Genomic DNA, 54,458 nt, shown 5'->3' with positions numbered 1-54,458 from the left:
ACCGCCTATGTCGAGGGCGGGCTGTACCTGCGCATGGCACGGCATGCGAATGCGCTGGCTGCCCGGCTGGCCCGCGAGCTCGCGGCACTGCCCGGGATCGAGCTGGTCGCGCCGGTCGAAGCAAACCTGATTTTCCTCTCGATGCCGCCCGCGGTGATCACCATGCTGGCAGCCGAAGGCGTCCTGTTCGCACGGCGCGACCAGAATGTCATTCGCCTCGTCACCCGCTTCGACGGCCGCGAGGAGGAAATCGACCGCCTGCTCGCCATCGCCCGGCGCGCGGTCGCTCGCACCGCCGGGCAGACATAGCGTAAGGCCCGGTTCCCCGGCGGCGCTGGCGGTGGCTGGGCGCCCGGCGCCGACCGACCGCATGACCAGCCATCGGGCTTGTGACGCTGAGAATAATCGCCCAGATTACGCCAATGGCGTATCGTCTGGGGGCTTCCATGTCGCGCACCCCGGCCATATCCGCCCGGCCTGCATCACCGCTCTTGCCGGCCCACTGCGGGCCTGCGCCGGCTGGCATCTCCTGATCCGGTGCGCGACGTGCCGTTTTCGGCGGCGGCTCCAGGTGGGCGCCATGGTCGAAAAGGAGGGACGAGATGATGCGCCTGATGACGGCAGACCGACAAATGCAGCCCTGGCGGCAGGGCAACATGGGCGCCCGGACAGCGCTGTTGCTGCTTGTGCTCGGCGCCTTCTGTTACTCAGCCTGGCTCACCTCGATCGTGTTCTGCGCGGCGAGCGGCTGTCGCCCGCTGCTGATTGCATCCGCGGCTTTCTTCCCGGTCGGGATCGTCCATGGCGTCGGGGTGTGGTTCGGGGGCTGGTGACGACCGATCTCCCATGCCGCGGAAGGCTCGATTTCGTTGTCGTTCATGCGGCTTCGGCGTCGGTGGCGTGTGTCAGCCAGGGGCTTCACGCATGGCCAGGCGGCAGCGACGCTGAAGAACGAACCAGGAACCTCTGGCTGCATGCCCAGAATGAGGCCGCAAGAAGACCGCTGATCTCGACAATCATGAAAAACTGGTGTCCCCGGCGGGATTCGAACCCACGGCCCCAGGATTAGGAATCCTGTGCTCTATCCTGCTGAGCTACGGAGACAGCCGGCACCGATATAGCCAAACCGCCAGCTGCGTTCCAGCGCCACCTTGGCCCGGCGCCGCACCCAGTGCAGGATCGGCGCAACGCCATCGCAACCGGAGGGGCCCGCGCCATGTCCAAGGTCATCATCAGCTGTGCCGTCACTGGCGCCATCCACACGCCCAGCATGTCCGACTATCTGCCGATCACCCCCGAGCAGATCGCGGAATCCAGCATCGCGGCGGCCGAGGCGGGCGCTGCCATCATCCACCTGCACGCCCGCAACCCGCAGACCGGCGAGCCCACCCCCGATCCGGCCGTGTTCATGCAGTTCCTGCCCCGCATCAAGCAGAGTTCGGACGCGGTGGTGAACATCACCACCGGCGGCGGCCTGGGCATGACCGTCGACGAGCGGCTCGCCGGCCCGATCAAGGCCAGCCCGGAGATGTGCAGCCTGAACATGGGCAGCATGAACTTCAACATCTCCCGCGCCGCCGACCGGGTGAAGACCTGGAAGTTCGACTGGGAAAAGCCCTATCTGGAACGCACCGACGACTACATCTTCCGCAACACCTTCCGCGACATCGCCCGCGTGGTGGAGGTGATGGGCAAGGGCCACGGCACCCGCTTCGAGTTCGAGTGCTACGATATCGGCCACCTCTACAACCTCGCCTACATGCTGGACCAGAAAGTGGTGGAGCCGCCGCTGTTCGTGCAGAGCATCTTCGGCATCCTCGGCGGCATCGGCGCCGACCAGCAGAACCTGATGTTCATGCGCGAGACCGCCAACCGGCTGTTCGGTGACCAGTATGTCTGGTCGGTGCTGGCCGCCGGCCGCAACCAGATGGCCTTCACCACCATGGCCGGCATCATGGGCGGCAATGTCCGCGTCGGGCTGGAAGACAGCCTTTACATCGCCAAGGGCAAGCTGGCGAAATCCAACGCCGACCAGGTGGCGAAGATCCGCCGCATCCTCGAAGACCTGAGCCTGGAGATCGCCACCCCCGCGGAAGCCCGCGAGATCCTGAAACTGAAGGGCGGCGACCGCGTCGGCTTCTGACCACCAGAGCAATATCGGCTCAGATGGAATCGCGCAGCGATTCCATGCCGATGAAATTGCCGGCGGAAAATGAGCTGGAGCATGTTCGTCTGAAACGGACATGCTCCAGCCAGCCGGCCGGGCTTGACGACAGCCCGGCCGCGCCCGACCGTATCGCCATGACCGATTCCATCGAACTGCACCGCAGCCTTCTCGTCGTCGACACCCATATCGACATCCCCTGGCCGCAGGGCCCCAGCTTCTTCGAGGACACGAAGCGCCGGGTCGACCTGCCGAAGATGCAGCGCGGCGGCATGTCCGCCGGCTGCTTCGCCGCCTACGTGCCGCAGGGCCCGCGCACGCCCGAGGCGCACGAGGCCGGCTTCGCCCGCGCCGTCGCCATGCTGCAGGCCATCAACGCCATGGGCCAGGACGGCGCCCGCGTCTGCACCAGCGTGGCGCAGATCGAGCAGGCCAAGCGCGACGGCGCCACCGCCATCGTCCCGGCCGTCGAGAACGGCCACGCCTGCGGCGGCGACCCCGCCCGGCTGCGCGCCTTCCGCGACCTCGGCGCGCGCTACCTCACCGTCACCCATAACGGCCACAACGCCCTGGCCGACTCCTCCAATCCGCGCCAGGACCTCGGTGACGCGGAAGAGGAACATGGCGGCCTGTCCCCGGTCGGGCGCCAGGCCATTGCCGAGCTGAACCGTCTGGGCATGCTGGTCGACATTGCGCACGTGTCCAAGAAGACCATGCTGCAGGCGGCCGAGGCGTCGCGCACGCCGGTGCTGTCCACCCATTCCTGCATCCGCGCGCTGTGCGACAACCCCCGCAATCTCGACGACGAGCAGCTCGACGCCCTGCGCGACGTCGGCGGCCTGGTGCAGATCACAGCCGTGCCGTCCTTCCTGCGCGCCGGCAAGAAGGAGGGGGAGGTCACCGTCGCCGACTATGTCGACCACGTCGAGTACGCGGTGAACCGGATCGGCCTCGCCCATGTCGGCATGTCCTCCGACTTCGACGGCGGCGGCGGTTTCGTCGGCTGGCACGATGCCGGCGAGAGTGGGAATCTCACCGCCGAACTCATCCGCCGCGGCTACGGCGCCGCCGAGATCGCGGCCTTGTGGGGCGGCAATTTCCTGCGCCTGCTGAAGCGCGCCGAGGACGTCGCGGAGTAGGCCCATGCGCATGGTGCGCCTTCCCGATGGAACCGAGGTGCCCGCCCTGGGCCAGGGCACCTGGCACATCGGCGACGGCCACCGCCCGCCGGCCGAGGAAGCCGCCGCCCTGCGCCTCGGCATCCAGCTCGGCATGACCCTGATCGACACCGCCGAGATGTACGGCGAGGGTGCCGCCGAACAGGTGGTATCGGCAGCGATTGCCGGCCTGCGCGACCGCGTGTTCCTGGTCAGCAAGGTCTATCCGCACAACGCCACCCGCCGCGGCACGCCGGCCGCCTGCGAACGCAGCCTGCGGCGCCTGGGCACCGACCACATCGATCTCTATCTGCTGCACTGGCGTGGCGGCGCACCGCTGGCAGAGACGGTGGAAGCGTTCGAGCGGCTGCGGGCCGAAGGCAAGATCCGGCACTGGGGCGTCTCCAACTTCGACACCGACGACATGGAGGAGCTGCTGGGCGTCCCGGGCGGCGCCCTCTGTGCCACGAACCAGGTGCTGTACAACCCCGAGCATCGCGGCATCGAATTCGACCTGTTGCCCTGGTGCGAAGGCCACGCCATGCCGGTGATGGCCTACTCGCCCATCGGCCAGGGCGGCCGGCTGCTGCGCTCCGCCGCGCTGGCGCGGGTGGCGCACCGCCACGGCGCCACCACCGCCCAGATCGCGATCGCCTGGTCGCTTCGCCACCCCGGTGTGATCTCGATTCCCAAGGCCGGCTCCGCCGAGCATGCGCGCGAGAACGCCGCCGCCCTCGGCATCACGCTGTCGGCGGAGGACCTCGCCGCGATCGACGCGGCCTATGCGCCACCCCGCCACAAGCTCCCGTTGGCGATGCTGTAACGCTACGCCTCCGCGACGAAGCGGTTGCGCAGCGTGCCGATGCCGGAAATCTCGACCTCCACCACATCGCCCGCCTTCAGGTCGGGCGAGGCGCCGTCGGTCCCCATCCACATCACGTCGCCCGGCCACAGCGTCAGATAGCGCGTCATCGTGCTGATGAACCTGGCCACGCCGAACAGCATGTCGTTGGTGCGAAAGCGCGTGCGCGGCTCGCCGTTCAGCCGCACTGTCGTGTGCAGGGATTCGAGATCGACATCGGTCTCGATCCATGGCCCCATCGGCTTGAACGTGTCGGTGTTCTTCGACCGCCAGAACGTGCGGTCGTTCTTCTGCCAGGTGCGTTCGCTGACATCGTTGCCGATGCTGTAGCCGAACACGCAAGACAGCGCATCCGCCTCGCTGAGATGCCTGGCCTTCGTCCCGATCACCACGACCAGCTCGCCCTCGTAATGCACCTTCTCGGTGGCATCACGCGGAATCACCACATCTTCGTCATGCGCGATCAGCGCGTTCTGGGCCCGATAGCCGATCTCCGGCCGGTCCGGAACGCTCGGAACCTCACCGCGCTTGTCGGCGGCCTCCTTCAGATGCGACACGTAGTTCAGGCCCGCGCAGTAGAAGGTGCGCGGAATCAACGGCACCTCGATCTTCACATCGGCCAGGGCATGCGTGCGCCCCGTGCGCTCCCAATCGCCGAACAGGTCGCCACGCGTTTCCACCACGCGGTCGCCTTCCAGGATGCCATAGGCCGTGCGGCCCTCGGCCGAGAAGTTGATCCAGCGCATGGAAGGCGTCTCCTATGGTTTCGATTCATCAAGAATTGTCGCGGCGCAAGGCCAAGGCGTCTCAAACAACAGGCGAGCTTCCGCCATCCACATTGATCGCGGTCCCGGTGACATAGCCGGCGAGATCGGAGGCGAGGAAGCACGCCATGTTGGCGAATTCCTCTGCCGTGCCCATGCGCCCCAGCGGCACCGCCTCGCCGGTCTTGGCGATGAAGTCCTTCAGCGACATGTTGCCACCGCGCAACCGGTGCCAGGTCTTCACCTGCTCGGTGACGATCAGGCCGACCAGCAATGCGTTGACCAGAATGCCGTGCGGCGCGCCTTCGCCGGCCAGCACCTTGGTCAGCGCCATGCCCGCGGCCCGCGAAACCACCGTCGGGCAACCGCCGGCACGCGGCGCCTTGGCGCCAATGTTCAGCACGTTGATCACGCGGCCCCAACGCCGTTCGCGCATATGCGGCCATGCCAGCCGCGCGAGCCGGATGGCGGCGAACAGCTTGAGGTCCAGGTCCTCCTGCCAGATGGCGTCCGTGACGTCCTCGAACGCGCCGGTGCGCGACGTGCCGGCATTGTTGACGACGATGTCGATGCGGCCGAGGCCGCTCATCACGGCGTCATGCGCCCGCGCAATCTCGTCGGCCTTCGACACGTCGCACGGCACGGCCAGGACCTTGCCTTTCGCCACCGCCGCAATCGCCTTGCGCGCTTCCTCCAGCGCGTCCGGCCGGCGCGCGAGAATGGCGACATCGGCGCCGGAGGCCGCGAAGCGCGTGGCCATGGCCAGGCCCAGGCCCCGGCTGCCGCCGGTGATGACCGCGGCGCGGCCCGAGAGGTCGATTTCCATTGTCTGCTGTCCCTATGCGATGGGCGCGATCAGCCGCCCGGCTTTCCAAACCATGCGCCCGGCCGGCCGCATGGCGACGGCCTCTGCGAGCGTTTCCGCCCGCACCGCCACCAGATCCGCCCGCCCGCCGACGTGAATCCCGTGATCCTCCAGCCCCAGCACCCGCGCGCCCACGACCGAGCAGGTCTCGAACGCGACGGCGATGTCCTCGTCGGTGCGGAAGCCCTGTCGCTGCGCCACCAGGAAAGCGCGCTCCAGCATGTCGCCATTGCCGAAGGGCGACCACAGGTCGCGGATATTGTCGCTGCCGGCAAAGATCGCGACCCCGCGCGCGCGTAACGGCTGCACCGGCGGCATGGTCGCGGCGCCGGGTGCGGAGGTGAGGATGGCGACGCCGGCATCCGCCAGCGCATCGGCGGTCGCCGCGAAATCGTCGGCGTCCGGCGTGCCCAGGCTGAAGGCGTGGCTGACCGTCACCTGCCCGCCCATGCCAGCGGCACGGGTGCGGGCAGCGATGTCGCGCAGCTGCGCGTTGCCGACCGGCCCCGGGTCATGGAGGTGGATGTCGATGCCGCTTCCATGCCGCTGGGCGAGCCCGAAGACGACATCGAGATGCCCGGCCGCATCGCCGTCGATGCCCACGGGATCGAGGCCGCCGACCAGGTCGGCGCCGGCGCGCAAGGCTTCATCGAGCAGCTCGGCCACGCCCGGACGGGTCACGATGCCGCTCTGCGGAAACGCCACCACCTGGATGTCGGCGCGGTCGCGATACGCGGCCACGGTTTCCATCACCGCATGGAAGTTGTCCAGCCCGATAGCGTCGTCGATATCCACATGGGTGCGCAGCGCGGTGGTGCCGAACCCCGTCATCTGTCGCAACAGCGCCGCCGCGCGATCCTGCACCGGCAGCGCCAAGCCGCGCCGATGCGCGCGCTCGTATTCGATACGGTCTCTCACCGTGCCGGCGGCGGCATGCGGGCGCCAGGGCAGACCCAGCAGCGTCTTGTCGAGATGCACATGGCCATCGACCAGCCCGGGCAGCAGCAGGGCGCCAGCCAGATGCGCCTCGCCGCGCTGCCCCGCATGCGGCGCAATGGCGGCGATGCGTCCCTCGGCGACGGTCACGTCCACGCGGGAGCCGTCGGCGAGGCGGGCATCGGTCAGGCGCATGCGGGGCATTTCCTCGGTCAAGGTGGGGCGCCAGTGTGGCCCCGGGCATGTCGTACGCTCAACCCCTCGGACCGCCGGCCGCGCGCCCCCTTCCCTCACGCGCCGTCTCGCCCGAAAGTCCCGTCAAAGCAACCGGGAGCGCTCCATGCCGCACGCGACCACAGACGATGGCGTGAAACTGTATTTCGAGGAAACCGGCTCGGGCATCCCGGTGATCTTCGTGCACGAGTTCGCCGGCGACCACCGCAGCTGGGAGCCGCAGCTCCGCCATTTCGGCCAGCGTTACCGCGCCATCGCCTACAACGCCCGCGGCTATCCGCCGTCGGACGTGCCGGAGGACGCGCGCTTCTATTCGCAGAACCGCGCCGCCGATGACATCGCCGCCGTGCTCGACCACCTGCAGCTCGACCGTGCGCATGTCGTGGGCCTATCCATGGGCGGCTTCGCGACGCTGCATTTCGGCTTCCGCCATGCGCCCCGCGCCCGCTCGCTTACTGTCGCCGGCTGCGGCTATGGCGCCGATCCGGCCAGGCGCGAGAGCTTCCGCGCCGAGGGCGCCAACACCGTGGAATTCATCCGCGCGAATGGGATGGAGGGATTCGCCGCCCGCTACGCCTATGGCCCCACCCGCGTGCAGTTCCAGAACAAGGATCCGCGCGGCTTCGCCGAATTCAGGCGCATGCTGGCCGAGCACGCCGCCATCGGCTCCGCCAACACGCAGCTCGGTGTCCAGCGCGAACGCCCGTCGCTCTACGACCTCACCGGCCAGATGCAGGCGATGCAGGTGCCCACGCTGATTTTGACCGGCGACGAGGACTGGCCCTGCCTGCAGCCGGGCATCCTGATGAAGGAGAACATTCCGACCGCGGCGCTGGCGGTGATGCCCAATTGCGGCCACGGCATCAACGCCGAGGACCCCGATCAGTTCAACCGCATCGTCGGCGACTTCCTGGCCCAGGTCGATGCCGGGCGCTGGCCCACACGCGACCCCCGCGCCATGACCGGATCGATCACCGGCATGCGCTGACGCCGCTCAGAGATATGGCTATTCCGGGTTGTCCGGCGTCATGGACTTGATCAGCTCGAACATCTTCTTGCGCACGGCGGCGTCGGGGATCCGGTAATAGGCGCGGACCAGCTCCAGCGTCTCGCGCCGGCTGAACGCGTCGTCGGCGAAGGCGTCCTGGGCATCCGCGAAGCCGACGGCGCGGCGTCCGGTCAGATTGCTGCTCTGGGCGCCGTAGCCGTGCGCCAGCGGCTCGGGCATGTCGTCGAAGAAGAAGCTGATCGGCACGTCCAGCACACGCGACAGGTCGAACAGCCGCGACGCGCCCACGCGGTTCACGCCACGCTCGTATTTCTGCACTTGCTGGAAGGTCAGGCCCAGCGCCTCACCCAGGCGCTCCTGGGACATCCCCATCAAGGTGCGGCGCAGCCTGATGCGCGCGCCGACATGAACGTCGATCGGGCTCGGCCGCGATTCCTTCTCGCCCCGGTTGCCAACGCCCTGTCCAGCCGGACCCGGAAACTGCGCAGCCTGATCGCCGGTTTCTCCTGACATGCGCCCAGGCTCCTATTGCCACCGTGAGATTCGTTACCTGATCGTCAAAAACGAAGTCCGCTCTCGGTCGGCACGCGTCGTCGGTTGTTGAAAAGGTTAACGCCACAACCGAGAAACGTCAATCACGTTCAACAAAATCCTGAGACTGTCCAGAATTCTACCCGGTTTCTCACTAAAATTTTATTCGTTTCGAATTTGCATGCGCTAATAGCATCCCGATCACAGTTGCAATCACCACGAGCATAGCAGGGACGACCAGCCCGAACCGCGCGAAAAACGGCGGCGGCAGCTTTCCGGGCAGAGCGACGACCAGCACCCCGGTCACGTTCATGCTCAGCCGCCCCTGCTCCCGGCCCAGCGCATTGAAGGCCGCCGAAATCCCCGTGTTCGCCGCGCGCAGCAACGGCAACCCCTCCTCGACGGCGCGCATCCGGGCCGCCGCCAAATGCTGGCGCGGGCCCGTGGAGTTGCCGAACCAGGCATCATTGGTGACATTCACCAGCCAGTCCGGCCGGTCCGTGGGATCGACGGCCTGGGCCGGGAAGATCGCCTCGTAGCAGATCAGCGCGCCGAAGGCCGGCAGGCCGGGGACACGCAGCGTGCGCGGGCCGGGACCGCGGGCAAACCCCCCGCCGGGCACGATCTGGATCGGCAGCGGGAACCAGTCAGGCTGGTACTCGCCGAATGGCACCAGGTGCCACTTGTCATAGATTGCCGCCGGCGGCCCCGCGCCCAGCATCGCCATCAGGCTGTTGCGCGGCCGCTGCGCCGCGTCGAAGCGCACGCTGCCGATCAGCGCGGGCACGCTCATGCCACCAACCTGCGCCACGCTCGCCACCGCGGCGCGCGCATTCGGGTCGGACTCCATCAAATAGGGGCTGGCCGTCTCGGGCCAGACAACGGCCGCCGCCTGCCCCGGGAATCGCCGCTGCGCCTGGGCCAGCCCGTCACGGGTCAGCACCAGGTACCGGCTGAACGTTCCGGTGACGAATTCCCGATCCCATTTCTGGCCCTGCGGGATGTTGCCCTGCGCCAGCACCACCGTCACGCCCGGCGGCGCCGGGGCCGGCAGATCCAGGCGCCACAGCCCGAAACCGGCCCAGGCCGCCAGCACCGCGCCGCACGCCACCACCGCGCGCCGCCCCAGCGCCGGCGCCGCCGCCAGCAGCAGCGTGGCCAGGGTCAGGCCGTGCACGCCCACCAGCGCCGCAGGTTGCAGGAACACGTCGCCGGCCGCGCCAGGAAGGGCCCATACGCTGCCCCAGGGATTCCAGGGAAATCCGGTGGCGATGAACTGACGCCCGAGGTCAGCGGCCACCCAGGCGCCGGCCAGCACCAGCACCCGGGGCCAGCCCCCCGGCACGGCCCGCGCCGCGGCGCAGGGTGCCGCGATGAAAAGCGCCATCACTGCCGCCAACGCCGGCACCGCCAGCGGCACCAGCCACCAGAACCGCGCCGCTTCCACCAGGATCGCCTCGGTGATCCAGTAGAGCCCCAGCAGATGGTGGCCGAAGCCGAACCAGAACCCGACCAGCGCCGCCCCCCGCACGCGCGCCTGCGCACCCAGCAGCGCCAGCAGGCCAGGCACCGTCAGCAGCAGCACCGGCACGGCGTGCATCGGCGGCAGCGCCACGGCCGAGAGCACCCCAAGCGCCCCCGCCGCCGCATGGGCCCGCCAGCCGCGCAGTGCGCCCAGCCACCGCATCAGACACCCGAAATCCGCGGCCCTAATGCGCAAGCGCCCGGCCGTACCCACGCGCATGCGCTCAGCCGTGAACGATGCGCTCCGGCGGCACCGTGCCACCGGTCAGCGCGGTCGCGATGCACTCGGCCGCCATCACGCCCATGTTGACCAGCGACCCATCGGTCACTCCGGCGACATGCGGCGTCACGATCACCCGCGGATGGTCGCGCAGCTTGTGCGCCGGGGCGGGCGGCTCGTCCTCGAACACGTCCAGCCCGGCGCCGGCGATGTGGCCGGAGTCCAGCGCCGCCTCCAGCGCCGCCTCGTCGACGATGCCGCCGCGCGCTGTGTTGATCACGAAGCCCCCCGCCGGCATCGCCGCCAAGGCCGCCGCGTTCACGACATGCCGCGTCGCCGGCAAATACGGGCAATGCACCGACAGCACCTCGGCCGCCGGCAGCAGCTCGGCCAGCGTCGCCGCACGGCGCACGCCGCCGAACGCCGCGGCTGGCGCCACCGGGTCGAACGCCGTCACCACCATGCCAAACGGCCGCGCCAGCGCGGCGACCGCCTGGCCGATCGCGCCGAATCCGAGCAGCCCCAGCCGCAACCCGGCGATGTCGCGCACCTTCGTGCCCGCGCCGCGCCACGCCCCTGCGGCAATCGACGCCGACAGCGGCTTGAGGTCCTTCGCCAGCGCCAGGATCAGCGCCAGCGTGTGCTCCGCCACCGCCCGCGTGTTCGAACCGGGCGCGCGCGTGACCAGAATCCCCCGTGCCGCCGCTGCTTGCAGGTCCACGTCGTCCACGCCCACGCCGTGCCGCGCCACCACCTTCAGCCGCGGCGACGCATCCATGGCCGCCACCGTCACCGGCCCCTGCCGGGTCAGGATGGCGTCGGCCTGCACCTGCCCGGTCAGCTCCGCCACCTCGGCGGCCGTGGGATAAGGCGGCATGAAGTGGATGGCGCAGCCGGCCCGCTCGAGCAGCTCGACCGCGGGGGCGGCAAGACGAGGCGACGTCATGATGACGTTGAAGCGGCTCATGCGCGGGCACCCTCCTCCAGAATCAGTCGAGCGCGTCGCGAAGCTGCCGCTCGTAATGGCGATAGTATTTATCGGTGACCAGGTCGGTCTTCACCACCACGGCCACGTCCGTGGTGTTGAATTGGCCATCGATCACCGCCCCGTCGCCGACGAAGCCGCCCAGGCGCAGATAGCCCTTGATCAATGGCGGCAGGCTGCCCAGCGCTCGGCGCGGGTCGAGCCCTGCAGGATCCATCCGGCGCATGTCCACATAGCGATGCGGCAGCGCGCGGGGGCGCACCGCCGGCGGCGCCAGGTGGTTGTAGTAAAGATAAGTCAGTTCGGTCGCGATCGCATCCGGGTCGGTGCCGGGCAGGCTGGCGCAGCCGAACATCAGGTCGATCCGGTGCAGGAACACATAGGCGGCGATGCCGCGCCACAACAGCTGCATGGCCATACGGTTGCGATAGCCCGGATGCACGCAGGACCGTCCGAGCTCCAGCACCTGGCCCGGGAAGTTGGTCATTGGGCTGATGTCGTACTCGTCTTGTGAGTAGAAGCGGCCCAGCTTCCGCGCCGCCTGGGCGCGGATCAGCCGGTAGGTGGCCACCACGCCTTCAGGCCCCGGGCCGATCGCATGGTCCACCACGAGCAGATGGTCGGCGACGTCGTCGAAAGCGTCGCGGTCGCGGTGCGCCGCCGCCGCCGCGGCGTCCGGCCGGGCCCCCATCTCGTCGTAGAAGACATGGTAGCGCAGCGCCTGCACCGCATCGATCTCCGCGGCCGTGGTGGCGATGCGCACGCCCAGGCTGCCGCCACGCAGTTCACCGAAACCCGGCCCTGTCACCGCCGCGTCTGGCGCGGGCAGGGTGCGGTCGGATCCGGTGCCGGCGGGCGGCAACACTGCCGTCATCGCGGCGCACCGCTCGATCCGGTTGGGTCGGATGGGCCGGACGGCCGGTCCTCGCCAGCCTTGCGGGCCACCGCGCCTGCCGGGCGCTTGCGGCCGAACAATTCCAGGCGATGCGACACCAGGTCGAACCCCAGCCGCGCGGCGATCGCCTGCAACACCCGTTCGTGCTCCGCGTCCTCGAACTCGATCACCCGGCCGGTGTCGATGTCGATGAGATGGTGGTGATGCCCGTGCTCGCTGGGCTCATAGCGGGCGCGGCCGCCGCCAAAGTCGCGCCGCTCCAGGATGCCCTTCTCCTCCAGCAGGCGCACGGTGCGATAGACCGTGGCGATGGAGATACGGTTGTCGAGCGCGGAGGCGCGTCGGTACAACTCCTCCACATCGGGGTGGTCAGCGGCATCCGACAGGACTCGGGCGATGACGCGGCGCTGGCCGGTCATCTTGAGGCCTCGTTCGACGCACAGGCGCTCGATGCGGCTTTCCATCCAATCCCCAATGGTGCCCACATCGGCCCGCCTGGTGCGGGACGAGCCAGGCAACGTGCAGCCCTGTCTTCGCGCTTCCGTCTTCGCGCCCCCGTCCGCCAGCCTCCGGCTTCACGCCGGAACACGGGGCGACGGTGCGTAACCGATCAGAAGCCACCCTGTCGAGCGGCCTCACGCCAGACGGCCCCCAACGGGGCAGCCCGGCGCACCGCCGCGACGGCGACGTCCCCGACCAGGACGCTCAAGGGAAGTTACAGGCCCCGGCCGGTCGGACGCAAATCCGGCTCACACTGCGGCGCTGGCGAACCCCATCCGGGGTTCGCGCCCCGACGCGCCCGATGCCGGCGCTACTTGCGGCCGCGCGGCTTGGTTCCGAGGCCAATCTTCTTGGCCAGCGACGAGCGATGGCGGGCATAGTTCGGCGCCACCATCGGATAGTCGGGCGGAAGGCTCCAGCGCTCGCGATACTGCTCGGGCGTCATGTTGTACGCGGTCTTGAGATGCCGCTTCAGCATCTTCAACTTCTTCCCATCCTCCAGGCAGACGATATGGTCGGGGAAGACGGACTTCTTCACGGGAACGGCCGGCTGCGGCTTGTCCGGCTGCACCGGGTCCCTGCCGACACCCGAAAGCGTGCGGTAGACATCCTGGATCAACGCCGGCAATGCATCGGGAGTCACCGAGTTGTTGGATACATGCGCCGAGACGATCTGCGCCGTCAGTCCGAGCACATCTGTATGTTGCGTATTGTCGGCCATCGTTTTCCCTTTGGAGCCGTAAGATTTGCAGCATATATGGCGCTCAATGGCTGCCTCGCAACGGATATTTTGACTGAAAACAACAGTCGCGAAGTTCGCCGGCAAAGTTGAAGATAAACATCATGAAGACCAGCCCGCAAGTCGAAGCCTCCGATATCCAGACGCCCGACCAGACGCTCGACATCACCGCCGAGGTCTGCCCGATGACCTTCGTGAAGACGCGGCTCGCCCTTGACCGCCTGGCCTCGGGGCAGACCTTGCTGGTACTGCTTCGCGGCGAGGAGCCGCGCCGCAACGTGCCGCGCACCGCCACGGAGCAGGGCCATGCCGTCCTGACCCAGGAAACCGACCCCGCCGGCCTCACCCGCCTGCTGCTGCGCCGCAAGTAATACCGGCGGCCCTTGATGATGACCCTGCCGCCATCAAGGGCCGCCGGTATCGCGCGCCGGGTTGGCCGGTGGCGGCGCGCCTGATGTAATACCGCGCCGCAAAACCAGAGCGTCCGAGCCATCGGCATAGTAACGGGGCCGCCGTCCGACCTCGACGAATCCGGCCGCCGCATACAGCGCCAGCGCCGGCGCGTTGGCCGTCGATACTTCCAGATATAGTGCCCGCGCGCCCGCCGCCGCCGCCCGCCCCGCCGCCGCATCGAGCAGCGCCCGCGCCCGCCCCTGCCGCCGCGCCGGCGGCGCCACCGCCAGCGTCAGGATCTCCGCCTCGTCCGCGGCAATCCGCGCCAGCACCAGGCCCCCTTGCGGATCGATCATGCCGAACGTGCCGGGCAGGCTCAGATGCAGCGCCATCGCGTCGATCCCCCAGCGCTCGCCGGGCGGGAAGCTCGCCGCGTGGATCTCGGCCATGGCCTCGGCATGGGCCGGCGTCGCGGCGATCATGCTTGCGGCGGCGGCCGCAGCCCACCCGCCGGCAGCTTCGCCTCCGGCGCGTCCACATAGATCGGCTGCGCCGGCAGCGGCGGCAGCTCGCCCCGCAGCCGTCGTGCCCCCACCACCGCCACCTGGCGGATCGGCGGCAGACGGATATCGGTGAGCATCACGTCGTCGTCGCGCGCCGCCAGCCGCGCAGCCACCTCGATCGCCACATCTCCGGCCACTGCCACCGGCCCGCCCGCGGGCGGCAACGCCTCCAGCGCCACCGGCGCCAGCTCTCCGTTGCGATGCAGAAACACCCGCCCGCGCCGGCTGTCGATCGCCACCCACAGCGTCCGGCCACCCAGGGTCGGCAGCGCCGCGGCCATCGCCTCGGCCACCGTCACCCCGACGACCGGCCGGCCGGCGGCGAGCGCAATGCCCTGTGCCAGCGCGATCGCCGCGCGCAGCCCGGTGAAACTGCCGGGCCCCACCGTCACGGCAACGCCGTCCAGTGCCGTTGCCGCCAACCCGGCCTCTGCCAGCACCGCCTCGGCCATCGGCGGCAACACCCCCGCATGCCCCCGCCCCCCGGGCTCCTGGCGCAACGCCACGACCTGGCCATCCACCACCACGGCCGCCGCGCATCGCGCCAGCGCCGCATCAAGGGCAAGAATCCGCATGCCCGAAGGCTAGCCCCACCGCCAGCGGCCGCCTAGTCTTGGCGGATGCTCGTGACCCTCACCGCCGCCGACGGCCTGCTGTTCGACATCCGCTACGCCACGTCCGACAACCTCACCGGCCGCCCGATCTACACGCGCCCCGTGGCCATGCTGCTGCCGGAAGCGCGCGACCGCCTGCGGCACGCCGGCCGCCTGGCAGCGCAACTCGGCCTGCGCCTGAAGGTCTACGACGCCTTCCGCCCGATCGAGGCGCAATGGGCGCTCTGGCATGCCGTCACCGACAAGCGCTTCGTCGCCGACCCGCGTGCCGGCGGCGTGCACCCGCGCGGCGCCGCCGTGGACCTGACCCTGGTGGACAGCAACGGCGACGAACTGCCCATGGGCGCCGGCTTCGACGAAATCGCCGCCCGCTCGGCCCACGGCGTCGCCGACATCCCCGCCGACGCGCAACGCAACCGCGCCCTCCTGCTGGGCCTGATGACCGCCGCCGGCTGGGACCACTACCGCCTGGAATGGTGGCACTACCAGCTCCATACCGCCCGCAACCATCCCCCCCTCAACGCCACGGCCGTACCCGGCGGACCGATGTAGGCAAAGGGCGCCAGGCGGGCCCCGGCCGCGCTTGCGCTACGCCAGCTTTTCCTCGATCACGTCCCAGATCTGGCCGGAGAGGTCGGTGCCGTCGAAGCGGCCGATCTCCTGCAGCCCGGTGGGCGAGGTGACGTTGATTTCGGTGAGGTAGTCGCCGATCACGTCGATGCCGACGAAGATCAGGCCCTGCTGTTTCAGCGTCGGCCCGATGCGGCGGCAGATTTCCAGGTCACGCGCGGTCAGCGTGGATTTCTCCGCCCGCCCGCCCACATGCATGTTGCTGCGTGCCTCCCCGGGCGCGGGCACCCGGTTGATGGCGCCGGCGGGCTCGCCGTCGATCAGGATGATGCGCTTGTCGCCCTGGCGCACCGAGGGCTCGTAGCGCTGGATCATCAGCGGCTCGCGCGAGCGGGCGAAGTGCATTTCCAGCAGGGCGTTCAGGTTCGGATCGTCATGGCGGATCAGGAACACCCCGGCGCCGCCGTTGCCGAACAGCGGCTTGACCACGATGTCCTTGTGGGTGGCCCGGAAGCCGAGGATCGCGTCCACGTCCCAGGTAACCATGGTCGGCGGCATCAGGTCCGGGAAATGCGTCACCAGCAGCTTCTCCGGCGCGTTGCGCACGGAGACCGGATGATTCACCACCAGCGTCTTCGGGTGGATGTGCTCCAGCAGGTGGGTGGCAGTGATATACGCCATGTCGAAGGGCGGGTCCTGGCGCATCAGCACGACATCGGTGCTGCCGAGGTCGATCAGCTCTTCCGGGCCGAATGCGTAATGGCTGCCGCGCACCCGCTGCACCGTCACCGGGCGGGCGCGGGCCATCAGCCGCTCCTCGCGGGCGGCGCCCTCTTTGGCCACGCCCTCGCGCAGCGCCATGTGCTTCACTTCGTAGTGCCACAGCTTGTGGCCGCGCGCCTGGGCGGTCAGCATCAGCGCGAAGGTCGAATCCCCGTCGATGTTGATGGTTTCGATCGGGTCCATCTGGACCGCGACTTTCAGCGTCCGCGCCATGCCTTTTCTCCGGTTCTGTCGGCGGATGGATTGCCTAGTTCAGCCGCGAACGCAACTCGTCCATCGCGGCGCGGACCCGGCTGGCGGCGTCGCCGTTCGGGACCAGCACCAGGAAGCGCTCGAAGCAGCGCAGCGCGGCCGCCACCTGGTCCAGCCGCTGGTTCATCAGCGCCGCGTCGCGCCACAGGATCGGCTCGTCGGGGGCGATGCGCAGCATGTCCTCGGTGCAGGCCAGCGCGCCTTTCAGCTCGCCGGCACGCAGCCGGCGCAGCTTGATGTTGTTCTGCAGCCGCAGCAGCACCGCGCGCGCGCCCATTGGCCGCAGCAGGCCGGGCCGCAGCTCGGCCTTCGGGCCTTCGACCCGCTTGACCAGCGCGCGCAGGTCGGGCGCGTGCAGCGACGCGCCACCACCGAACACGTCCAGCACCGCCTGTTCGCCGTGACCCGACAGCGCCACCAGGAAATGGCCGGGGAAATCGATGCCGTGCCCGCTCCAGCCGGCCGCGCGGACGGTGTGCAGCCACAGAATGCCAAGCGCCACCGGCAAGCCCCGCCGGCGCTCGATCACATGGATCAGGTTGGCGTTGGCGGGGTCGTCATAGCTGTCGGTGTCGCCCTCATAGCCATGCGTCCCGACCAGCAATCCCGCCAGCGCACCCGCCTGCGCCGACAGATCGTCGTCCGGCACCTCGGCGGCCAGCAGGACCGCCTCGCGCGCAAGGCCGGACAGGTGCGCGCGCGCCGCCTGCCAGTCGGCCTCGGGCGCATCGACGCGCGCCAGCTGCAACGCCGCGTCGGCGATGTCGATTTCGGTATCCGGCAGCTGGCCGATCGCCTCCAGCGCCGCGCGCGGGTCACTCATTCGCACTTCCCTGACGGGCGGTTCTCGATGCCAAGCGTATATCCCGGATGATCAGGCCCGCCACAGTCTGTGTCATGGCCACGGCGATGCCGCAAGGCTACGCGGCACCACACCCGCGCCGATGTGACGCATGCCGGTTTCGCATCGTTCCACGAGGAGAGCCGGCTCGCCCACGCGCGACGCGGCGCGCGCTGTCGGCGCCACCGCGCAAGCCTTCCCCGGCAGAGGTGCTGCAGCACTCGGACAGGGCGGCGTGAAGCCGCCATAGGGGGCCGGCAGTTGCTTTGACTCGGCCCGGCGCCAACTCTACCCACGCTCGCTGCATCGGCTGGCGGTCTGATAGGAACGGTATGTTGCAAGTAGTGTTTCGCGGCCACGAACAGGCTGGCTTCTTCGTCCACGCCATGACCCTGGGCCGCAATTTCGACCTCCTGCGCGTGGCGCCTGGCAACAAGCCCCCGGCCGATGAACCCTATGCCTGCGTGATCGCGGTGCGGGACTACTGGCGCATGCACCCCGGCCATTGCGAACGCCAGGGCGTGCCGCACTTCTCGGCGTCGGTCGAGCCGGCGATCCTCGAGGACGTGCGCGCCGGCCGCGCCCTGCTGCTGTTCGACCTGACCAACGAGGGGCCGGGGCTGAACGTCGAGATCTTCGACCATCTGCACGCCTTCCTCGACCGCAACGGCATCGACGCGTCGCGCGCCGTGTGGCTGGCGCAGAACCGGAACATGGAGGCGGCGTACCGCGCCCAGTACGCGGACAAGCGCAGCAGCCTCTTCACCTTCGAGTACTACGACTTCTTCGTGAAAGTCATGGCCTTCAACTTCTCGCCCAAGGCGCCGTCGCCGGTGTTCGGCGCCGCTCCGGACGACTATATCGCGAAGGTCTACGACCAGGCCGCCAAGGACCGGGTGTTGCTGTGCCTGAACGCCACGCCGCGGCCGCATCGCGTGCTGACGATCGCGGGCCTGCTCCATCACGGCCTGTTCGACGACTCGCTCGTCTCGTTCCCTGGCCTCGCTTATGCCAAGGACGCATCGAGCGCCGACGCGGTGATGGCGTATGCCGCGGCGAGCCCCGCCTACGCCCATCTGCGCCACAGCTGCGTGGCGGCCATGGCATTGAAGGACCTGCGGGTCGATGACTTCAACGAGAAGGGCAACCAGCTCTTCGACAAGATCGACGTGAAGCCGTACGAGCGCACCTACTTCTCGATCGTGACGGAAACCGAGGCCACCAACGGCAATGTCAGCCGGATCACCGAGAAGGCGGCAAAAGCCTTCTGCCTCGGCCACCCCGCCTTCATCGTCGGCAACCCGCGCTCCAGCCGCTTCATGACCGAATTGGGCTTCCAGGCCTACCCAGGCGTGATCGACGCCGACTACGAGGATGTCACCGATCCGGGCGAACGCTTCAATCTGATGTTCCGGCGCGTCCGCCGCCAGGTGCGCGCCGTCAAGGAACTGCCCGCCGCCTGGCTCAATCGCGTGCGCGGGCCCGGCGAGGCCAACATCCGGCACGCCGCCAGCGGCGGCTTCCTGCAGGCCTATGTGGACCGCTACGACCGGCCGGTGGCCGAGCGCCTGGCTCGGATGCTGGCGCAGTAGAAAAAGTGCCACCCCGCCGCACGAGAACGCGCGGCGGGGCAGATCACCTGCCCTTGCCTCGTACCAGCGGCCATGAAGAATGACCGCTGGTACGAGTCGTTATTTTGCGCGCCGCCGCCCACCAAGCCCGCGACAGGCACGCGCTTGCGTGCCGCAAGCGGATCGGCGCGCGATACCAACGGCCCTTGAAGATGGAAGGGTCATCGTCAAGGGCCGTTGGTATCAGTCGTCGCTGCCCTGCGCCGAAGCCGGCTCCGGCACATAGAGCGCGCCGCCCGTGGCCTTGAAGGCCTCGCTCATCTTCTCCATGCCGGCCATCCGCTCGGTATCCGCGCGGATGTCCTGCGAGATCTTCATCGAACAGAACTTCGGCCCGCACATCGAGCAGAAATGCGCGACCTTGTGCGCGTCCTTCGGCAGGGTCTCGTCGTGGAACTGCCGCGCCGTGTCGGGGTCCAGGCCCAGGTTGAACTGGTCCTCCCAGCGGAACTCGAAGCGCGCCCGGCTGATCGCGTCGTCGCGCAATTTGGCCGCGGGATGGCCCTTCGCCAGATCCGCCGCGTGGGCGGCGATGCGATAGGTGATCACGCCCACCTTCACGTCGTCGCGGTTGGGCAGGCCGAGATGTTCCTTCGGCGTCACGTAGCAAAGCATCGCTGTGCCGAACCAGCCGATCATGGCGGCGCCGATGGCCGAGGTGATGTGGTCGTAGCCCGGCGCGATATCGGTGGTCAGCGGCCCGAGCGTATAGAACGGCGCCTCGCCGCATTCGCGCAGCTGCTTGTCCATGTTGACCTTGATCTTGTGCATCGGCACGTGGCCGGGGCCCTCGATCATCACCTGGCAGCCCTTGTCCCAGGCGACCTTCGTCAACTCGCCCAGCGTCTCCAGCTCGGCGAACTGGGCAGCGTCGTTGGCGTCGGCGTTGGAGCCGGGGCGCAACCCGTCGCCCAGCGAGAACGACACGTCATACTTGCGCATGATGTCGCAGATCTCGCCGAAGCGCTCGTACAGGAAGCTCTCCTTGTGGTGCGCCAGACACCAGCGCGCCATGATCGACCCGCCGCGCGAGACGATGCCGGTCACGCGCCGCGCCGTCAGCGGCACATAGGCCAGCCGCACGCCGGCGTGGATGGTGAAATAGTCCACCCCCTGCTCGGCCTGCTCGATCAGCGTGTCCTTGAATACCTCCCAATCCAGCTTGTCCGGATCGCCGCCAACCTTCTCCAGCGCCTGATAGATCGGCACGGTGCCGATCGGCACCGGGGCGTTGCGCATGATCCAGCTGCGGATGTTGTGGATGTTGCGGCCGGTGGACAGGTCCATCACCGTGTCGCCGCCCCAACGGATCGCCCAGACCAGCTTCTCCACCTCCTCGGCGGCCGACGAGGTCACCGCGGAGTTGCCGATATTGGCGTTGATCTTCACCAGGAAGTTGCGGCCGATGATGACCGGCTCCAGCTCCGGGTGGTTGATGTTGGCGGGGATGATGGCGCGGCCGCGGGCGATTTCGGAACGGACGAATTCCGGGGTCACGAAGGCGGGCATGTCGGCGCCGAAATCCTCGCCGTCGGCGCGGCGCGCCTCCGCCCCCTCCAGCATGGCGGCACGGCCCAGGTTCTCCCGGTGCGCGACGTAGATCATCTCCTCGGTGATGATCCCGGCGCGGGCGAACTCGAACTGCGTCACCAGTTGCCCGGGCCGGCCGGCCAGCACGGCGTGGGCGGCGCGGCATTCCGGCACCAGCTTGTCGTCGCCGATATTGCCGTTGTCCTCGGGCTTCACCGCGCGCGGCGCGATCTGCTCGAAGCCGCGGCCGGCGATCCACGGGCCACGGATCGGCGTCAACCCGGCTTGCAGGTCGATGGTGGCCGCCGGGTCGGTATAGGGGCCGGAGGTATCGTAGATGCGGAACGGCGGCTCGTTCGCCGACGGGTGCAAATCGATCTCACGGAACGGCACGGCAATGTCCGGCCGGCCCTCCGGGCTGGTGTAGACCTTGCGGGATCCGATGATGGGGCCGGTGGTGACGGCGGCGGGCTTGGTCTGGATCGTCATGTTCACTCCCTCGGGGACGCGCCCCTCGCGTGCGGCCGCCGGCGAAAGAGGGGAAGGGCGTGGCGAACATGGCTTCCCGTCCCTACGCCGGCATGAACCGGATCAGGTTCCCCGGAATCCCGCCGCTGCGCGCGGCGCGATCCCGTAAGGGTCACCACGCCGGGCAATCGCCCCTGGTGGTATCTCAGCCCCCTGCCGGGGCACCCCTCGGAAGTGATCAGAGTGTGCCGCGCGGCCTGCGCCTGTCAACGTCCTGGCGCGGAACTATCGCGCGCCCCGGCGAGCATCGAAGCTGAGCGCACCGGCGCCGAACGCGAGCACGTACAGGAACCCGCCGGCCAACCCCAGGTTCTTGTAGAAATGGATCATGTTGTCATAGGCGACCATGGCATCGGCTGCGCTGGTGGCCGCGACGAAGTGAACGGCGAAGCCGGTGGCCAGGCACCAGATGGCGAGGACGCCGGCGACCCATCGCGCCTTCAGGCCGACCAGGATCGCCAGGCCGCCGCCCAGTTCGACGATGATGGTGATCCAGACCATTAGGCTCGGCGCAGGCACGCCGGCCGCGGCGAAGTATTGCGCGGATCCGACAGGGTCCATGAGTTTTCCGTATCCGGCCCAGATGAACAGGCCGCTGAGCAGGAGTCGCCCGAACGCCGGCAGATAGGTGGCAACCCTGTTCATCACGCCTCTCCCGAAGCGGTTCTCCCGATTTCCAAAGCTATCCGCGCTTCCGCCCCCGGTTCAACGGCGGCAGGTGCGCTCCCACATCACGACGCGGCCATCGCCGTCCGCGGCAGCCGGATCGGGATGTTGAACGCGGCCGCAACCAGCCCGGATGCGGCAGTGGCCAGGAACGCCATGTCGTACGTGCCGGTCTCCGCGAAGGCGATCCCGCCCAGCCACGCGCCCAGGAACCCGCCGATCTGGTGGCTGATGAAGCACACGCCGAACAGCGCCCCGATATCGCCGACCCCGAAGCGCCGCGCGATCACGCCCGTCGTCAGCGGCACCGTGCCGAGCCACAGCAGCCCCATGACGATGGCAAACGCCGCCGTGGTCAGCCCGGTCTTCGGCGCCAGGTAGAACGCCAGGATGGCCACCGCGCGAATGATATAGATCGCCGCCAGGCACAGATGCGGCGGCAGGCGCTGTCCCGCCCGCCCGCACAGATAGCTGCCGAGGATGTTCGCCCCGCCCACCAGCATCAGCGCCCAGGCGCCGGTCGCGGCCGGCATGCCGCACAGGCTGAGATAGCCGGGCAGGTGCGTGGCCAGGAACGCGAGCTGGAAGCCGCAGGTGAAGAAGCCCAGCGAGACCAGCACGAATGTCCTGTCGCCCAGCGCCGACCGCACCGCCGAGATCGACCGCCGCGGCGCCGGCTTCTCCAGCGCCGCCCGATCGAGCGGCCGCCCCAGCGGCACCGCCAGCAGCACGAATGCCGCCATCGCCAGCAGGCCGGCCGGTGCGCCGCCCCAGGCAATCGCGGCCGCCGCCACCGGCAGCAACAGCATCTGCCCCACCGACCCGCCGGCACTGGCCAGCCCGGTGGCGGAGGACCGCCGCTCCACCGGGAAGGCACGCGCGACCCCCGCCAGCGCCACGCCCCAGCCGATGAAGGCGGTGCCGAACCCCGTCAGCACGCCGATGCCCAGCATCACCGACCAGGTTGCGGGCAGCAGTGCGGGCAAAGCGAAGCCAGCCGCATACAGCAGGCCACCCAACACCTGCGCCCGCGTCGCCCCATGCCGGTCCGCCCAGGCGCCGGCCACCGGCTGGCCGATCCCCCAGGTCAGGTTGTGCACGGCGATGGCGAACGCCACGGTAGCCAGCGGCACGCCCATGTCGGCCAACGGCACCAGGAACAGGCCGAACGTGGCGCGCGTGCCCAGCGCCAGCGACAGCGTGACCGAGCCGGCGATCAGCGCCGAGATCTGGGCCGGCGTGTTGGTGCCCGGCGTCGTCCCGGGCAAGGTGTCACGAGGCATGCCGGCGCGTTTCCTGTCTTGTCCGGCGACTATCTCGCATGCCGGCCGGCGTCAGGGCGAGCGAGGCTGGGCCGCAACCGCTGCATGGCTGCGACGAAAGCCGCGTCAGCGCCTCGTCAGCATCGGCCCCAGATTGTGGCCGGCGAACAGGTGCACGTGGAAATGCGGCACCTCCTGCCCGGCATCCGGGCCCATGTTGGCGAGCACGCGATAACCCGCCGCCTCCAGCCCCAGCTCGTTCGCGAGCGCGCCCACGGCGCGGAAGAAGCCGGCGATCTCGGCCTCGCTCGCCGCCGCCGTGAAATCGGCGAGCGACACGTATTTCCCCTTCGGGATCACCAGCACATGCACCGGCGCCTGCGGGTTGATGTCGTGGAACGCCAGCACCCACTCGTTCTCGAACACCTTGCGGCACGGAATCGCGCCGCGCAGGATCTTCGCGAACACGTTGCTGTCGTCATATGCGCCCAGGCCATTCACCGGCATCTGCTCAGCTCCCCCGCCACATCGCCGCCGGCATGGTGCGATGGCGCCGCCGGCCCGGCAAGGTCCGGGCCCGCACGATCAGGGGATCTTGGTCGTCCGCATTCCAAGCGCCATCGGCAGCTTGCGCGCGCGCGACGCCTTCTCGGCGATGCCGGACACCCCCTCGCGCCGCTGCAGCTCGGCCCACACATCCTCGGGCCGGATGCCGGCATCCACCCACATGACGATCAGGTGGTAGAGAACGTCGGCGCTCTCGCCCACCAGCGCCTCGGGGTTGCCCAGGGTGGCCTCGATCAGGCACTCCACCGCTTCCTCGCCGAACTTCTGCGCGATCTTCGCGGTGCCGCGTTGCAACAGGCGGGCCGAATGGCTGATCGCGGGGTCGGCCTCGCGGCGGCTGCTCACCACCGCCCACAGCCGGTCGAGCACGGCCGAAGACGCCCCCAGCGCCAGCGGCGGCATCGGTTTCGCCGCGACCGGAGCGGCGACGACCAGGGCCTGCGAGAGCTTCTTCCTGGCGCCATCAGCCTTCTTCGGCGCGACCTTCTTGCCGGCCGGCTTCTTCCCCGGCGCCTTTTTGCTTGAATCCTTCTTCGCAGACTTTGCCATGGCCGCTTCCTTCAGGCCGCCCGCAGGTCCGGGCGCGGCAGGCGCACCGGCAGGCCCGCGTCATGTAACGCTGCCTTCACCTGGGAAATGGTGAAAGTTCCAAAATGAAACACGCTGGCCGCCAGCAGGCCCGTGGCCCCGGCGCGCGCGCCCTCAACGAAATGCGCAAGCGTGCCCACGCCGCCCGAGGCGATCACCGGCACCCGCACCGCGCCGCACACCGTGCGCAGCAGGTCGAGGTCGAAGCCCGCGCCGGTGCCGTCACGGTCCATGCTGGTCAGCAGGATCTCGCCCGCGCCCAGCTCCGCCACACGCCGGCACCACGCCACCGCGTCGATCCCCGTGCCGTGCCGCCCGCCATGGGTGAACACCTCCCACCGGCCGGGCGCCACCCGCTTGGCGTCGACCGCCACCACCACGCACTGGCTGCCGAACTTCTCCGCCGCCTCGCGCACCAGCTCCGGCCGCGCCACCGCGGCCGAGTTCATGCTGCACTTGTCCGCCCCCGCCAGCAGCAGCCGGCGCATGTCGTCCACCGCGCGGATGCCGCCGCCCACGGTCAGCGGCAGGAACACCCGCGCCGCGGTGCGCGCGACCACATCGAGGATGGTGTCGCGGTTCTCGTGGCTCGCGGTGATGTCCAGGAAGGTCAGCTCGTCGGCACCGGCGGCGTCATAGACCGCGGCCTGCTCCACGGGGTCGCCGGCGTCGCACAGGGACACGAAGTTCACGCCCTTCACGACGCGGCCGTCCTTCACGTCCAGACAGGGGATCACGCGCAGCTTCAGCACCTCGGCGTTCCTCTCGGCGTCCACGCGGACGCGCGTGTCAAGGGTGCGTGTTTGCGACCCCTCGCCGCGCCGATGCAAGTGTAGAACACGCAAGGGTGCCACCGCCGGCCGCCACGCCCCGACAAGTCGCGGCGTGATCCGGTCAACCGGCAAACAGGGCAAGGGCCTCCGCCGGCGTCACACGGCCGTCATACAACGCCCGGCCCACGATCACGCCCTCGATCGCGCCGCGCGCGGCCGCCGCCGCCCGCTTCAGCGCCGCCAGGTCGGCCAGGCTGCCGACCCCGCCCGACGCGATCACCGGCGTGGAGATCTGGAACGCCAGATCGACCGTCTGTTCCAGGTTCAGCCCGCTCAGCATGCCGTCGCGGCCGATATCGGTGTAGATGATCGTGGCCACCCCGGCATCCTCGAAACGCAGCGCCAGCTCGATCGCCCGCAGCTCGGACGTCTCCGCCCAGCCCTCCACGGCCACATAGCCGTCACGCGCATCGATCCCCACGACGATCCGTCCGGGATGCGCCCGGCAGGCCTGCCGCACCAGGGCCGGATTCTTGGCCGCGGCACTGCCCAGGATCACCCGGGTCACCCCCGCCTCCAGCCAGCGCTCGATCCCCGCCATGTCGCGCAGGCCGCCGCCCAGCTGCACGGGGACCGTCACGTTCGCCAGAATGGCCGCCACCGCCTCCGCATTCACGGAATGCCCGGCAAAGGCGCCGTTGAGGTCGACAACATGCAGCCACCGGAACCCCGCATCCTGCCAGATCCGCGCCTGCGCCCCGGGATCGTCGGAATAGACCGTGGCATCCGCCATGTCGCCGCGCCGCAGCCGGACGCAGGCCCCGTCCTTCAGGTCAATGGCAGGGTACAACGTCAGTCCCGGCATCGGGCGATCACTCCGCGAGAGGGGCTACAGGGGGGAAGACCGGGCCTTCCGCCCTCACGCGATGCGCCCGCCAGGCTGCAGGGGCTTGTAGTAGAACACGCCACGGATGGTTCTGCCGCCGACGCGGGCATAGGTCGGGTGCACGCCCCAGCGGATGTATCCCATCGACTCGTACAGCGCGATCGCCGCTTCCTGGGTTTCCCGCACGTCGAGGTTCAGCACGTGATACCCCAGCGCCCGTGCCCCTTCCTCCACCCGCCGCGTCAGCAGCCGGGCGAGGCCGTGGCCGCGGGCATAGGGGGCGATGAACGAGTGCATCAGCTGGGCGGCGAAGGCCTGCGCCTCGTTGTTGCGCGGCGGCCGCACCAGCTGCGCCGACCCGACGATGCGGCCACCGACCCGGGCCACGAACAGCTCGCGCTCGGGCACCAGCAGCACGCCCTTGAAATAGCGCTCCAGCGCATGGCGGCCGGGCGGCGTCACCCAGCCGAAGCCGCCGCCATCGATGATCGCGGCATCGGCGGCCTCGCAGAGGTCGTGCAGCTCCTCGTCGGTGAACGCGGCGATGCGCTCAACGCCATGGGTCGGCTCGGCGGTGGTGTCGGATGCGGACATGATCAGGGGGTCCAGCGCAGGAAGTTGGCGAGAATGCGCAAGCCGACCTCCTGGCTCTTTTCGACGTGAAACTGAGTCCCGGCGCGGTTCCCCGCGGCAACCATGGCGACGACGGAGCCGCCATAATCCGTGGTGGCGACAATCTGCCCGGGCTCGCCGCGGGCCAGCGCGTAGCTGTGCACGAAATAGGCATGATCGCCCGGGACCAGCCCTTCAAGCAATTTGTGCGCGCCCGGATCGAACACAAGGTCGTTCCAGCCCATCTGCGGCAGGCGCAGCGCGGCGGGCGGGGTCATGGCGGCGATTTCGCCGGCGATCCAGCCGAAGCCCGGCGTCACCGCGTGCTCCAGCCCGCGCTCGGCCATCAGCTGCATGCCCACGCAAATGCCCAGGAACGGCGCACCGGCATCAGTCGCGGTCACGATCGCCTGGCGCAAGCCCGGAATCGCCGCCAGGCCGCGCGCGCAGTCGGCGAACGCGCCCTGGCCCGGCAGCACGATGCGGTCGGCGCGAGCGACGGCGTCGGGGTCGGCGGTGATCGACACGTCGGCCGCGATCCCCGCCCGCTCCGCGGCTACCGCCAGCGCGCGCGCGGCGGAGGCGAGGTTGCCGCTGCCGTAATCGATGACGGCCACCTTCATGGCCGTCCCCCGGGAAGCCCCGCGGGAACCAGGCTGGCGGTCAGGTCGGGCCGGCGCGCCAGCAGGCGGGCCAGCGCGGTGTCCTCGTCGCGGGCGGCCACCACATGCGCCAGCAGGAAGCCGCGCCGCTCCAGCGACCAGCGCACCAGATCGCGGCCGCACAGGCCCAGCAGCCAGGCCAGCGCCAACGACAGCACCAGCCGCGACGGGCCGGGCGTGAAGGCGAGGGCAATTTCGGCGCACAACACCAACACGCCGGGAATCCAGGCGCGATGCGCCAGCAGCCAGAACGGCCCGAACACCAGCGCGCCCCAGCTGAAGCCCTCGCGCACCAGCACGGGCGCCGACCTCGCGCGGGTATACGCGGTCCAGATCCTCACAGCGATCCCTTGGTCGAGGGGACGGCGTCGCCCGCGCGCGGATCGGCCTCGACGGCCATGCGCAGGGCGCGGGCCAATGCCTTGAAGCAGGCTTCCGCCACATGATGCGTGTTGCGGCCGGCCTTCTGCGTCACATGCAGCGTGATCAGCGCGTTGGTGGCGAAGGCCCGGAAGAACTCCTCGAACAGCTCGGTGTCCATCTCGCCCAGCCGGGGCTGGGCGAAGGCAACGGACCAGGCGAGGAAGGGGCGGCCGGAAATGTCGATCGCGACTTCCGCCAGCGCCTCGTCCATTGGCACGACGGCATGGCCGAAGCGGCGGATGCCGCGCTTCTCGCCCAGCGCCTGCGCCAGCGCCCGCCCCAGCACGATGCCCACGTCCTCGGTGGTGTGATGCAGGTCGATATGCAGGTCGCCCGTGGCGCGCACCGTCAGGTCGAACAGCGCGTGGCGGGCCAGCGCGGTCAGCATATGGTCGAGGAAGCCGATGCCGGTGTCGATTTCGGCCTGGCCCGATCCGTCGAGGGCGAGCGTCAGGCTGATATCGGTTTCCGACGTGGTGCGGGCGATTGTGGCGATGCGGGTCATGACGGGGGCAGCACTACTCGAAAACCGCCGCTCGCCGCAAACGCTGCCGGAGCGGGCCGATCCGGGCGCAGCGGCAGCGACCCAGCGCTGCGCCGGCTGCATGCGTCTTGCCCCGGCGGCCCCGGTGGACCATCTAGCGCCAGATCATGCAAAACACATCTTCCCCTTACGATCCGGTGGGCTGGCACGGCACCACCATCCTGTGCGTCCGCCGCGGCCCCGCAGTGACCATGGCCGGCGACGGCCAGGTCAGCCTCGGCCAGACCGTGGTGAAGGGCAATGCCCGCAAGGTGCGCCGCATCGGCGCCGGCGGCGCCGTGCTGGCCGGCTTCGCCGGCGCCACCGCCGACGCTTTCACTCTTCTGGAGCGCCTGGAGGCGAAGCTCGAACGCTTCCCCAACCAGCTGGAACGCGCCTGCGTGGAGCTCGCCAAGGACTGGCGCACCGACCGCTATCTGCGCCGGCTGGAGGCGATGATGGCGGTCGCCGACAAGGACCGCAGCTTCACCCTCACCGGCAACGGCGACGTGCTGGAGCCCGAGGACGGCGTCATCGCCATCGGCTCCGGCGGCAACTACGCGCTCGCCGCCGCCCGCGCGCTGATCGAGGTGCCGGACCTCACCTGCGAGGAGGTCGCCCGCCGCGCCATGAAGATCGCGGCCGATATCTGCGTCTACACGAACCACAACGTGATCGTTGAGACGATTTCGTAAGGAATCATGATGGAAGTCCCGACCTACTCGCCGCGCGAGATCGTCAGCGAGCTCGACCGTTTCATCGTCGGCCAGAACGACGCCAAGCGCGCCGTCGCCATCGCGCTGCGCAACCGCTGGCGCCGCCAGCAGCTGTCCGAGGCGCTGCGCGAGGAGGTAGTGCCGAAGAACATCCTGATGATCGGCCCCACCGGCTGCGGCAAGACCGAGATCGCCCGCCGTCTGGCCAAGCTCGCCCAGGCGCCGTTCCTGAAGGTGGAAGCCACGAAGTTCACCGAGGTCGGCTATGTCGGCCGCGACGTGGAAAGCATCGTGCGCGACCTGGTGGAAGTCAGCATCACCATGCTGCGCGACTCCGCCCGCAAGGACGTGCAGGCCAAGGCCGAGCTGGCCGCCGAGGAACGCCTGATCACCGCCCTGTGCGGCGAGCAGGCCGCCGCCGACACCCGCAGCAAGTTCCGCCGCATGCTGCGCAGCGGCGAGCTTGAGGACAAGGAGATCGAGCTCGCCTTGGCCGAGATGCCCGGCAACCCGATCGGCCAGATGGACATCCCCGGCATGCCGCCGGGCCAGATGATCAACCTGGGCGACGTGATGAAGGGCATGTTCGGCGGCCGCCCGACGACGATGCGCAAGATGACCGTGGAAGCCGCCCGCCGCGCGCTGGAGCGCGAGGAGGCCGACAAGCTGCTGGACAACGACCGCCTGACCAAGGACGCGCTGGAGCACGCCGAGAACAACGGCATCGTCTTCCTCGACGAGATCGACAAGGTCTGCGCCCGCACCACCGAGGGCGGGTTCCGCGGCGGCGACGTCTCGCGCGAGGGCGTGCAGCGCGACCTGCTGCCGATCATCGAAGGGACGACGGTCGCCACCAAGCACGGCCCGGTGAAGACCGACCACATCCTGTTCATCGCCTCCGGCGCATTCCACCTGGCCAAGCCCGCCGACCTGCTGCCGGAGCTGCAGGGCCGCCTGCCGATCCGCGTGGAGCTGTCGCCGCTGTCGCGCGACGACATGCGCCGCATCCTGACCGAGCCGGAGCATTCCCTGATCAAGCAGTACCAGGCGCTGATCGGCACCGAGGGCGTGGCGCTCGACTTCACCGACGACGCGGTGGACGGGCTGGCCGACCTGGCCACCGACATCAACGACCGCGTCGAGAACATCGGTGCCCGGCGCCTGCACACGGTGCTGGAGCGGTTGCTGGAGGAGATCAGCTTCACCGCCTCCGACCGCGGCGGCCAGAAAGTGACGGTCGACGCCGCCTATGTCCGCGACCGCGTGGCGCCGCTGGCTTCGAAGGGCGACCTGAGCCGGTTCATCCTGTAGCCGCGGCTGCGAGGCCGGCTGCTGTCGGCAGTTCCGTGGGCGCCTCCGCCCACGGAACTGCTGGCCCCACCCCGGGATTGACACGCCGCATGGGCTTGACGGTCGCCGGTCGCACACGCACATGCGAGCAATGACCACACCGGATCCCTTCGTCCAGCCCGAGGACCCCACCGCCGCGGATGCCATCATTGCCATCGGCGACGAGCTTGCCGTGTTCGACGACTGGATGGACCGCTACCAGTACATCATCGAGCTCGGCCGCAAGCTGCCGCCCTTCCCCGACGCCTGGGCCGACGACGCGCATCGCGTGCCGGGCTGCCAGAGCCGGGTCTGGATGGAAGCCACGCCGCGCGGCGGCAAGCTGTATTTCGCCGGCGTGTCGGACGCCGCCATCGTCTCCGGCCTGGTCGCGTTGCTGCTGCGCGTCTATTCCGGCCGCTCTCCTGAGGAGATCGCCGAAACCGATCCGGTGTTCCTGAAGGATCTCGGGCTGCTGGAGGCGCTGTCCACCAGCCGCGGCAACGGCATCGCCGCCATGGCCCGCCGCGTGCGCAACGTCGCCGCCCAGGAAGCCGCCCGCGTCTGATTCGCCGGCTGGCTGCGGCGCGGCTGCGGCCGATATGTTGGCGCAATGTCCCCGAGCGTCCGCCTGGCGGCCTTCCTTGCGCCCATCTTCGTTGCCGGCGGCGTCAACACGGCGTTCCTGCCACTGTTCCTGTCCGATCGCGGACTGTCCGCCGCCGAGATCGGCGAGGTGCTCGGCCTGGCCACGCTGTGCCGCCTCGCCGCGGTGCCGGGCTGGGGATGGATCGCCGACCGGGCCGGCCGGCACGCAACCGTGCTGTTCTGGTCCGCCGCCCTCGCCGCCATCGCCTGCGCCAGCTACCTGCCGGCCCACGGCATCGTCGTCCTGCTGCTGGTTTCGGCGGCGCAGGCGGTCACCGCGTCGGCGCTGACGCCGCTTTCGGACACGCTGGCCCTGGCGCTGGCCGGCGAAGGCCGGCTCGACTATGGCCGGGTGCGCGCTTCCGGCTCGGCGGCCTTCATGGCGGCGACGGCCGCGGCCGGCCCGATCGTCGCCGCTTTCGGCGCCCGCGTGGTGCCGGTGCTGTTGGCCGGCAGCTACGCCGTTGCCGCCGCCCTCGCCGCATTGCTGCCGCAGGCCGCCGCCCCGCCACACGGACCGCGCGGCGCCATGCGCGGCGTGCGTCTGCTCACCTACCGTCCGTTCCTGCTCACGCTCGGCGCCAGCGCACTGATCCAAGGGGCTCATGGCGCCTATTACGGCCTGGCCACCGTGCATTGGCGCGCGCACGGCATCAGCGACACCGCGATCGGGCTGCTGTGGTCAGAAGGCGTCGTGGCCGAAATCCTGCTGTTCGTCTTCGGCCGCCGCGTCGCCGCGCGCCTCGGCCCCGCCGGGCTGACGGCCGTCGCCGCCGCCGCCAGCCTGCTCCGCTGGAGCCTGACCGCACTGACCACCGACCTTGCCTCCCTGGCGGCGATCCAGTTCCTCCACGGCGCCACCTACGGCATGCAGCACCTCTCGGCCATGCTCATGCTCAGCCGCACCATCCCACCGGAGCGCGCCGCCGGCGCCCAGACCCTGCACGCGTCACTCGGCACCGCCGTCCCGACCGGGCTGATGATGTGGGCAGCCGGGGCAGCGTACGACGGCAGCGGCCAGGTGTTCCTGCTCATGGCCGGTCTGGGCGGACTCGGGCTGCTGCTGGCGCCAGGGCTCGCCACGGCCGCACGGCGTCAGGCGCGGAGCTGAGGCCGTGCGACGTCAGTCGCGAAGTTGCGGATTATCGAAGCGCGGATTGCGCCAGCGATGCAGCGCCTCCTGCAGCGCCGCGGCCAGGTCGCGCTTCTCGTCCTCGTTCAGGCTGCGCCCGATCTCCTCGCGCACGTCGCGCGCCACCAACAGCAGCACCGGCACCCGCCCGGGCCGGTCATCCAGCTGCACATTCAGCCAGGACGCCGGCAGCCGGCGCTCGCGCCGCACGCCCCTGGCGTCGGTGCGGACGATGCGCAGTCCCTGCTCGGACAGCATGACCAGTTCGCTCGCGCGTGCCGCGCGCACATTCAGGTGGAACAGCAGGATGGCGAGCGGCACTTCCATCCCGGCAAAGCCGCTCACCGGCCAGGCGCCGAGCCAGAAGAACGCGGCCGCGGTGGCGCAGCACATCGCGCCGATCGCGCCGAGCACCACCCGCCGCCCCCGGCGCGACAGGCTGCGATGCGGCACGATCACCGCCTCGAACAACGTTGCGTCCTGTTCCACAGACCTCACATAGGGTGCCACGCCAGCTTGCCAGCCCCCTCGGCCGCAGCGACACTTCCGACATGCTCAAGTCCGCCGCTCCCGCCAAGCCGCGCCAGCCACGCCGCACCCGACCGATGACGCTGGCCCAGGTTCGTTCCTTCCTGGAGGCGCTGGCCCGCGCCAATCCGGCGCCGAAAAGCGAGCTCGACTACGTCGACCCCTACACGCTGCTGGTCGCCGTGGCGCTGTCCGCCCAGGCCACCGATGCCTCGGTCAACAAGGCCACCGCCACCCTGTTCAAGGAAGCGCCCACCCCTGCCGCCATGGTCGCCCTGGGCGTGGACGGCGTCGCCCGCCACATCCGTACCATCGGCTTGTGGCAAGGCAAGGCGAAGAACGTGGTGGAACTGTCGCGCCGGTTGATCGCCGAACACGGCGGCACCGTCCCGCGCGACCGCGAGAAGCTGGAAGCCCTTCCCGGCGTCGGCCGCAAGACCGCCAATGTGGTGCTGAACGTGGCCTTCGGTGAATCGACCATGGCCGTCGATACTCACATCTTCCGTCTCGGCAACCGCACCGGCATCGCCCCCGGCGCCACCGTGCGCGCGGTCGAGGACGCGCTGGTCAAGCGCATCCCGGCCGACATGCTGCGCGACGCCCATCACCTGCTGATCCTGCACGGCCGCTATGTGTGCAAAGCGCGCGTGCCGGAATGCTGGCGCTGCGTCGCCGCGACGTGGTGCAACTACCCCGCCAAGTCCCCGCCCCCCGCCAGCAAACCGCCGAAGCAATGACCCCGATCATGATCGGCGACACCGACATCCTCGGCGTGGTCGACGTCCAGCCCACCTTCATGCCCGGTGGCGAGCTGCCGGTGGCCGGCGGCGATGCGGTCGTGCCCGTGATCAATCGCCTGCTCGCCGGCCCGTTCCGCCATGCCTTCGCCACCCAGGACTGGCACCCGCCCGGCCACATCTCGTTCGCCAGCGCCCATGGCCGCGCCCCGTTCACGGAGATCACCCTCCCTTACGGCCCGCAGACCCTGTGGCCCGACCACGCCCTGCAAGGCAGCCCGAACGCCGCGCTGCATCCCGGCCTGGACCAGGCCCGCATCGAAACGATCGTGCGCAAGGGCTTCCACCCCGCCATTGACAGCTATTCCACGTTCTTCGAGAACGACCACGCCACCACGACCGGCCTCGACGGCTGGCTGCGCAACCGCGGCTTCCGCCGCCTGTTCCTCGCCGGCCTCGCCACCGATTTCTGCGTCGCCTGGTCCGCCGAGGACGCGGCCCGCCTCGGCTACGAAACCTATGTGATCGAAGACGCCTGCCGCGGCATCGGCCTGCCCACGCCGGACGGGCGCACCACAATGGATGCCGCACGCGAACGCCTGCGCGCGGCCGGCGTTCGCGTCATATCAACCGCCGATCTTGGCTGAGGGCGCCGCGGTCAGAGCTTCAGGAACCCGACCATCCGTTCCGCCTCGGTCACGATCGGATCGGCGATCGCCTCCGCCCGGCGGGCGCCGTCGCGCAGGATGCCGTCGAGCGTGGCGGGATCGTCGAGCAGGCGCGTGGTTTCGGCCGCGATCGGAGTGAGTTTCTCGATCACCAGGGCGGTCAGGGCTTCCTTGAACGCGCCGAAGCCCTGGCCACCGAATTCGCGCAGCACCGCGGCATGGTCGGTGTCGGTCAGGGCCGCGTAGATGCCTACGAGGTTGCGCGCCTCCGGCCGGCCGTCCAGCCCCTGCACGGCTTCGGGCAGCGGCTGGGGATCGGTCTTGGCGCGGCGGATCTTCAGCGCGATCGTGTCGGCGTCGTCGGTCAGGTTGATCCGGCTCTGTTCCGACGGGTCCGATTTCGACATCTTCTTGTTGCCGTCGCGCAGGCTCATCACGCGCGCGGCCGGGCCCAGGATCAGCGGCTGGATCGCCGGGAAGTAGTCCACGCCGTAGTCGTGGTTGAATTTCTGGGCGATGTCGTTGGCCAGCTCCAGATGCTGCTTCTGGTCGTCGCCCACCGGCACGGCGGTGGCGTGATAGGCCAGGATGTCGGCGGCCATCAGGTTCGGATAGACGAACAGGCCGGTGGACACGTTCTCCCGGTCCTTGCCGGCCTTGTCCTTGAACTGCGTCATCCGGTTCAGCCAGCCCATTCGGGCCACGCAGGTGAAGATCCAGGCCAGCCGCAGATGCGCCTGCACCGTGGACTGCGCGAACAGGATATGCGCCTTCGGGTCGATGCCGCAGGCCAGCAGGGTGGCCGCCATCTCGCGCGTCTGCTGGGCCAGCAGCTTCGGGTCCTGCCACACCGTGATGGCGTGCAGATCGACCACGCAATAGATGCATTCATGGCTCTTCTGCAGCGCCACCCAGTTCCGCACCGCGCCCAGATAGTTGCCGAGCTGCGGAATGCCGGAGGGCTGGATGCCCGAAAAGATGCGCTGCATGTCACGTCGTTCCATGGGTGGGGGTCAGGGTTTGTCCGGGTTAACGCGCCTTGGGTCAACCCGGGCACGGGTTATGGGCGGCCCGCGCTGAATGAAGAAAGCGCAGGGGACACGGAGAACACAGAGGGCCACGGAGGACACGGAGGTTCTTCGGTGGTCGCCGTGGATCGCGTGACGGGCGGGCTGGTGACAGGCGCTTCGCGCCAAATCTCTTCTTCTCCGTGTCCTCGGTGGCCCTCTGTGTTCTCTGTGTCCACTTCCCTTCTTTCGCGGCCACTTCCCCTTCCTTGAGCTCAACGCCGCCGCGCCACCCGACCGGCCATGGCGCGCAGGTCGAACGCGCCCACCAGTTGCCCGGCCACGCCGTAGGCCGCCAGCCCCCCGGCCACCAATGCCGCGAGCCCGGCCCAGCGCAGCCCCGACAGCCCCGCCAGCGGCGCGAACACGGCATGATCGAGCCCCCACAGCGCCGCCACCATGACCAGTCCGGCCAGCAGGGTCCGCGGCACCACCCGCAGCAACTGCACGTCCACCGCCATGTGCCCACGGCGCATCAGGATCACCGCCAGGGCCACCACGTTGAACCAGGCGGCGACCGAGGAGGCGAGCGGCGGGCCCAGATGCTGCAGCGGGATCATGAAGGCCACGTTCAGCGCCAGGTTCAGCCCCACCGCGACCAGGCCGACCTTCACCGGCATGGCGGTGTCGCCGCGGGCGAAGAAGGCCGGCACCAGCACCTTCACCAGCACGAAGGCCGGCAGCCCCACGGCATAGGCGGCCAGCGCCTGGGCCGACAGATGCACGCTCGCGGCATCGAACGCGCCGCGCCCGAACAGCACGCCGATGATGGCGCCGGGAACGGCGAACAGTGCCAGGGCGGCCGGCAGCGTGAGCGTGATCGCATATTCCAGCGCCCGGTTCAGCGTGGCGATCGCCGCCGCCGCCTCGCCCGCCAGCGCCTGGCGCGACAGCGTCGGCAGCAGGGCAGTGCCCACGGCCACGCCGATCGTGCCCAGCGGCAACTGGTTGATGCGGTCGGCGTAGTACAGCACCGAGACGGTCCCCGCCGGCAGCAGGCTGCCGATGATCACGTCGACCGACAGGTTGAGCTGCGTCACCCCGGCCCCCAGCAACCCGGGCGCCATGCGCTTGAGCAACAGCCGCATCTGCGGCGTCATGCGCGGCCGCGGCACATGCAGCCGCATGCCGGCGCGCCGCACCGCCCAGAACAGCAGCGCGATCTGGAACACGCCGGACGCGGACACGCCCCAGGCCAGCGCATGGCCGGCCGTCGGCACCAATCCCGCCAGCCCGAGCATGAAGGTGATCGAGGTGGCGTTGTAGACCACCGGCGCGGCGGCGGCGGCGGCGAAGCGGTCCAACCCGTTCAGCACGCCGGACAGCAGCGCGGTCAGGCAGATCAGCGGCATGTACGGGAAGGTGATCCGGCTCAATTCCACCGCGAGGGCGAATTTCTCCGGAATGTCCAGGAAGCCCGGCGCCAGCACGGTCATCACCGCCGGCATGAACAGTTCGGCGGCGACGGTGATGCCCACCAGCCAGAACGCCATCACGGCGATGGCCTCCTCGGCAAAGCGCTGGGCCGCGCCCTGCCCCTCGGCGGCCAGCAGGCCGGAAAAGGCGGGCACGAAGGCGGCATTGAACGCACCCTCGCCGAACAGCCGGCGGAACAGGTTGGGCAGGCGGTTGGCCACGAAGAACGCGTCGGCCACCGGCCCCGCGCCGAGCATGGCTGCGATCAGGATGTCGCGCAGGAAGCCGAGGACGCGGCTGGCCATGGTCCAGCCGCCGACGGTGAGGATGCCGCGGAGCATACGGCCCTGTTATCGCACAAGCCGCCGCGCCGCCATGCGCCGCCCGCGCATGCCCTGCCCACAAACGCCAAGAGCCGGCCCGGAGGTCCGGACCGGCTCTTGGCCGTCAGATGCGATAACGGCCGGAGAGGCTTACGCGAACTGCTTGTTCGTGCCGTAGGTCGGCGTCTCGGCGCCAGCAAGCTGCACGCCGAGCGTCGGGGTTTCCGCGCCGGCAAACTGCTTGTTGGTGCCATAAGTCGGCGTCTCGGCGCCGGCAAACTGCTTGTTCGTGCCGTAGGTCGGGGTTTCGGCGCCAGCGAACTGCTTGTTCGTGCCGTAGGTCGGCGTCTCGGCGCCGGCGAACTGCTTGTTGGTGCCGTAGGTCGGGGTCTCGGCGCCGGCGAACTGCTTGTTGGTGCCGTAGGTCGGGGTCTCGGCGCCGGCAAGCTGCACGCTCAGGGTCGGCGTCTCGGCGCCCGCCATCCGGGCTCCGTGGGTCGGAGACTCGGCGCCGGCAATCCGCACGGTGGAAGAGATGCTGGGGGTAGCCGCGAGCGCGATCGCCGCAACCGCGGCAAACAGGGTGGTCCTCATGATCAGTCTCCTGAATGTTCGGGCGCATGATCTGCGCCGCGTCCGGTTCTTTGTGGGCGGCCCGCTCGGTTATTTCCGGGCTGCCTTCGAGACGGAACATGCGCTTCCGACGCCTGTCACGGAACTGACCTCGTTGCCATAAGACTTATGCACCCATGTATGGAATGCCGGCAGATTACGGCTTATTCATCTCTCAAGGGGCGGGACTGAAGGGCAATGATGGCTTCGCGCACCGTCATCGCCCCCGTCACCACACCAGCCACGGCCGCGCAGACCGGCACCTGCACCCCGGCGGCCTCCGCCCGCGCCACCAGGGCCGGCGCGGTCGCCACCCCCTCGGTCACCGCGCTGCGCGCCGCCAGAATCGCCTGCAGGCTGCCGCCGCGTCCCAGTTCCACGCCCAGGCTGTAGTTGCGGCTGCTGCTGCCCGTGCAGGTCAGCAGCAGGTCGCCCAATCCCGACAGGCCCGCCACCGTATCCGCCCGGCCGCCCAGCGCCACCGCCAGCCGCGCCAATTCCGCCAGGCCGCGCGTCACCAGGGCGGCGCGCGCGTTCTCGCCCAGGCCGGCGCCGATCACCGCGCCGGCGGCGATGGCGATCACGTTCTTCGCCGCCCCACCCACCTGCGCGCCGATCGGGTCGTCGTTGCCGTACAGCCGGAAATCCGGCGTGGCCAGGGTGGCCATCACAATGGCGCGCAGCCCGGCATCCGCCGCAGCGACCACCGCGGCGGCAGGCAGCCCTGCGGCGATTTCGTGGGCGAAACTAGGCCCGGTCAGCACCGCGGCGAGCCGCCCGGGCAGCACCTGGGCCAGCACTTCCAGCGGCAGCAGATGCGTGCCCGCCTCCACACCCTTGGCGCAAACCACCAGCGGCCCGCCCGGTGGCAGCTGGGCCGCGATGCCGCGCAGATGCTGCGCCGGCACCGCAAGCAGCACCAGCTCGCCAGCTGGCAACGCCGCCGTCACCCGGATCGACTCCGGCAGCCGCACGCCGGGCAGCCGCGGGTTCTCCCGCGTGGCCGCGATGGCCGCCGCCCGCGCGGGGTCGCGCGCCCACAGCGTCACCATCCGCCCGGCCCGGGCCGCCTGGAGCGCGAGCGCCGTGCCCCAGGCTCCGGCACCCACCACCGCGACCTCGTTCACCGGTCCCGGGTCACGCATCAGCTCACTCATCGGCGATCCGCTCCAACGCAAAGCCCGCGCCCGGCTCGCCCGACCCCAGCCGCGCCGACAGCGCCGCCAGGATCGGCTCGGCCTCGGCCTCGAAGCGATAGGGCGGATTGATCACCGCCAGCCCGCAGCCATTCAGCCGCGCGGCATCCAGCGGTTCGCGCAGCCACAATTCGGCGGCAACGATGTCGCGCAGGCCGGACTGGCGCAGATCCAGGTGGAACTGCCGCACCGGGGCGCGGTGCTTGATCGGATACCAGGCCGCGAACACGCCGGTGGCGAATCGGCCATGCCCGGCGCGCAACCCCGCCACCAGCCGGGCGAACTCGTCCGCCGCTTCGTAAGGCGGGTCCACCAGCACCAGCCCGCGGCGCTCGCGCGGCGGCAGCAATGCGCCCATCGCCTCCCAGGCGTCGCGGCGATGCACCGACACCTGCGGATCGCCGGCAAACAGGCGCCGCAGCGCCGCGTGGTCGTCGGGATGCAGCTCGCAGCAACCCAGCCGGTCCTGCGGCCGCAGCAACGCCCGGATCAGCACCGGCGAGCCCGGATACAGGCCACATTCCCGCACCAGCCCGACATAGGCGGCCAACGCTTCCGGCGGGTCGTCCAGCAGCCTGCCGATGCCATCGCGCCACTCGCCGGTCCGCTCCGCCGGCCCGGCGGACAGGTCATAGCGGCCGCTGCCGGCATGCGTGTCCAGCGCGAAGAACCCCGCCGGCTTGCGCGCCATCGCCCGCAGCAGCCAGACCAGCAGCGCATGCTTCATGCAGTCGGCGAAATTGCCGGCATGGAAGGCGTGGCGGTAGTTCATGCCCGCTGCATGTCCGGCGCATCCAGCGGCCAGCGTGGCCGCGGCGCGTGATCGAGCCGGTCCGACAGGCCCAGCCGCAGCCGCTCGATCCCCGTCCACGCCACCATCACCGCATTGTCCGTGCACAGCCGCAGCGGCGGGGCCACGAAGCTGAAGCCGCGCGCCGCCGCCGCCGCCTGCAGCGCCGCGCGCAGGGTCGCGTTCGCCGCCACCCCGCCCGCCACCACCAGCCGGCCCGGGCCGGGCGCGGCCGCGAACGCCGCCATGGCGTTGCCGGCGCGGTCGGCCAGCACGTCGGCCACCGCGCGCTGGAAGCTCGCGGCGATGTCGGCCGCGTCCTGCGTCCGCAGCGGCCCCGCCGGATAGCCGGCCACCATCTGCGCCACCGCCGTCTTCAGCCCGGAGAAGCTGAAGTCGCAACCGGGGCGGCCGAGCAGCGGGCGCGGGAAGGCGAAGCGCCCGGCATCGCCGCCCGCCGCCAGCCGCTCCAGGGCCGGCCCGCCCGGCCAGCCGAGGCCCAGCAGCTTCGCCACCTTGTCGAACGCCTCGCCCACCGCATCGTCGATCGTTCCGCCCAGGCGGCGATACCGCCCGACGCCGTCCACGGCCACGCACTGGCAATGCCCGCCGGAGACCAGCAGCAGCAGATAGGGAAATGGCGCGCCGCCTTCCACCAAGCCAGGCAGGCGCGCGGTCAGCGCATGCGCCTCCAGATGGTTCACCGCCACGAAGCGCAGCCGCTGCGCCAGCGCCACGCCCTTGGCAAAGCCCGAGCCCACGATCAGCCCGCCGATCAGCCCGGGGCCACTGCTGGCGGCCACGCCCGCGAGGTCGGCGAAGCCGAGGCCGGCGTGGCGCATCACCCCCTCCACCAGCCTGGGCAGATGGGCCAGATGCGCGCGCGCGGCGATCTCCGGCACCACGCCGCCGAACGCGGCATGGTCGGACTGGTTCAGCACCGCCTCGGCCAGGATCGCGCCGTCGGCCGCCAGCACCGCCGCCGCCGTCTCGTCGCAGGAGCTCTCGATCCCCAGCACCGGCCCGCAGGAAGATTGGCCGTCTTGCATCACCCATCTTTCATTTATCGCCGGCAGGTTTTAGGACACGAACATGTCCGCCGCCCACCCCGCCCCGCCCAGCGCAACGCACAGCCCTGTACAGCGGCACGCGCGCGCCCTGCCCCTGCGCGTCGGCACCCGCGGCTCGCCGCTGGCATTGTGGCAGACCCGCTTCTTCCTGCAGCGCCTCACCACCTTCTGCCCGGTGCTGCGCGCGATGGACGTGTTCGAGGAACACGCCATCAAGACCACCGGCGACTCGGTCCAGGACAAGCGCCTGGCGGAGATCGGCGGCAAGGGCCTGTTCGCCAAGGAGATCCACGAGGCGCTGGCGGACGGCCGCATCGACTTCGCCGTGCACAGCCTGAAGGACCTGGAGACCGAGCTGCCGCCGGGCATCGTGCTGGCCTGCACCCTGACCCGCGAGGACGCCCGCGACGCACTGATCCTCGGCCCCAGCTGCGCTGCGGTCGACCCGGCCGACCCCTATGGCGCGCTGCCGTCCGGCGCGCTGATCGGCTCCAGCTCGGTCCGCCGCCAGGCGCAGATCCTGCACGCGCGGCCCGACCTGCGCTTCGGCATCCTGCGCGGCAACGTGAATGCCCGGCTGTCGAAGGTGAAGGCCGGCGCCTACGACGCCACGTTCCTGGCGCTGGCCGGCCTGCGCCGGCTGGGGCTGGAGCACGAGGCCACCGTGGTGCTGGACCCGGAGGCCATGGTGCCCGCGGCCGGCCAGGGCATCGTCGGCGTCACCGTGCGCGCCGACGACACCGATCTGCTGCAGCTTCTGGCGGCGATCGAGGATCCCGTGGCCAAGGCCGTCTCCACCGCCGAACGCGCATTGCTGGCCGAACTCGACGGCTCCTGCCGCACCCCGATCGGCGGCCATGCGCGGCTGCTGCCGGACGGCAGCTTGCATCTGACCGGCCTGGTGGCCCGCGCCGACGGCAGCTTCCTGCTGAAGCGCAGCCTCGGTGGGGCGCGTGAGGACGCGGCGCGGATCGGCATCGAGCTCGGCGCCAGCCTGCGCGCCGACAGCCCGCGCGATATCTTTGCCTGATGACACCCCGCACGGGGTCCTGATCACCCGCCATCGGTCCGGCGGCGAGGAAACGATGCAGCGCGTTGCCGCCATGGGGTTGCACCCCGTGGCCGCGCCGGTGCTGGAGATCGCCCCCCTGGCGCCGCGCCTGCCGCCGGCCCGCACGCTGCAAGCGCTGCTGGTGACCAGCGGCAACGCCCTGCCCGCGCTGCCCGCCGCCTATCACGGCCTGACGCTGCTGGCCGTCGGCGACGCCACCGCCCGGCGGGCCACAGAGGCCGGGTTCACCCTGGTGCACAGTGCGGGCCGCGATGCGGTGGCGCTGGCGCTGTTGACCACCCGCCTCTGCGATCCCGCCGGCGCCGCGCTGCTGCTGGCCGCGGGGCGCGGCCAGGGGACCGGCCTCGCCGCCCGGTTGCGCGCAACCGGCTTCACGCTGATCCGCCGCAGCGTCTATGCCGCGTATCCGGCGGCCGCACTGCCGGACGCGGCCTGTGCCGCCCTGATGCAAGGCGGGCTGCGCTCCGCGCTGTTCTTCTCGCCGGCCTGCGCCCACGCCTTCGTGAGCCTGCTGCAGGCCGCACTGCCGGCTAAACTGGTCGAGAGAATCGAGGCATTGGCGATCTCCGAGCCGACCGCAGCGGCCCTCGCCCCCTTGCCGTGGCGGCGCATCCGTGTTGCATCAAACCCGAACCAGGACGAGCTGTTGGCCCTATTGCGATGACCGACCCCACGCACCCCGCCGCGCCCGGCGCCGCCCCGGACCTCCCCGCGGCCAGGACCGCGCTCGAACAGGCCGGAGCGGAAAAGGCTGGGCCGGAAAGGGCCGCGCCGACGCCGGCCGAACCGGCCGGAGCAACGCCCAGCCACAGCCCGCGCAGCGCCCTGGCCGTGTTCTCCGCTTTGGGCTTCCTGCTGGCGTTCCTGGCACTGTTCTTCATCTGGCAACGGCTCGACACGCTCGAACAACCGCCCGGCGCCGATCCCGCCCGCGTGGACGGGCTGGAAGCCCAGCTCCGCACCTTGCAGCAGCGCCTGGTCCAGCTTGAGCAGCGCCCGGCCCCCGTGCCCGCCCCGGCGCCCGATCTACGCCCGCTGGAATCGCGCATCGCCGCCCTGGAGCAGCGCCCGGCCGCCGCTCCAGCGCCGAACCCGTCCGAGCTGACCGCCCCTTTGACCGGGCGCCTGGAAGCCCTGGAACGGCGCCTGGCGCAGGAGGAAACGCAGGCCCGGGAGCTGGACGCGCGCGCCACCCGCCTCGGCCGCCTGCAGGCCGCCGCCGTGGCGCTGGACTCCGGGCAGAAGCTGGGCGAGATCGCCGGCGCACCCGCCGCCCTCGCGCGCTTCGCCAATGTCGCGCCCCCGACCCAGGCGGCCCTGGTCCTGGCCTTCCCCGAGGCCGCCCGTGCCGCCATCGCCGCCAGCCGCCCGGCCGCCGACGGCACGTCCCTCGGCCAGCGCGTCTGGCAGCGCGTCGGCGCCCTGATTACCGTGCGCGAGGGCGAGAAAGTGATCCTGGGCGCCCCCGCCACCGCGGTCCTCGCGACGACGAAGGAGAGGCTGGACGCCGGCGACCTCGCTGGCGCCGTGGCGGCGCTGGACGGGCTCGACCTGGCGGCCGCCGCGGCGATGGCAGACTGGCGGGCGCAGGCGCAGGCGCTGCTGGATGCCCGCGCCGCCCTCGGCGCCCTTCTCGCCGGCCTGGCGCGCGGCTGATGGTCCGTATTCTCTGGGTGCTGGCGGCGAGCGCGGTCGCGGTCGCGCTCGCCTGGTCGGTCGCAGGGCTGCCAGGACATGTCGCCGCCACCGTCGGCGGCTACACGTTCGAGGCCTCCACGCCGGTTGCCGCGATTGCGCTCGCCGTGCTGGTGCTGGTGCTGTACCTGCTGCTCCGCCTGCTCGGCACCCTCGTCACCCTGCCGCGCCGTTGGCGACGCTGGCGCGAGCGGCGCCGGCGCGAGCGCGGTGACGCCGCGGTCACCCGCACCCTGGTCGCACTCGCCGCCGCCGACGCGGGTGAGGCCCGGCGCCAGGCGCAACGGGCCCGCGCCCTGCTGGGCGACACGCCGCAGACCCTGCTGCTCGCGGCCGAAGCGGCCCGGCTGGCCGGCAGCGAAGCCGAAGCCGAGGCCCTCTACCACCAGCTTGCCGCCGGCGAGGATGCCGCGTTCCTCGGCCTGCGCGGCCTGTTCCGGCTGGCGATCGCGCGCGAGGACTGGAGCGCCGCCGCCGACCTGGCCCGACGCGCCGAGGCCGCGCATCCCGGCAATGCCTGGCTGCGCGAGGAACGGACGATGCTGGCGGTCCGCGTCGGTGACTGGACCCAGGCGCTGGCGCTGGCCGGACCCGACGCGCCGCACGCCGCCTATGTCACCGCCGCCGCCGAATCCGCGATCGACCCGGCGCAGGCGCTGAAGCTGGCCCGGCGCGCCTGGAAGGATAATCCGGCCTTCACCCCCGCCGCCCTGGCCTATGCCAAGCGCCTGCGCCAATCCGGCCGCGAAGGCCGTGCCCAGGAAGTGCTGCGCGAGACCTGGAAACTGGCCCCCAATCCGGAGATGGCGGAATCCGCCCTGGCCGCGACCAGCGACAAGATGGCGCGGATGCAGCTGGCCGAAAGACTGGTCCAGGGGGCCCCCGACCACCCGGAGAGCCGCCTGCTGCTGGCCCGCGTGGCGCTGGAAGCCGGGCTCACCGGTGAGGCGCGCCGCCACGGCGAAGCCGCGCGCCGCGCCGGGCTGAACCAGAAGCGGCTATGGCTGCTGATCGCCGACCTGGAAGCCGAAGAGCACGGCGACACCGAGGCCGGGCGGCTCGCCCAGCGCGACGCCCTGCGCCACGCCGCCACCGCCGAGCCCGACCCCGCCTGGCGCTGCGACGCCTGCGGCACCGTGCATGCGCAGTGGCATCCGGCCTGCCCGGCCTGCCACACGCCGGGCCGCATCGTCTGGGGCGAGCCGGTGCGTCTGGCCCTGGCGGCCAGCTGACACCCGACCGCACCGCGCCGCATGGCACGGAGAGCACGATTAAGAAGTGGTAAGTAAGAAGTGGTAAGCCCCTTTTTCGGGTCGCCTCTGCTATAATTTCTTCGCCACGCTGAAACTCCGAATGCTGCGGAGTTGCCGCCCTGGCGGGTCCGTATACGGAGGGACCGAAACATGAGCCGCGGCTTGCTGTTCATTCCGTTGCTGGGGCCCGTGGCACTCGCTGCCTGCGCCGTTCCGCCGCCGGCTGGCCCGAGCGTCATGGCCCTGCCGGCCCAGAACAAGAGCTTCGAGGTCTTCCAGCAGGACGATGCGCTCTGCCGGCAATTCGCCGCGGCGCAGACCGGCAACGTCCAGCCGGCGCAGGCCGGCACCAATGCGGCCGTCGGCAGTGCCGTGCTCGGCACCGCTCTCGGCGCCGCCGCCGGCGCGGCCATTGGATCGGTCGGCGGTGCGGTGGGCGCAGGTGCGGCGATCGGCGGCGCCTCCGGCCTGCTGGCGGGCACCGCCATCGGCGTGAACAACGGCTATGCCTCCGCCGGCGCGCTGCAGCAGCGTTACGATGTCAGCTACACCCAGTGCATGTATTCCAGGGGCAACACCGTGCAGTCACCGCCGGGTGGCTACGGATATCCGTATGGGTATCCCTATGGTCCGTATCCCTATTATCCCGGCGGCTACTACCCGGGCGCCTTTTACGGCCCATCGGTGGTGATCGGCGGGGGCTGGGGTTGGGGCGGCGGCTGGGGCTGGCGCAGCGGCTGGGGGTGGCGCAGCGGCTGGGGCGGCTGGCACGGGGGTGGCGGGCATTGGGCTGCCGGCGGGGGCGGCTGGCACGGCGGCGGCGGGCATCACTGAGCCCGCCTGGAATCCCGCGATCTCATCGGGCCGGCAACGCTATTCGAGCAACCCGCCTGGGCGCGCCTCTATCACCGGCGCCGGCGCGGCGGAGGCCGGCACGGTCGCAGGCGCCCGCGCCTCCTCGATCAGCTCGCGCGCGGGCCCGCCCCTGGTGCACACTGCCAGGGCGATGAAGGGTTTCGGATCGATGGCACGTCCGTCCATCCGCACCTCGAAATGCAGATGCGCCCCATGGGCGTGGCCGCTGGTGCCGATGGCGCCGATCTGCGCGCCCATCGCCACCTGCGCACCCGGCCGGATCCCGGGCGTGAACGCCGACAAATGGGCGTAGCGCGTGACCGTGCCGTCGGCATGGCGCAGGTCGATCATGTTGCCATAGCCGAAATAGCGGCCGGCGAAGACCACGGTCCCGGCCGCGGCCGCGCGCACCGGCGAGCCATAGGGCGCCATGAGATCCAGCCCGCTGTGATAGCGCGACAGGCCGCGCGACACCTGCTTGAGCTGCACCACCGGCATCAGCATGTCGCCGCAGGAAACCTGTGCCGCGGCCGGGCCCCCGATGCCGACGAACGTAGCAAGAACGAAAGCGAGGGGCGTTTTGCGCATCGGCAGCGCATAGCATGCATGACCGATCTGCGCTACCCGCAGCCCTGCACGCCCAGCAGCGGCGCCGGGTCGACCCGCCTTCCGTCCACTTCCGCCTCGAAATACAGATGCGTGCCGTAGGTCACCCCGCTGCGGCCGACGACGCCGATCTTCTCCCCCGCCGTCACCCGCCACCTGCCCTCCGCCAGCGCCGGCGCGACGCTGCCGAGATGGGCGTACAGCGTCATGGTCAGGCCGCGCGGACCGTTGTGCCGGATCGCCACTTCCAGCCCGCCGGCGCCGCGCCGGCGGATGCCCGCCACCTGCCCGTCGGCGACGGCATAGACGGCCCCGCCGGCCGGCGCCCGCAGGTCGATGCCGTTATGGAACGCCGCCGGCGCGTGCGGCCCAACCTGCCGCCGCGGGCCATAGGGCGAGGTCACGCAGGCTGACGCCACCGGCGGACGCATGTCCTGCGCCGCCGCGTGGGCGCCGGCAAAGGCCATGCTCGTCAGCGAAGCGGCGCACAGCATCCGCGTGACGTGCATGGCGTGCCCCTCTCAGGCGCGCAGCACGGTCGGCGCGCTGACCGCGTAGCGCGCGAGGACGGCGGGGTCGGGGTCGCGGCCCAGCCCGGGACCGTCCGGCACGTTCACCCGGCCGTTCGTCGCCAGCACCAGCTCATGGTACGGGCTCGCCTCCAGATCGACGAACAGCCGCTCGAACGGCTGATCGGGCGCCAGTCTCGCGTGCAGGTGCAAGGACGCCAGGAAGCCCGGCCCGAAATAGGCGCAATGCGGAATCAGCCGCACGCCGAACGCCTCGGCCAGGCCGGCGACCTTCAGCATCTCCGTCACCCCGCCGATCTTGGCGACGCTGGGCTGGGCGATATCCAGCGCGCCGGCCTGGAACGCGTTGCGGAAATCCATCAGCCCGCACGCGTTCTCGCCGGCGGCGATGGGGATGCCGCCCTCGCGCCGCACCCGCGCCAGCCCGGCGAAATCCTCGGGCGGCCAGACCGGCTCCTCCAGCCATGTCAGGTCGTATGGCCGCAACTGCCGCGCCATGGCGATGGCCTGGTCCACCGTCCACGGACAGTTCGTGTCCACCATGATCTTCGGCCCCGCACCCGCCGCCTCGCGCGCCGCCGCGACGGGCTCGACCAGGACCTCGTGCAGCTTCAGGTCGCCATAGCCCTGCGACACCGCCCGCGCGACGGCCTGTGCAATCGTGCCCCGGTCGCCGTAGCGCAGCAGGCTGGCATAGGCCGCGAACGACGCGGGCGGCGCCGCCCCCAGCAGCCGCCACAGCGGCAGCCCAGCCGCCTTGCCGGCAATGTCCCACAACGCCGTGTCGAGCGCCGAACGCGCATAGAGATGCGGCCCGTTGCGCCCGAACATATGCAGCATCTGCCCCATGCGATGATGCAGCCCGGCAATGTCGCGCGCATCCTGCCCCAGCAACGCCGGCCCCAACTGCGTGTCGATCACCGCACGCGTGGCCGGGCAGGTGGCATGGCCGAACCCCTCGCCCCAACCCTCCAGGCCCTCATCGGTCACGACGCGCATGAGCAGCGTGTACATCGCGGTCCAGCCAACGCCGGAAAACGCCACGGGCGCGGCGCCGGTGCTGAAGGGCACCCCGATCAGATGCGTTTCGACTGCGATGATCTTCACGTCTCTTCTCCCCGCCGGACTCGAAAATCAAGGCGAGGGCTCTGCCCTCGACCCGCCAAAGGCCGAGGGCCTTTGGAAACCCAATCCCTTTCTTGGCTGCGTCAGCAGCCAAGAGAGTAGCGGATTGTCAAGGCTCTGCCTTGACTGGGGTCGAGGGGCAAAGCCCCTCGCCTTACTCCGCCGCCATTCTTGCCACAGGCGGATCGAAAGCCTGTATCGGCGGCAGGTTGCCTTCGAAGCGCTCGACCTGAACCACCGTCAACTGTCCCGTGCAGCCCTGCGCGAGGCTGGACGTTCCGACATCGCGCGTCAGCACGTTCGGGTTCCCGTGCACGCAAAGCGGCTTGTCCTCCGCCGGGTCTTGCGGATCGTACCAGGCGCCGGTCGGAAGCTGCACCACGCCCTGGCGCACATCCTCGGTCAGCCGCACCGCGGCGAGGCAGGCGCCGCGGGCGTTGAACAGGCGGATCACGTCGCCGTCCGCAACGCCGCGCGCCGCCGCATCCACGGGATGCATCCGCGCCACTTCGCGCCCGCGCAGCTTGCTGTCCATGCTGTGGCCGCCGAAGTCGAGCTGGCTGTGCAGCCGCGTCGCCGGCTGGTTGGCGACGAGCCGCAACGGGTGCGCGGCATCCGGCGCGTCCGCCGGCGCCAGCCAGGTCGGGTGGCCGGGGCAGTCGGCGTAGCCGAAGCCGGCGATGGTGGCGGAGAAGATCTCGACCTTCCCGCTGGGCGTCGGCAACGGGTTGGCCACAGGGTCGGCGCGGAAGGCGCGCAGGACACCGCCGTCGTCGGGCAGCTGCGGCAGGGAGAGCTCGCCCTTCGCCCAGAATTCCTCGAAATCCGGCGCCGGCAGGCCCATGGCCGCCAGGGCGGTCTGCGTGTGGCTGTAGAGGTGGCGCAGCCAGTCCCGCGCGCTGCGCCCTTCGGTGAACGCCTCCGCCGTGCCCAGGCGCTCGGCCAGGGCAGCGAAGATCGTGTAATCGTCCCGCGCCTCGCCGAACGGCTCCGCCACCCTGTGCATGGCGACCATCAGCGGGTCGTTGGGGCCACCGCCGATGTCCTCGCGCTCCAGCGTCATCGTGCAGGGCAGGACGATGTCGGCGTGCTTCGCCGTCGCCGTCCAGCCGAGCTCGTGCACCACCAGCGTGTCCACCCGCGCGAACGCCTCCCGCAGCCGGTTGAGGTCCTGATGGTGGTGGAACGGATTGCCGCCGGCCCAGTAGACCAGCCGGATATCGGGATAGGCGAGCGTCTGCCCATTATACGCGAACGCCGCGCCGGGGTTCAGCAGCATGTCGGAAATGCGGGCGACGGGAATGAACGCCTGCACCCGGTTGCGGCCCTGCGGCAGCGACGCGCAACTGACCGCATTGGTCCGCTTGCCGTAATGCGCGAGCGCGCCGAGCGCGTAGTTGTAGCCGCCGCCCGGCAGGCCGAGCTGCCCCAATGCGGCGGCCAGCACCGCCGCCATCCACACCGGCTGCTCGCCATGCTCGGCGCGCTGCAGCGAATGCGCCGTCACCACCAGCGTGCGCTTGCCGACCAGGCGCCGGGCGAGGGCCGCGATCTGCTCCGCCGGGACGCCGGTGATGCCGGCGGCCCAGGCCGCATCCTTCGCGACGCCATCAGCGCGGCCCATGAGGTAGTCCTCGAATACCGGCCAGCCTTCGCAGCAGTCTTCGAGGAAGCCGCGGTCATGCAACCCCTCGCTGACCAGCGTGTGCACCAAACCCAGCATCAGCGCCGTGTCGGTGCCGGGGATCGCGGACACCCATTCGGCCCCCGCCTCCTCCGGCAGGTCGGCCCGCAGCGGACCCACCAGGATAAATTCGCAGCCGCGCTCCCGCGCCGCCTGCATGGACGCGCGCTCGACATGCCGGCTGACGCCGCCGCTGGCGACCATGGTGTTCTTCAGCGCCATGCCGCCGAAGGCGAGCACGACCTCGCTATGCGCGACCACCTGCTCCCAGGTCACGTTGCGCCGGGACATGGCCTCGAACGGCCCGAGGATATGCGGCAGGATCACCGCCGAGGCGCCGGCGCTGTAGCTGTTGACCGAGCGCACGTAGCCGCCGAGCGAGGTGTTGAGGAAGCGGTGCACCTGGCTCTGGGCGTGATGGAAACGCCCGGCGCTGGACCAGCCATAGGAGCCGCCGAACACCGCGCCCGCGCCGTGCGCCTCCTTCACCCGCTTGAGCTCGGCGGCCAGCAGGTCGAGCACCTCGTCCCAGCCCACGGGCACGAAGCTGTCGCGGCCACGGTTGCGGTCCGGCCCGGGCCCGCCCTCCAGCCAGCCGCGGCGCACCATGGGCCGGGCGATCCGCGCCTTGTGGCGCAGCGCATCGGGGAAGTTCTGCAGCACCAGGTTCGGGTCCGGATCGGCGGGATGCGGCTTCACCACCAGCTTGCCGTCCTGCCACCCCGCGGAGAACGCGCCCCAATGGGCGCTGTGCGGATGGAACGCCGTATCGCCTGGAAAATCTGCCATGCCGTCGCCTTTGATCTCGTATCGGTTGTCGTCTTTGCCCAGACTTCCATTCAATCCGGCGAAGGGCAAGCTACGGCGGACTGGCATGACGGCCCAGCGCCCGCGCCAGCGCTGCGGTGGCGGCCCAGGGCTCCAGCCGCTTGCGGGCGTAGTCGGGATCGAGCCGCTGCATCTCGCCGTGCAGCGTCGCCAGTTCCTGGCTCAGTTCCTTGTACTGCGCACGCCCGGCATCGGGGTCCATGCGACGGCGACGTGCCGCGTCGTCGCCCTCCTGCAGCATCTCCTCCAGCTGCATGCCGTAGCGGCGGTAGTGCATCGGCAGCATGGGATACAGCATCAGGAAATAGGCGCCGCGGAGATAACCCAGCAGCTCCTGCTCCTTCTCCAGCAACGGCTTCATCCCGCTTGCGTTGCTGTCGGACAGGTCAGGCGGAACGATCTTCAGCCAATACGCCAGTGCGCTCGAGCGCATCTTCTCGACGACGAGCGCGGCCTCATGCAGGTGTCCGGCGTTCCCGCCGGCCGCGGCGAAGTGCGTCTCGATGAAATGGAACAACCCCAGATTCGCGCGCGCATGCATTTGCGGCCATTCCGGGTGCAGGTTGCCGTTCTCGCGGATACTGGTCGCGAGCTCCGTCAGGCGCCGCCAGACCGCCGTCTCCTCCTTGCTGCCATGCGGCGCCTTGAGCAGCCCGAACTGTTTGGCCAGAAAATAGGCGAGGCCATGCCAGCGCAGATACACGGTCCAGTCGATCATGCCGGGGAACATTTCGTTGATCAGCGCATGGGCCGTGAGATACGCGTCCACCTGCCCGCGGCCGAGCGTGCCGCGGAACCAGGCGATCAGCGTGTTCGCGTAGACTTCGCTCGGAACCTGCTCGCCGAGCTCGTCCAGCAGCATCTGCCCGTAGCGGAGATTGATCCGGCCGAACAGGCTGGCATGGTCGCGGATGTTGAAGGGCGGCCGGTCCTTCATCGCGAGCCAGACGTACTGCACCAGCGGATCGTGCGGGATGCACGCCAGCGACTGCTCGACGATCCGGCGGAACAGGCGCGGCGACGGGACGGTGGCGGCGCCCGGACGGAAGACGCGGCTCTCCGGCACCATGCCCAGCGACCACAGGATGGCCCCGGTCTCGGCCCGGAAGTCCGGCGCCCCCGGCTGGCAGGCGGCGCGCAGATCGTCGGCGAGGCCGCTTATGTCGGCGTCGTAGCGCCGCTCGATCCGGCCCATCAGCGCCCGGTATTCCACCATCGCGGCCTGCAGCCGCTCGTCCCAGTGCGCGTATTTGGCGGCCATCAGCGTGTCGTAGCTGACATCGACCAGCTTGCGGGCGGCTTCCAGCGCGCCGATGCGCAGGCACGCGTGCGCGCAGACATGGGGAATGCGCACCCAGCCCGGGTGCGGCATGCCGCCCTCCTGGTCCAGCAGCCCGTCGCCGAGCGCGCTGGCCCAGCCGAGCATGGCAACAAGCGACAGCGCGAACGCCGCGCCCGGCGCACGCTTCAGCGCTTCCTCGGCGACATCGCTTGCCGCCAGATAGGCGGGATATGGAATCTTCCTGGCCTCGGCGCTGTCGAGACGGTTCAGCGGCGTCGCCGTCGCCAGTGCATCGCGCGCAACCTCGCCGAGGAGCGGCTGCAAGGGCCGCAACCGCGCATCCGCCGCCAGGGCGACGAGCGCGTCGGCCCAGGATTGGAACTCCGGGTGCCCACGCATGGCCGCGACCATGCTGCTGGTGCTCAGCAGCTGCGTGGCGATCGCGTGCAGGACCGTCATGGTCCGCGCTCAACCCAGCTTGAGCAGGCCGAGGAGGAAGCTCTTGGCGACCTCCCCCGGCGGATGGAACGCCACCTCCCCCTTGCCCGCCCCCCAGGAAATCTTCTTGAGTTTGAGTGCGAGAATCACGAGCGCGCCGGCCAGCAGCAGCGTCTCGGTCACCGCCATCTTGCGTTCGCGCATGTCGTAGGCCGCGGCGACGCGGTCCGCCAGTTCGGGGATCGCGCGAATCTCCCCCAGCAGTTGCACGCAGAGCTGCGAGGACAGCTCTTCGTCCTCGAGCAGTTGCTGGATCCGTTGCGCATCGATCGTGCGGTCCTGCCCCTGGACCAGCGGCAGGATCTCGCGCGCCGCGGCGCGCGGCGAGATGTGCAGCAAATCCTCTCCTGCCACGTCCGGATCGGCCTCCACAAGCGCCTGCGCCGCCAGCGCGACCAGCGTGCGCAACTCGTCGTCGGAATAGTCCGGGTATTTCGCCCAGATGGACATTGCTTTCTCCCTGTTTTCGCGAGATGCCAACCGCGTCAAAGCCAATCGCCGAACAGGGTGATCGCGCCCCACTCGTACGGATCCTGCTGCAGATCGCTGTCCAGCACAGTCCGCAGCGCCTGGCGCCATGCGATCGCCTTGGGTTGCCGCCGGGTCAGCCAGTTGTCGAGGAAGACCGGGCTCCAGCGCCGCAGGAACGCGATATCCACCTCCCACAGATTGGCCAGCGTCGAGGCCGCCCCGATCTTCAGCCACTGATAGGCCATGCTGTTGAAGTCGTCGCCGGACTCCACCTGGCCCGCGCCGGTGGAGCAGCCGAACAGGGCCACCAGTTGCGCGTCCGTCAGGCAATCGACCTTCAACTCGCCGACCGTCATCAACTCGCCGTCGCGGCTGGGTGCGATCGCGCTGGGCAGGTAGGTGAAGGGCAGGTCGCGGAAGTCGAAATACCGGCCGCGATGCAGGAAGATCGGCCGGACGGTGATGCCCATGGCGTCGCGGTCCAGCAGCAGGCCGCTGTTGTCGGAAATGTCATCGTCGTAGTGGCCGTGGCAGACGATGCACAGCGCCTCCCACGGTTCGGCGCGATTGAGGCGGTTCTTGATCATGGCGCGGGTGGCGTCCGGAAACGTCACGGGTTCGGCGAAGCCGCGCGCGAATTCCTCGGCCACGTGCCGGTACTCCGCGGTCATGCCGCCCAGGATGTCGGCGCCGATGCCCAGGCACCGCCGCGGCGCCTGCGGTGCGCCGGTCGCGCCGCCGCCGTCCAGCGCGAATGCCCATTCCGCCAGGTTGGATCGGCGGGCGATGTTGCGGTCGACGCAGCGCGTGAACAGGGTGGCGCTGGAACAGTACGTGACGCCGCGCGCCGTCCCCAGATACTGCCCCTCCTCCTCGATCCAGATCGTGTGGAACGGCAGGCCGTGCAGCACGTAGTGCGGCAGGATCACCAGCACGTCGAAGCGCCCGAGCGCCGCGGCCGGCGGCAGCAGCGTCCTGCCCCATTCCCGGGAGAATGCGCGGAACTCCGCCGGCGCCCCGGCCGCCGAGAACGAACCGCGCTCGATCTTCTCCATGAACCGGTCGATGCGCGGGAACACGTCGTCCCACGCCGCCAGCACGAATGTCTGCGTGCGGCCGTCCTGGTCGATCAGCAGGGCGTGAACGTGCTCGGCGCCGACATAGTACTGCAGGGCGCCAACCCGGATCTCGGCGACACGCATTCGAACTCCCCGGCGGACGGAGGGATCACCCGGCATTTAACCCGATCACGGCGCCCGGAGTCGACTTCGCCGCGCTCAATGCGCGAAGCGGAAGCGCCGCTCCAGCGCGAGCGCGCCGCTGGAGATGGTGAAGTTGATGACGAAATAGATCCCGGACAGCAGCAGGAACACGGTCAGGCTGTCGCCCACCGTCTCGCGCACCAGCAGTCCCGCCCGCGTCAATTCGACCAGGCCGACGATCGAGGCGAACGAGGAATCCTTCAGCACCGCGACATACACGCCGATCGTCGGCGGGATCAGCACCCGGATCGCCTGCGGGCCGATGATGGTGCGCAAGGCGGGCCAGAACCGCAGGCCCAAGGCCCGCGCCGCATCCCATTGCCCGCGATCGACGCTGCGGAACGCCGCGCGCACCACCTCCGATATGAAGGCGGAGGCTTCGAGCACCATGGCGATCACGGAAGCCTGGAACGGCGAGAGCGTCACGCCCGTCGTATACGAAAGGCCGTAGAAGGCGCCGAAGAACAGCAGCAAAGGTGGGATGGAGCGGAAGGACTCGGTGAACACGAGACAGGCCAGCCGCACCGGATGCGGGCCGTAGGTGCGGCCCAGGCCGATGACCATGCCGAGGACGAAGCCGAGGACCAACGCGATGAAGCTGAGCTCGACGGTCAGCACCAGGCCGTTGACGAAAACCCGCCAGTAGTCCCAAACGCTGCCCGTGGCGAACATTTCTCTTCAGTACGCCCCTCGCCGGCTGCGCCGGTCGAGTGCCGCCATTGCCGCGGCGACGCCCTGGCACAGCCCGATATAGATGACCGCGGCAACGAGGAAGGACTCCATGTAGCGGAATGCCTCCGACCCCGTCGCAAGCATCCAGTCGCTGAGATCCGCCACCCCGATCACGGCGGCGATGGACGAGCCGATGAGCACGCCGATGCAGTGATTGGCGAATGGCGGCAGGATCACCCGCACGACCTGGGGCAGCACGACGAACAGCTCGATATGCGCTGGGCGCAGGCCGAGCGAACGGGCGGCCTCGCGCTGCCCGGTCGGGACGGCCGAATAGCCG

At 70.1% G+C, this 54,458-nt stretch carries 61 protein-coding genes, 1 tRNA gene and 1 riboswitch (2 of these 63 running past the window's edge); of the genes, 20 read left to right on the top strand and 42 right to left on the bottom strand.

The genetic code is table 11. The features are described from left to right. Together OL599_RS08645 and OL599_RS08640 are read left to right on the top strand one after the other, a co-directional pair. Positions 1–309, top strand: the end of a protein-coding gene (locus OL599_RS08645) for a threonine aldolase family protein (RefSeq protein WP_264713291.1). 762 nt of this gene lie to the left of the window's left edge; the window shows 309 of its 1,071 coding nt (coding positions 763–1,071); its start codon lies beyond the left edge, outside the window; the stop codon is at positions 307–309. A gap of 293 nt (positions 310–602) precedes the next feature. Then, entirely contained in the window at positions 603–833 is a 231-nt protein-coding gene (locus tag OL599_RS08640) for a hypothetical protein (RefSeq protein ID WP_264713290.1), read from the top strand. A 194-nt stretch (positions 834–1,027) separates the two neighbouring features. Here the strand turns inward: OL599_RS08640 and OL599_RS08635 are convergent. Further along, a tRNA-Arg gene (locus tag OL599_RS08635) sits at positions 1,028–1,104 on the bottom strand. A gap of 112 nt (positions 1,105–1,216) precedes the next feature. Here OL599_RS08635 and OL599_RS08630 point away from each other — a divergent pair. Next, positions 1,217–2,143, top strand: a complete 927-nt coding sequence (locus OL599_RS08630; protein WP_264713289.1) for a BKACE family enzyme — start codon at positions 1,217–1,219, stop codon at positions 2,141–2,143. 19 nt (positions 2,144–2,162) lie between these two features. Here OL599_RS08630 and OL599_RS08625 read toward each other — a convergent pair whose 3' ends face one another. Then, positions 2,163–2,315 carry a hypothetical protein gene (locus tag OL599_RS08625; protein WP_264713288.1) on the bottom strand — a complete coding sequence of 51 codons (153 nt, stop codon included), beginning with the start codon at positions 2,313–2,315 and terminating at the stop codon, positions 2,163–2,165. Here OL599_RS08625 and OL599_RS08620 point away from each other — a divergent pair. Both OL599_RS08620 and OL599_RS08615 read left to right on the top strand, forming a co-directional pair. Beyond that, positions 2,302–3,303 (top strand): dipeptidase, encoded by a 1,002-nt coding sequence (locus OL599_RS08620; protein ID WP_264713287.1) that lies wholly within the window; start codon positions 2,302–2,304, stop codon positions 3,301–3,303. The genes OL599_RS08625 and OL599_RS08620 overlap by 14 nt on opposite strands. A 4-nt stretch (positions 3,304–3,307) precedes the next feature. Next, positions 3,308–4,144: an aldo/keto reductase gene (locus OL599_RS08615; protein WP_264713286.1), complete on the top strand. Its 837-nt coding sequence runs from the start codon at positions 3,308–3,310 to the stop codon at positions 4,142–4,144. A gap of 2 nt (positions 4,145–4,146) precedes the next feature. Here OL599_RS08615 and OL599_RS08610 read toward each other — a convergent pair whose 3' ends face one another. The 3 genes from OL599_RS08610 to OL599_RS08600 all read right to left on the bottom strand — a co-directional run bounded on the left by OL599_RS08610 (position 4,147) and on the right by OL599_RS08600 (position 6,943). Continuing rightward, entirely contained in the window at positions 4,147–4,929 is a 783-nt protein-coding gene (locus OL599_RS08610) for a fumarylacetoacetate hydrolase family protein (protein WP_264713285.1), read from the bottom strand. 61 nt (positions 4,930–4,990) lie between these two features. After that, a complete protein-coding gene (locus OL599_RS08605; RefSeq protein WP_264713284.1) occupies positions 4,991–5,773 on the bottom strand; it encodes an SDR family NAD(P)-dependent oxidoreductase in 783 nt (260 codons plus the stop codon). A 12-nt stretch (positions 5,774–5,785) separates the two neighbouring features. Beyond that, the gene (locus OL599_RS08600; protein WP_264713283.1) at positions 5,786–6,943 is read right to left on the bottom strand and encodes an amidohydrolase; all 1,158 of its coding nucleotides are present in this window, start codon (positions 6,941–6,943) and stop codon (positions 5,786–5,788) included. 145 nt (positions 6,944–7,088) lie between these two features. Between OL599_RS08600 and OL599_RS08595 the strand changes: the two genes are divergently transcribed. Then, positions 7,089–7,970 (top strand): alpha/beta fold hydrolase, encoded by an 882-nt coding sequence (locus OL599_RS08595; protein WP_264713282.1) that lies wholly within the window; start codon positions 7,089–7,091, stop codon positions 7,968–7,970. An 18-nt stretch (positions 7,971–7,988) separates the two neighbouring features. Here OL599_RS08595 and OL599_RS08590 read toward each other — a convergent pair whose 3' ends face one another. From OL599_RS08590 to OL599_RS08565, 6 genes are all read right to left on the bottom strand, one after another. Further along, positions 7,989–8,504, bottom strand: a complete 516-nt coding sequence (locus tag OL599_RS08590) for a helix-turn-helix domain-containing protein (RefSeq protein WP_408886921.1) — start codon at positions 8,502–8,504, stop codon at positions 7,989–7,991. A gap of 172 nt (positions 8,505–8,676) precedes the next feature. Then, complete coding sequence (lnt, locus tag OL599_RS08585; RefSeq protein WP_264713281.1) at positions 8,677–10,209, bottom strand: apolipoprotein N-acyltransferase; 1,533 nt, start codon at positions 10,207–10,209, stop codon at positions 8,677–8,679. 61 nt (positions 10,210–10,270) lie between these two features. Further along, positions 10,271–11,233, bottom strand: a complete 963-nt coding sequence (locus OL599_RS08580; protein ID WP_264713280.1) for an NAD(P)-dependent oxidoreductase — start codon at positions 11,231–11,233, stop codon at positions 10,271–10,273. Between the two features lie 22 nt (positions 11,234–11,255). Further along, the gene (locus OL599_RS08575) at positions 11,256–12,125 is read right to left on the bottom strand and encodes a GNAT family N-acetyltransferase (protein WP_264713279.1); all 870 of its coding nucleotides are present in this window, start codon (positions 12,123–12,125) and stop codon (positions 11,256–11,258) included. After that, the gene (locus OL599_RS08570) at positions 12,122–12,610 is read right to left on the bottom strand and encodes a Fur family transcriptional regulator (RefSeq protein WP_264713278.1); all 489 of its coding nucleotides are present in this window, start codon (positions 12,608–12,610) and stop codon (positions 12,122–12,124) included. Before OL599_RS08570 ends, OL599_RS08575 begins: the two co-directional genes overlap by 4 nt. Before the next feature lie 347 nt (positions 12,611–12,957). After that, entirely contained in the window at positions 12,958–13,368 is a 411-nt protein-coding gene (locus tag OL599_RS08565) for a MucR family transcriptional regulator (RefSeq protein ID WP_264713277.1), read from the bottom strand. A 122-nt stretch (positions 13,369–13,490) separates the two neighbouring features. Here OL599_RS08565 and OL599_RS08560 point away from each other — a divergent pair, with 122 nt between their 5' ends. Next, positions 13,491–13,757 carry a sulfurtransferase TusA family protein gene (locus tag OL599_RS08560; RefSeq protein ID WP_264713276.1) on the top strand — a complete coding sequence of 89 codons (267 nt, stop codon included), beginning with the start codon at positions 13,491–13,493 and terminating at the stop codon, positions 13,755–13,757. Between the two features lie 33 nt (positions 13,758–13,790). Here OL599_RS08560 and OL599_RS08555 read toward each other — a convergent pair whose 3' ends face one another. Next, complete coding sequence (locus OL599_RS08555; protein WP_264713275.1) at positions 13,791–14,261, bottom strand: GNAT family N-acetyltransferase; 471 nt, start codon at positions 14,259–14,261, stop codon at positions 13,791–13,793. Next, complete coding sequence (gene tsaB / locus OL599_RS08550) at positions 14,258–14,917, bottom strand: tRNA (adenosine(37)-N6)-threonylcarbamoyltransferase complex dimerization subunit type 1 TsaB (protein ID WP_264713274.1); 660 nt, start codon at positions 14,915–14,917, stop codon at positions 14,258–14,260. The genes OL599_RS08555 and tsaB overlap by 4 nt, the downstream gene beginning before the upstream one ends. Before the next feature lie 45 nt (positions 14,918–14,962). On the opposite strand from tsaB, the gene ddpX reads away from it, so the two are divergent. Then, complete coding sequence (gene ddpX / locus OL599_RS08545) at positions 14,963–15,508, top strand: D-alanyl-D-alanine dipeptidase (protein ID WP_264713273.1); 546 nt, start codon at positions 14,963–14,965, stop codon at positions 15,506–15,508. A 36-nt stretch (positions 15,509–15,544) separates the two neighbouring features. Here ddpX and gshB read toward each other — a convergent pair whose 3' ends face one another. Then, positions 15,545–16,522 (bottom strand): glutathione synthase, encoded by a 978-nt coding sequence (gene gshB / locus OL599_RS08540; RefSeq protein ID WP_264713272.1) that lies wholly within the window; start codon positions 16,520–16,522, stop codon positions 15,545–15,547. A 34-nt stretch (positions 16,523–16,556) separates the two neighbouring features. After that, entirely contained in the window at positions 16,557–17,384 is an 828-nt protein-coding gene (locus OL599_RS08535) for a SirB1 family protein (RefSeq protein WP_264713271.1), read from the bottom strand. Positions 17,385–17,737: 353 nt separating this feature from the next. Between OL599_RS08535 and OL599_RS08530 the strand changes: the two genes are divergently transcribed. After that, positions 17,738–18,994: a hypothetical protein gene (locus tag OL599_RS08530; RefSeq protein WP_264713270.1), complete on the top strand. Its 1,257-nt coding sequence runs from the start codon at positions 17,738–17,740 to the stop codon at positions 18,992–18,994. A gap of 222 nt (positions 18,995–19,216) precedes the next feature. Here OL599_RS08530 and thiC read toward each other — a convergent pair whose 3' ends face one another. From thiC to hisB, 11 genes are all read right to left on the bottom strand, one after another. Then, on the bottom strand, positions 19,217–21,052 hold the full coding sequence (thiC, locus tag OL599_RS08525; RefSeq protein ID WP_264713269.1) for a phosphomethylpyrimidine synthase ThiC: 1,836 nt from the start codon (positions 21,050–21,052) through the stop codon (positions 19,217–19,219). Between the two features lie 62 nt (positions 21,053–21,114). After that, positions 21,115–21,270: riboswitch (TPP riboswitch) on the bottom strand. A 46-nt stretch (positions 21,271–21,316) separates the two neighbouring features. Next, positions 21,317–21,736 (bottom strand): DoxX family protein, encoded by a 420-nt coding sequence (locus OL599_RS08520; protein ID WP_264713268.1) that lies wholly within the window; start codon positions 21,734–21,736, stop codon positions 21,317–21,319. An 86-nt stretch (positions 21,737–21,822) separates the two neighbouring features. Beyond that, entirely contained in the window at positions 21,823–23,040 is a 1,218-nt protein-coding gene (locus OL599_RS08515) for an MFS transporter (protein WP_264713267.1), read from the bottom strand. A gap of 105 nt (positions 23,041–23,145) precedes the next feature. Continuing rightward, positions 23,146–23,526, bottom strand: a complete 381-nt coding sequence (locus OL599_RS08510) for a histidine triad nucleotide-binding protein (protein WP_264713266.1) — start codon at positions 23,524–23,526, stop codon at positions 23,146–23,148. A 78-nt stretch (positions 23,527–23,604) separates the two neighbouring features. Beyond that, the gene (locus OL599_RS08505; protein WP_264713265.1) at positions 23,605–24,135 is read right to left on the bottom strand and encodes a phosphoribosyl-ATP diphosphatase; all 531 of its coding nucleotides are present in this window, start codon (positions 24,133–24,135) and stop codon (positions 23,605–23,607) included. 11 nt (positions 24,136–24,146) lie between these two features. After that, positions 24,147–24,926, bottom strand: coding sequence for an imidazole glycerol phosphate synthase subunit HisF (gene hisF, locus OL599_RS08500; protein ID WP_264713383.1), 780 nt, complete (start codon positions 24,924–24,926; stop codon positions 24,147–24,149). 142 nt (positions 24,927–25,068) lie between these two features. Continuing rightward, on the bottom strand, positions 25,069–25,797 hold the full coding sequence (gene hisA, locus OL599_RS08495) for a 1-(5-phosphoribosyl)-5-[(5-phosphoribosylamino)methylideneamino]imidazole-4-carboxamide isomerase (protein ID WP_264713264.1): 729 nt from the start codon (positions 25,795–25,797) through the stop codon (positions 25,069–25,071). A 69-nt stretch (positions 25,798–25,866) separates the two neighbouring features. Beyond that, entirely contained in the window at positions 25,867–26,427 is a 561-nt protein-coding gene (locus OL599_RS08490) for a GNAT family N-acetyltransferase (protein ID WP_264713263.1), read from the bottom strand. Positions 26,428–26,429: 2 nt separating this feature from the next. Beyond that, complete coding sequence (gene hisH / locus OL599_RS08485) at positions 26,430–27,068, bottom strand: imidazole glycerol phosphate synthase subunit HisH (RefSeq protein WP_264713262.1); 639 nt, start codon at positions 27,066–27,068, stop codon at positions 26,430–26,432. Next, entirely contained in the window at positions 27,065–27,448 is a 384-nt protein-coding gene (locus OL599_RS08480) for a DUF2628 domain-containing protein (RefSeq protein ID WP_264713261.1), read from the bottom strand. Before OL599_RS08480 ends, hisH begins: the two co-directional genes overlap by 4 nt. Beyond that, positions 27,445–28,035, bottom strand: a complete 591-nt coding sequence (gene hisB / locus OL599_RS08475; RefSeq protein ID WP_264713260.1) for an imidazoleglycerol-phosphate dehydratase HisB — start codon at positions 28,033–28,035, stop codon at positions 27,445–27,447. Before hisB ends, OL599_RS08480 begins: the two co-directional genes overlap by 4 nt. A gap of 146 nt (positions 28,036–28,181) precedes the next feature. Here hisB and hslV point away from each other — a divergent pair, with 146 nt between their 5' ends. The 4 genes from hslV (at position 28,182) to OL599_RS08455 (ending at position 31,857) form a co-directional block, all read left to right on the top strand. Then, complete coding sequence (gene hslV, locus OL599_RS08470; protein ID WP_264713259.1) at positions 28,182–28,748, top strand: ATP-dependent protease subunit HslV; 567 nt, start codon at positions 28,182–28,184, stop codon at positions 28,746–28,748. 9 nt (positions 28,749–28,757) lie between these two features. After that, positions 28,758–30,080, top strand: a complete 1,323-nt coding sequence (hslU, locus tag OL599_RS08465; protein WP_264713258.1) for an ATP-dependent protease ATPase subunit HslU — start codon at positions 28,758–28,760, stop codon at positions 30,078–30,080. Positions 30,081–30,201: 121 nt separating this feature from the next. Further along, a complete protein-coding gene (locus tag OL599_RS08460) occupies positions 30,202–30,666 on the top strand; it encodes a SufE family protein (protein ID WP_408886920.1) in 465 nt (154 codons plus the stop codon). A gap of 45 nt (positions 30,667–30,711) precedes the next feature. Then, the gene (locus tag OL599_RS08455; RefSeq protein ID WP_264713256.1) at positions 30,712–31,857 is read left to right on the top strand and encodes an MFS transporter; all 1,146 of its coding nucleotides are present in this window, start codon (positions 30,712–30,714) and stop codon (positions 31,855–31,857) included. A gap of 12 nt (positions 31,858–31,869) precedes the next feature. Here OL599_RS08455 and OL599_RS08450 read toward each other — a convergent pair whose 3' ends face one another. Beyond that, positions 31,870–32,367: a DUF2244 domain-containing protein gene (locus OL599_RS08450; protein WP_264713255.1), complete on the bottom strand. Its 498-nt coding sequence runs from the start codon at positions 32,365–32,367 to the stop codon at positions 31,870–31,872. A gap of 62 nt (positions 32,368–32,429) precedes the next feature. Between OL599_RS08450 and nth the strand changes: the two genes are divergently transcribed. Together nth and pncA are read left to right on the top strand one after the other, a co-directional pair. Beyond that, positions 32,430–33,143 (top strand): endonuclease III, encoded by a 714-nt coding sequence (nth, locus tag OL599_RS08445; RefSeq protein ID WP_264713254.1) that lies wholly within the window; start codon positions 32,430–32,432, stop codon positions 33,141–33,143. Next, on the top strand, positions 33,140–33,790 hold the full coding sequence (pncA, locus tag OL599_RS08440; RefSeq protein ID WP_264713253.1) for a bifunctional nicotinamidase/pyrazinamidase: 651 nt from the start codon (positions 33,140–33,142) through the stop codon (positions 33,788–33,790). Before nth ends, pncA begins: the two co-directional genes overlap by 4 nt. Before the next feature lie 11 nt (positions 33,791–33,801). Here pncA and trpS read toward each other — a convergent pair whose 3' ends face one another. The 6 genes from trpS to tsaD form a co-directional block, all read right to left on the bottom strand. Continuing rightward, positions 33,802–34,800: a tryptophan--tRNA ligase gene (gene trpS, locus OL599_RS08435; protein WP_264713382.1), complete on the bottom strand. Its 999-nt coding sequence runs from the start codon at positions 34,798–34,800 to the stop codon at positions 33,802–33,804. A gap of 293 nt (positions 34,801–35,093) precedes the next feature. Further along, positions 35,094–36,635: a murein biosynthesis integral membrane protein MurJ gene (gene murJ / locus OL599_RS08430; RefSeq protein WP_264713251.1), complete on the bottom strand. Its 1,542-nt coding sequence runs from the start codon at positions 36,633–36,635 to the stop codon at positions 35,094–35,096. A gap of 132 nt (positions 36,636–36,767) precedes the next feature. Next, positions 36,768–37,211: a hypothetical protein gene (locus tag OL599_RS08425; protein WP_264713250.1), complete on the bottom strand. Its 444-nt coding sequence runs from the start codon at positions 37,209–37,211 to the stop codon at positions 36,768–36,770. Between the two features lie 182 nt (positions 37,212–37,393). Continuing rightward, positions 37,394–38,374 (bottom strand): NAD(P)H-dependent glycerol-3-phosphate dehydrogenase, encoded by a 981-nt coding sequence (locus OL599_RS08420; protein WP_264713249.1) that lies wholly within the window; start codon positions 38,372–38,374, stop codon positions 37,394–37,396. A gap of 4 nt (positions 38,375–38,378) precedes the next feature. Further along, complete coding sequence (locus OL599_RS08415; RefSeq protein ID WP_264713248.1) at positions 38,379–39,197, bottom strand: 23S rRNA (adenine(2030)-N(6))-methyltransferase RlmJ; 819 nt, start codon at positions 39,195–39,197, stop codon at positions 38,379–38,381. Beyond that, positions 39,194–40,264 carry a tRNA (adenosine(37)-N6)-threonylcarbamoyltransferase complex transferase subunit TsaD gene (tsaD, locus tag OL599_RS08410; protein WP_264713247.1) on the bottom strand — a complete coding sequence of 357 codons (1,071 nt, stop codon included), beginning with the start codon at positions 40,262–40,264 and terminating at the stop codon, positions 39,194–39,196. Before tsaD ends, OL599_RS08415 begins: the two co-directional genes overlap by 4 nt. 43 nt (positions 40,265–40,307) lie before the next feature. Between tsaD and hemC the strand changes: the two genes are divergently transcribed. The 5 genes from hemC to OL599_RS08385 all read left to right on the top strand — a co-directional run bounded on the left by hemC (position 40,308) and on the right by OL599_RS08385 (position 45,139). Next, the gene (gene hemC, locus OL599_RS08405) at positions 40,308–41,315 is read left to right on the top strand and encodes a hydroxymethylbilane synthase (protein ID WP_264713246.1); all 1,008 of its coding nucleotides are present in this window, start codon (positions 40,308–40,310) and stop codon (positions 41,313–41,315) included. A gap of 55 nt (positions 41,316–41,370) precedes the next feature. Further along, positions 41,371–42,021 (top strand): uroporphyrinogen-III synthase, encoded by a 651-nt coding sequence (locus tag OL599_RS08400; protein ID WP_264713245.1) that lies wholly within the window; start codon positions 41,371–41,373, stop codon positions 42,019–42,021. Next, positions 42,018–43,013, top strand: a complete 996-nt coding sequence (locus OL599_RS08395; protein WP_264713244.1) for a hypothetical protein — start codon at positions 42,018–42,020, stop codon at positions 43,011–43,013. Before OL599_RS08400 ends, OL599_RS08395 begins: the two co-directional genes overlap by 4 nt. Next, on the top strand, positions 43,013–44,284 hold the full coding sequence (locus OL599_RS08390; RefSeq protein WP_264713243.1) for a heme biosynthesis HemY N-terminal domain-containing protein: 1,272 nt from the start codon (positions 43,013–43,015) through the stop codon (positions 44,282–44,284). Before OL599_RS08395 ends, OL599_RS08390 begins: the two co-directional genes overlap by 1 nt. Positions 44,285–44,455: 171 nt before the next feature. After that, the gene (locus OL599_RS08385) at positions 44,456–45,139 is read left to right on the top strand and encodes a glycine zipper family protein (RefSeq protein ID WP_264713242.1); all 684 of its coding nucleotides are present in this window, start codon (positions 44,456–44,458) and stop codon (positions 45,137–45,139) included. Positions 45,140–45,178: 39 nt separating this feature from the next. Here the strand turns inward: OL599_RS08385 and OL599_RS08380 are convergent, their stop codons facing one another. The 9 genes from OL599_RS08380 to OL599_RS08340 all read right to left on the bottom strand — a co-directional run. Next, on the bottom strand, positions 45,179–45,748 hold the full coding sequence (locus OL599_RS08380; RefSeq protein ID WP_264713241.1) for a M23 family metallopeptidase: 570 nt from the start codon (positions 45,746–45,748) through the stop codon (positions 45,179–45,181). Positions 45,749–45,780: 32 nt separating this feature from the next. Then, the gene (locus OL599_RS08375) at positions 45,781–46,275 is read right to left on the bottom strand and encodes a murein hydrolase activator EnvC family protein (protein WP_264713240.1); all 495 of its coding nucleotides are present in this window, start codon (positions 46,273–46,275) and stop codon (positions 45,781–45,783) included. Between the two features lie 12 nt (positions 46,276–46,287). Further along, complete coding sequence (locus OL599_RS08370) at positions 46,288–47,403, bottom strand: mandelate racemase/muconate lactonizing enzyme family protein (protein WP_264713239.1); 1,116 nt, start codon at positions 47,401–47,403, stop codon at positions 46,288–46,290. 172 nt (positions 47,404–47,575) lie between these two features. Next, on the bottom strand, positions 47,576–49,894 hold the full coding sequence (locus OL599_RS08365; RefSeq protein ID WP_264713238.1) for a molybdopterin guanine dinucleotide-containing S/N-oxide reductase: 2,319 nt from the start codon (positions 49,892–49,894) through the stop codon (positions 47,576–47,578). Between the two features lie 70 nt (positions 49,895–49,964). Beyond that, on the bottom strand, positions 49,965–51,674 hold the full coding sequence (locus tag OL599_RS08360; protein WP_264713237.1) for a hypothetical protein: 1,710 nt from the start codon (positions 51,672–51,674) through the stop codon (positions 49,965–49,967). A 9-nt stretch (positions 51,675–51,683) separates the two neighbouring features. Continuing rightward, a complete protein-coding gene (locus OL599_RS08355) occupies positions 51,684–52,163 on the bottom strand; it encodes a hypothetical protein (RefSeq protein WP_264713236.1) in 480 nt (159 codons plus the stop codon). Positions 52,164–52,198: 35 nt separating this feature from the next. Further along, positions 52,199–53,386 (bottom strand): CHAT domain-containing protein, encoded by a 1,188-nt coding sequence (locus OL599_RS08350; RefSeq protein WP_264713235.1) that lies wholly within the window; start codon positions 53,384–53,386, stop codon positions 52,199–52,201. Positions 53,387–53,461: 75 nt separating this feature from the next. Continuing rightward, complete coding sequence (locus tag OL599_RS08345) at positions 53,462–54,118, bottom strand: amino acid ABC transporter permease (RefSeq protein ID WP_264713234.1); 657 nt, start codon at positions 54,116–54,118, stop codon at positions 53,462–53,464. 6 nt (positions 54,119–54,124) lie between these two features. Further along, positions 54,125–54,458: the 3' portion of an amino acid ABC transporter permease gene (locus OL599_RS08340; protein ID WP_264713233.1), read on the bottom strand. It continues 329 nt past the right edge of the window; 334 of the gene's 663 nt are visible here — the last part of the coding sequence; its start codon lies off the right edge, out of view; the stop codon is at positions 54,125–54,127.

The organism is Limobrevibacterium gyesilva (assembly GCF_025989185.1).
In the GTDB taxonomy this organism is placed as follows: Bacteria; Pseudomonadota; Alphaproteobacteria; order Acetobacterales; family Acetobacteraceae; genus Limobrevibacterium; species Limobrevibacterium gyesilva.
Note: the sequence above shows the minus strand (reverse complement) of the source record. Positions and strands in the feature narration are given on the sequence as shown.

Coding starts and splice junctions, on each gene's coding strand:
- OL599_RS08575 (WP_264713279.1), bottom strand. CDS start 12,125: ATGACGGCAGTGTTGCCGCCCGCCGGCACCGGATCCGACCGCACCCTG.
- OL599_RS08395 (WP_264713244.1), top strand. CDS start 42,018: ATGACCGACCCCACGCACCCCGCCGCGCCCGGCGCCGCCCCGGACCTC.
- OL599_RS08520 (WP_264713268.1), bottom strand. CDS start 21,736: ATGAACAGGGTTGCCACCTATCTGCCGGCGTTCGGGCGACTCCTGCTC.
- tsaB (WP_264713274.1), bottom strand. CDS start 14,917: ATGCGGATTCTTGCCCTTGATGCGGCGCTGGCGCGATGCGCGGCGGCC.
- OL599_RS08375 (WP_264713240.1), bottom strand. CDS start 46,275: ATGCACGTCACGCGGATGCTGTGCGCCGCTTCGCTGACGAGCATGGCC.
- OL599_RS08510 (WP_264713266.1), bottom strand. CDS start 23,526: ATGCCGGTGAATGGCCTGGGCGCATATGACGACAGCAACGTGTTCGCG.
- ddpX (WP_264713273.1), top strand. CDS start 14,963: ATGCTCGTGACCCTCACCGCCGCCGACGGCCTGCTGTTCGACATCCGC.
- OL599_RS08490 (WP_264713263.1), bottom strand. CDS start 26,427: ATGTCCGCATCCGACACCACCGCCGAGCCGACCCATGGCGTTGAGCGC.
- lnt (WP_264713281.1), bottom strand. CDS start 10,209: ATGCGGTGGCTGGGCGCACTGCGCGGCTGGCGGGCCCATGCGGCGGCG.
- OL599_RS08505 (WP_264713265.1), bottom strand. CDS start 24,135: ATGGCAAAGTCTGCGAAGAAGGATTCAAGCAAAAAGGCGCCGGGGAAG.
- OL599_RS08400 (WP_264713245.1), top strand. CDS start 41,371: ATGCAGCGCGTTGCCGCCATGGGGTTGCACCCCGTGGCCGCGCCGGTG.
- OL599_RS08605 (WP_264713284.1), bottom strand. CDS start 5,773: ATGGAAATCGACCTCTCGGGCCGCGCCGCGGTCATCACCGGCGGCAGC.
- hisB (WP_264713260.1), bottom strand. CDS start 28,035: ATGACCCGCATCGCCACAATCGCCCGCACCACGTCGGAAACCGATATC.
- OL599_RS08460 (WP_408886920.1), top strand. CDS start 30,202: ATGCGAGCAATGACCACACCGGATCCCTTCGTCCAGCCCGAGGACCCC.
- tsaD (WP_264713247.1), bottom strand. CDS start 40,264: ATGCAAGACGGCCAATCTTCCTGCGGGCCGGTGCTGGGGATCGAGAGC.
- OL599_RS08600 (WP_264713283.1), bottom strand. CDS start 6,943: ATGCGCCTGACCGATGCCCGCCTCGCCGACGGCTCCCGCGTGGACGTG.
- hisH (WP_264713262.1), bottom strand. CDS start 27,068: ATGAAGGTGGCCGTCATCGATTACGGCAGCGGCAACCTCGCCTCCGCC.
- OL599_RS08355 (WP_264713236.1), bottom strand. CDS start 52,163: ATGTCCATCTGGGCGAAATACCCGGACTATTCCGACGACGAGTTGCGC.
- OL599_RS08590 (WP_408886921.1), bottom strand. CDS start 8,504: ATGTCAGGAGAAACCGGCGATCAGGCTGCGCAGTTTCCGGGTCCGGCT.
- OL599_RS08630 (WP_264713289.1), top strand. CDS start 1,217: ATGTCCAAGGTCATCATCAGCTGTGCCGTCACTGGCGCCATCCACACG.
- OL599_RS08515 (WP_264713267.1), bottom strand. CDS start 23,040: ATGCCTCGTGACACCTTGCCCGGGACGACGCCGGGCACCAACACGCCG.
- OL599_RS08360 (WP_264713237.1), bottom strand. CDS start 51,674: ATGACGGTCCTGCACGCGATCGCCACGCAGCTGCTGAGCACCAGCAGC.
- OL599_RS08425 (WP_264713250.1), bottom strand. CDS start 37,211: ATGAGGACCACCCTGTTTGCCGCGGTTGCGGCGATCGCGCTCGCGGCT.
- OL599_RS08420 (WP_264713249.1), bottom strand. CDS start 38,374: ATGCGTGACCCGGGACCGGTGAACGAGGTCGCGGTGGTGGGTGCCGGA.
- hslV (WP_264713259.1), top strand. CDS start 28,182: ATGCAAAACACATCTTCCCCTTACGATCCGGTGGGCTGGCACGGCACC.
- OL599_RS08455 (WP_264713256.1), top strand. CDS start 30,712: ATGTCCCCGAGCGTCCGCCTGGCGGCCTTCCTTGCGCCCATCTTCGTT.
- OL599_RS08570 (WP_264713278.1), bottom strand. CDS start 12,610: ATGGAAAGCCGCATCGAGCGCCTGTGCGTCGAACGAGGCCTCAAGATG.
- OL599_RS08565 (WP_264713277.1), bottom strand. CDS start 13,368: ATGGCCGACAATACGCAACATACAGATGTGCTCGGACTGACGGCGCAG.
- gshB (WP_264713272.1), bottom strand. CDS start 16,522: ATGGCGCGGACGCTGAAAGTCGCGGTCCAGATGGACCCGATCGAAACC.
- OL599_RS08555 (WP_264713275.1), bottom strand. CDS start 14,261: ATGATCGCCGCGACGCCGGCCCATGCCGAGGCCATGGCCGAGATCCAC.
- hemC (WP_264713246.1), top strand. CDS start 40,308: ATGTCCGCCGCCCACCCCGCCCCGCCCAGCGCAACGCACAGCCCTGTA.
- OL599_RS08385 (WP_264713242.1), top strand. CDS start 44,456: ATGAGCCGCGGCTTGCTGTTCATTCCGTTGCTGGGGCCCGTGGCACTC.
- OL599_RS08610 (WP_264713285.1), bottom strand. CDS start 4,929: ATGCGCTGGATCAACTTCTCGGCCGAGGGCCGCACGGCCTATGGCATC.
- pncA (WP_264713253.1), top strand. CDS start 33,140: ATGACCCCGATCATGATCGGCGACACCGACATCCTCGGCGTGGTCGAC.
- trpS (WP_264713382.1), bottom strand. CDS start 34,800: ATGCAGCGCATCTTTTCGGGCATCCAGCCCTCCGGCATTCCGCAGCTC.
- OL599_RS08595 (WP_264713282.1), top strand. CDS start 7,089: ATGCCGCACGCGACCACAGACGATGGCGTGAAACTGTATTTCGAGGAA.
- OL599_RS08350 (WP_264713235.1), bottom strand. CDS start 53,386: ATGCGTGTCGCCGAGATCCGGGTTGGCGCCCTGCAGTACTATGTCGGC.
- OL599_RS08390 (WP_264713243.1), top strand. CDS start 43,013: ATGGTCCGTATTCTCTGGGTGCTGGCGGCGAGCGCGGTCGCGGTCGCG.
- hslU (WP_264713258.1), top strand. CDS start 28,758: ATGGAAGTCCCGACCTACTCGCCGCGCGAGATCGTCAGCGAGCTCGAC.
- OL599_RS08345 (WP_264713234.1), bottom strand. CDS start 54,118: ATGTTCGCCACGGGCAGCGTTTGGGACTACTGGCGGGTTTTCGTCAAC.
- OL599_RS08620 (WP_264713287.1), top strand. CDS start 2,302: ATGACCGATTCCATCGAACTGCACCGCAGCCTTCTCGTCGTCGACACC.
- OL599_RS08580 (WP_264713280.1), bottom strand. CDS start 11,233: ATGAGCCGCTTCAACGTCATCATGACGTCGCCTCGTCTTGCCGCCCCC.
- OL599_RS08380 (WP_264713241.1), bottom strand. CDS start 45,748: ATGCGCAAAACGCCCCTCGCTTTCGTTCTTGCTACGTTCGTCGGCATC.
- thiC (WP_264713269.1), bottom strand. CDS start 21,052: ATGACGATCCAGACCAAGCCCGCCGCCGTCACCACCGGCCCCATCATC.
- OL599_RS08415 (WP_264713248.1), bottom strand. CDS start 39,197: ATGAACTACCGCCACGCCTTCCATGCCGGCAATTTCGCCGACTGCATG.
- OL599_RS08365 (WP_264713238.1), bottom strand. CDS start 49,894: ATGGCAGATTTTCCAGGCGATACGGCGTTCCATCCGCACAGCGCCCAT.
- OL599_RS08625 (WP_264713288.1), bottom strand. CDS start 2,315: ATGGAATCGGTCATGGCGATACGGTCGGGCGCGGCCGGGCTGTCGTCA.
- OL599_RS08560 (WP_264713276.1), top strand. CDS start 13,491: ATGAAGACCAGCCCGCAAGTCGAAGCCTCCGATATCCAGACGCCCGAC.
- nth (WP_264713254.1), top strand. CDS start 32,430: ATGCTCAAGTCCGCCGCTCCCGCCAAGCCGCGCCAGCCACGCCGCACC.
- OL599_RS08615 (WP_264713286.1), top strand. CDS start 3,308: ATGCGCATGGTGCGCCTTCCCGATGGAACCGAGGTGCCCGCCCTGGGC.
- OL599_RS08640 (WP_264713290.1), top strand. CDS start 603: ATGATGCGCCTGATGACGGCAGACCGACAAATGCAGCCCTGGCGGCAG.
- murJ (WP_264713251.1), bottom strand. CDS start 36,635: ATGCTCCGCGGCATCCTCACCGTCGGCGGCTGGACCATGGCCAGCCGC.
- OL599_RS08535 (WP_264713271.1), bottom strand. CDS start 17,384: ATGAGTGACCCGCGCGCGGCGCTGGAGGCGATCGGCCAGCTGCCGGAT.